General features: G+C 70.2%; 59 protein-coding genes and 1 tRNA gene (2 of these 60 cut by a window edge). 28 read left to right on the forward strand and 32 right to left on the reverse strand.

Annotated features, from left to right (window positions below; all coding sequences use genetic code 11):
- A protein-coding gene (locus OS889_RS13165; protein WP_372390427.1) for an ATP-binding protein crosses the window boundary here: on the reverse strand, window positions 1–664 show its start. Its footprint begins 1238 nt before the window's first position; only the first 664 of its 1902 coding nucleotides appear in the window; its start codon is at window positions 662–664; its stop codon lies beyond the left edge, outside the window.
- A gap of 122 nt (window positions 665–786) precedes the next feature.
- Here OS889_RS13165 and OS889_RS13170 point away from each other — a divergent pair, with 122 nt between their 5' ends.
- Window positions 787–1134, forward strand: coding sequence for a DUF7113 family protein (locus OS889_RS13170; protein ID WP_372390429.1), 348 nt, complete (start codon window positions 787–789; stop codon window positions 1132–1134).
- 21 nt (window positions 1135–1155) lie between these two features.
- On the opposite strand, the gene OS889_RS13175 is transcribed toward OS889_RS13170, so the two are convergent.
- The gene (locus OS889_RS13175; protein ID WP_372390431.1) at window positions 1156–2448 is read right to left on the reverse strand and encodes a DNA double-strand break repair nuclease NurA; all 1293 of its coding nucleotides are present in this window, start codon (window positions 2446–2448) and stop codon (window positions 1156–1158) included.
- A gap of 114 nt (window positions 2449–2562) precedes the next feature.
- Between OS889_RS13175 and OS889_RS13180 the strand changes: the two genes are divergently transcribed.
- Window positions 2563–3222: an HAD family hydrolase gene (locus tag OS889_RS13180; protein WP_372390433.1), complete on the forward strand. Its 660-nt coding sequence runs from the start codon at window positions 2563–2565 to the stop codon at window positions 3220–3222.
- A 15-nt stretch (window positions 3223–3237) separates the two neighbouring features.
- On the opposite strand, the gene OS889_RS13185 is transcribed toward OS889_RS13180, so the two are convergent.
- The 3 genes from OS889_RS13185 to OS889_RS13195 all read right to left on the reverse strand — a co-directional run bounded on the left by OS889_RS13185 (window position 3238) and on the right by OS889_RS13195 (window position 4420).
- A complete protein-coding gene (locus OS889_RS13185) occupies window positions 3238–3642 on the reverse strand; it encodes a DUF7993 family protein (protein WP_372390435.1) in 405 nt (134 codons plus the stop codon).
- 65 nt (window positions 3643–3707) lie between these two features.
- Window positions 3708–4154 (reverse strand): DUF2240 family protein, encoded by a 447-nt coding sequence (locus OS889_RS13190; protein ID WP_372390437.1) that lies wholly within the window; start codon window positions 4152–4154, stop codon window positions 3708–3710.
- 86 nt (window positions 4155–4240) lie between these two features.
- Window positions 4241–4420, reverse strand: a complete 180-nt coding sequence (locus OS889_RS13195; RefSeq protein ID WP_372390439.1) for a DUF8015 family protein — start codon at window positions 4418–4420, stop codon at window positions 4241–4243.
- A 213-nt stretch (window positions 4421–4633) separates the two neighbouring features.
- Between OS889_RS13195 and OS889_RS13200 the strand changes: the two genes are divergently transcribed.
- Window positions 4634–5584 (forward strand): WD40/YVTN/BNR-like repeat-containing protein, encoded by a 951-nt coding sequence (locus OS889_RS13200; protein WP_372390441.1) that lies wholly within the window; start codon window positions 4634–4636, stop codon window positions 5582–5584.
- 56 nt (window positions 5585–5640) lie between these two features.
- Here the strand turns inward: OS889_RS13200 and OS889_RS13205 are convergent, their stop codons facing one another.
- The 3 genes from OS889_RS13205 to OS889_RS13215 all read right to left on the reverse strand — a co-directional run bounded on the left by OS889_RS13205 (window position 5641) and on the right by OS889_RS13215 (window position 7049).
- Window positions 5641–5835: a hypothetical protein gene (locus OS889_RS13205; protein WP_372390442.1), complete on the reverse strand. Its 195-nt coding sequence runs from the start codon at window positions 5833–5835 to the stop codon at window positions 5641–5643.
- Between the two features lie 25 nt (window positions 5836–5860).
- Complete coding sequence (locus OS889_RS13210; protein ID WP_372390444.1) at window positions 5861–6655, reverse strand: acyl-CoA synthetase family protein; 795 nt, start codon at window positions 6653–6655, stop codon at window positions 5861–5863.
- Between the two features lie 76 nt (window positions 6656–6731).
- Complete coding sequence (locus tag OS889_RS13215; RefSeq protein WP_372390445.1) at window positions 6732–7049, reverse strand: cupin domain-containing protein; 318 nt, start codon at window positions 7047–7049, stop codon at window positions 6732–6734.
- 98 nt (window positions 7050–7147) lie between these two features.
- Between OS889_RS13215 and OS889_RS13220 the strand changes: the two genes are divergently transcribed.
- Window positions 7148–7534, forward strand: a complete 387-nt coding sequence (locus OS889_RS13220) for a cupin domain-containing protein (RefSeq protein WP_372390447.1) — start codon at window positions 7148–7150, stop codon at window positions 7532–7534.
- Between the two features lie 14 nt (window positions 7535–7548).
- Here OS889_RS13220 and OS889_RS13225 read toward each other — a convergent pair whose 3' ends face one another.
- Both OS889_RS13225 and dnaJ read right to left on the reverse strand, forming a co-directional pair.
- Complete coding sequence (locus OS889_RS13225; protein WP_372390449.1) at window positions 7549–8433, reverse strand: PhzF family phenazine biosynthesis protein; 885 nt, start codon at window positions 8431–8433, stop codon at window positions 7549–7551.
- Window positions 8434–8629: 196 nt separating this feature from the next.
- Window positions 8630–9805 (reverse strand): molecular chaperone DnaJ, encoded by a 1176-nt coding sequence (dnaJ, locus tag OS889_RS13230; RefSeq protein ID WP_372390451.1) that lies wholly within the window; start codon window positions 9803–9805, stop codon window positions 8630–8632.
- Window positions 9806–9912: 107 nt separating this feature from the next.
- Here dnaJ and OS889_RS13235 point away from each other — a divergent pair, with 107 nt between their 5' ends.
- The 7 genes from OS889_RS13235 (at window position 9913) to OS889_RS13265 (ending at window position 15623) form a co-directional block, all read left to right on the forward strand.
- Window positions 9913–10965 carry a zinc-binding dehydrogenase gene (locus tag OS889_RS13235; protein WP_372390453.1) on the forward strand — a complete coding sequence of 351 codons (1053 nt, stop codon included), beginning with the start codon at window positions 9913–9915 and terminating at the stop codon, window positions 10963–10965.
- Window positions 10955–11266: a DUF7977 family protein gene (locus OS889_RS13240; RefSeq protein ID WP_372390455.1), complete on the forward strand. Its 312-nt coding sequence runs from the start codon at window positions 10955–10957 to the stop codon at window positions 11264–11266. The genes OS889_RS13235 and OS889_RS13240 overlap by 11 nt, the downstream gene beginning before the upstream one ends.
- Window positions 11267–11363: 97 nt before the next feature.
- Window positions 11364–11714 carry a DUF5802 family protein gene (locus tag OS889_RS13245; RefSeq protein WP_372390457.1) on the forward strand — a complete coding sequence of 117 codons (351 nt, stop codon included), beginning with the start codon at window positions 11364–11366 and terminating at the stop codon, window positions 11712–11714.
- A 140-nt stretch (window positions 11715–11854) separates the two neighbouring features.
- On the forward strand, window positions 11855–12790 hold the full coding sequence (locus tag OS889_RS13250) for a Vms1/Ankzf1 family peptidyl-tRNA hydrolase (protein WP_372390459.1): 936 nt from the start codon (window positions 11855–11857) through the stop codon (window positions 12788–12790).
- A 78-nt stretch (window positions 12791–12868) separates the two neighbouring features.
- On the forward strand, window positions 12869–13912 hold the full coding sequence (locus OS889_RS13255) for an N-acetyltransferase DgcN family protein (protein WP_372390461.1): 1044 nt from the start codon (window positions 12869–12871) through the stop codon (window positions 13910–13912).
- A complete protein-coding gene (locus tag OS889_RS13260; RefSeq protein ID WP_372390464.1) occupies window positions 13909–14961 on the forward strand; it encodes a dipeptide epimerase in 1053 nt (350 codons plus the stop codon). Before OS889_RS13255 ends, OS889_RS13260 begins: the two co-directional genes overlap by 4 nt.
- Before the next feature lie 212 nt (window positions 14962–15173).
- Window positions 15174–15623: a UPF0179 family protein gene (locus OS889_RS13265; protein ID WP_372390467.1), complete on the forward strand. Its 450-nt coding sequence runs from the start codon at window positions 15174–15176 to the stop codon at window positions 15621–15623.
- 33 nt (window positions 15624–15656) lie between these two features.
- Here OS889_RS13265 and OS889_RS13270 read toward each other — a convergent pair whose 3' ends face one another.
- Entirely contained in the window at window positions 15657–16475 is an 819-nt protein-coding gene (locus OS889_RS13270; protein ID WP_372390470.1) for a M14 family metallopeptidase, read from the reverse strand.
- 61 nt (window positions 16476–16536) lie between these two features.
- On the opposite strand from OS889_RS13270, the gene OS889_RS13275 reads away from it, so the two are divergent.
- A complete protein-coding gene (locus tag OS889_RS13275; RefSeq protein WP_372390473.1) occupies window positions 16537–17031 on the forward strand; it encodes a DUF309 domain-containing protein in 495 nt (164 codons plus the stop codon).
- Between the two features lie 12 nt (window positions 17032–17043).
- Here the strand turns inward: OS889_RS13275 and OS889_RS13280 are convergent, their stop codons facing one another.
- Window positions 17044–18081, reverse strand: a complete 1038-nt coding sequence (locus OS889_RS13280; RefSeq protein WP_372390476.1) for an AIR synthase family protein — start codon at window positions 18079–18081, stop codon at window positions 17044–17046.
- 586 nt (window positions 18082–18667) lie between these two features.
- A tRNA-Leu gene (locus OS889_RS13285) sits at window positions 18668–18751 on the reverse strand.
- A gap of 260 nt (window positions 18752–19011) precedes the next feature.
- On the opposite strand from OS889_RS13285, the gene OS889_RS13290 reads away from it, so the two are divergent.
- A complete protein-coding gene (locus OS889_RS13290) occupies window positions 19012–19302 on the forward strand; it encodes a hypothetical protein (RefSeq protein WP_372390478.1) in 291 nt (96 codons plus the stop codon).
- Between the two features lie 37 nt (window positions 19303–19339).
- On the opposite strand, the gene OS889_RS13295 is transcribed toward OS889_RS13290, so the two are convergent.
- The 7 genes from OS889_RS13295 to cofD all read right to left on the reverse strand — a co-directional run bounded on the left by OS889_RS13295 (window position 19340) and on the right by cofD (window position 24443).
- The gene (locus OS889_RS13295; protein WP_372390481.1) at window positions 19340–19582 is read right to left on the reverse strand and encodes a hypothetical protein; all 243 of its coding nucleotides are present in this window, start codon (window positions 19580–19582) and stop codon (window positions 19340–19342) included.
- 45 nt (window positions 19583–19627) lie between these two features.
- A complete protein-coding gene (locus OS889_RS13300; RefSeq protein WP_372390484.1) occupies window positions 19628–20359 on the reverse strand; it encodes an SDR family NAD(P)-dependent oxidoreductase in 732 nt (243 codons plus the stop codon).
- Window positions 20360–20429: 70 nt separating this feature from the next.
- Entirely contained in the window at window positions 20430–21047 is a 618-nt protein-coding gene (locus tag OS889_RS13305) for an NUDIX hydrolase (RefSeq protein WP_372390487.1), read from the reverse strand.
- 75 nt (window positions 21048–21122) lie between these two features.
- Entirely contained in the window at window positions 21123–21818 is a 696-nt protein-coding gene (locus OS889_RS13310) for a DUF447 domain-containing protein (protein WP_372390489.1), read from the reverse strand.
- Entirely contained in the window at window positions 21815–22687 is an 873-nt protein-coding gene (locus OS889_RS13315; protein WP_372390492.1) for a triphosphoribosyl-dephospho-CoA synthase, read from the reverse strand. The genes OS889_RS13310 and OS889_RS13315 overlap by 4 nt, the downstream gene beginning before the upstream one ends.
- Window positions 22684–23442, reverse strand: coding sequence for a tRNA-dihydrouridine synthase (locus OS889_RS13320; protein WP_372390494.1), 759 nt, complete (start codon window positions 23440–23442; stop codon window positions 22684–22686). Before OS889_RS13320 ends, OS889_RS13315 begins: the two co-directional genes overlap by 4 nt.
- The gene (gene cofD / locus OS889_RS13325; protein WP_372390497.1) at window positions 23439–24443 is read right to left on the reverse strand and encodes a 2-phospho-L-lactate transferase; all 1005 of its coding nucleotides are present in this window, start codon (window positions 24441–24443) and stop codon (window positions 23439–23441) included. The genes OS889_RS13320 and cofD overlap by 4 nt, the downstream gene beginning before the upstream one ends.
- 113 nt (window positions 24444–24556) lie before the next feature.
- Between cofD and OS889_RS13330 the strand changes: the two genes are divergently transcribed.
- A complete protein-coding gene (locus OS889_RS13330; protein WP_372390500.1) occupies window positions 24557–25744 on the forward strand; it encodes an HD domain-containing protein in 1188 nt (395 codons plus the stop codon).
- Window positions 25745–25812: 68 nt separating this feature from the next.
- Window positions 25813–26739, forward strand: a complete 927-nt coding sequence (locus OS889_RS13335; protein WP_372390503.1) for a hypothetical protein — start codon at window positions 25813–25815, stop codon at window positions 26737–26739.
- A 12-nt stretch (window positions 26740–26751) separates the two neighbouring features.
- Here the strand turns inward: OS889_RS13335 and OS889_RS13340 are convergent, their stop codons facing one another.
- The 5 genes from OS889_RS13340 to ppc form a co-directional block, all read right to left on the reverse strand.
- Complete coding sequence (locus OS889_RS13340) at window positions 26752–27090, reverse strand: DUF7126 family protein (protein WP_372391621.1); 339 nt, start codon at window positions 27088–27090, stop codon at window positions 26752–26754.
- An 8-nt stretch (window positions 27091–27098) separates the two neighbouring features.
- Entirely contained in the window at window positions 27099–28016 is a 918-nt protein-coding gene (gene guaA, locus OS889_RS13345; RefSeq protein WP_372390506.1) for a glutamine-hydrolyzing GMP synthase, read from the reverse strand.
- Complete coding sequence (gene pyrG / locus OS889_RS13350; RefSeq protein ID WP_372390508.1) at window positions 28016–29674, reverse strand: CTP synthase; 1659 nt, start codon at window positions 29672–29674, stop codon at window positions 28016–28018. Before pyrG ends, guaA begins: the two co-directional genes overlap by 1 nt.
- A 173-nt stretch (window positions 29675–29847) precedes the next feature.
- On the reverse strand, window positions 29848–30975 hold the full coding sequence (locus OS889_RS13355) for a saccharopine dehydrogenase family protein (protein WP_372390510.1): 1128 nt from the start codon (window positions 30973–30975) through the stop codon (window positions 29848–29850).
- Between the two features lie 119 nt (window positions 30976–31094).
- Window positions 31095–33788 (reverse strand): phosphoenolpyruvate carboxylase, encoded by a 2694-nt coding sequence (ppc, locus tag OS889_RS13360; protein ID WP_372390512.1) that lies wholly within the window; start codon window positions 33786–33788, stop codon window positions 31095–31097.
- 240 nt (window positions 33789–34028) lie between these two features.
- Between ppc and OS889_RS13365 the strand changes: the two genes are divergently transcribed.
- The 3 genes from OS889_RS13365 (at window position 34029) to OS889_RS13375 (ending at window position 37277) form a co-directional block, all read left to right on the forward strand.
- A complete protein-coding gene (locus tag OS889_RS13365; protein WP_372390514.1) occupies window positions 34029–34874 on the forward strand; it encodes a ubiquinol-cytochrome c reductase iron-sulfur subunit in 846 nt (281 codons plus the stop codon).
- Between the two features lie 167 nt (window positions 34875–35041).
- A complete protein-coding gene (locus tag OS889_RS13370; protein WP_372390517.1) occupies window positions 35042–35593 on the forward strand; it encodes a DUF7344 domain-containing protein in 552 nt (183 codons plus the stop codon).
- Between the two features lie 193 nt (window positions 35594–35786).
- Entirely contained in the window at window positions 35787–37277 is a 1491-nt protein-coding gene (locus OS889_RS13375; protein WP_372390520.1) for a DASH family cryptochrome, read from the forward strand.
- A gap of 36 nt (window positions 37278–37313) precedes the next feature.
- Here OS889_RS13375 and OS889_RS13380 read toward each other — a convergent pair whose 3' ends face one another.
- Window positions 37314–37742: a disulfide bond formation protein B gene (locus OS889_RS13380; RefSeq protein WP_372390523.1), complete on the reverse strand. Its 429-nt coding sequence runs from the start codon at window positions 37740–37742 to the stop codon at window positions 37314–37316.
- 348 nt (window positions 37743–38090) lie between these two features.
- Between OS889_RS13380 and OS889_RS13385 the strand changes: the two genes are divergently transcribed.
- From OS889_RS13385 to OS889_RS13400, 4 genes are read left to right on the forward strand one after another with little or no spacing between them, the layout of a single operon-like run.
- Window positions 38091–39029 carry a branched-chain amino acid ABC transporter permease gene (locus OS889_RS13385; RefSeq protein ID WP_372391623.1) on the forward strand — a complete coding sequence of 313 codons (939 nt, stop codon included), beginning with the start codon at window positions 38091–38093 and terminating at the stop codon, window positions 39027–39029.
- Window positions 39026–40378, forward strand: coding sequence for a branched-chain amino acid ABC transporter permease (locus tag OS889_RS13390; RefSeq protein WP_372390526.1), 1353 nt, complete (start codon window positions 39026–39028; stop codon window positions 40376–40378). The genes OS889_RS13385 and OS889_RS13390 overlap by 4 nt, the downstream gene beginning before the upstream one ends.
- Window positions 40371–41261, forward strand: coding sequence for an ABC transporter ATP-binding protein (locus tag OS889_RS13395; RefSeq protein WP_372390528.1), 891 nt, complete (start codon window positions 40371–40373; stop codon window positions 41259–41261). Before OS889_RS13390 ends, OS889_RS13395 begins: the two co-directional genes overlap by 8 nt.
- Window positions 41258–42088, forward strand: a complete 831-nt coding sequence (locus OS889_RS13400) for an ABC transporter ATP-binding protein (RefSeq protein ID WP_372390531.1) — start codon at window positions 41258–41260, stop codon at window positions 42086–42088. The genes OS889_RS13395 and OS889_RS13400 overlap by 4 nt, the downstream gene beginning before the upstream one ends.
- 118 nt (window positions 42089–42206) lie before the next feature.
- Here OS889_RS13400 and OS889_RS13405 read toward each other — a convergent pair whose 3' ends face one another.
- Window positions 42207–43604, reverse strand: coding sequence for an ABC transporter substrate-binding protein (locus tag OS889_RS13405; RefSeq protein ID WP_372390533.1), 1398 nt, complete (start codon window positions 43602–43604; stop codon window positions 42207–42209).
- 313 nt (window positions 43605–43917) lie between these two features.
- Between OS889_RS13405 and udk the strand changes: the two genes are divergently transcribed.
- Window positions 43918–44610, forward strand: coding sequence for a uridine kinase (gene udk / locus OS889_RS13410; protein ID WP_372390536.1), 693 nt, complete (start codon window positions 43918–43920; stop codon window positions 44608–44610).
- A 22-nt stretch (window positions 44611–44632) separates the two neighbouring features.
- Here the strand turns inward: udk and OS889_RS13415 are convergent, their stop codons facing one another.
- From OS889_RS13415 to gpmI, 3 genes are all read right to left on the reverse strand, one after another.
- Window positions 44633–46036 carry an MATE family efflux transporter gene (locus OS889_RS13415; RefSeq protein ID WP_372390539.1) on the reverse strand — a complete coding sequence of 468 codons (1404 nt, stop codon included), beginning with the start codon at window positions 46034–46036 and terminating at the stop codon, window positions 44633–44635.
- A gap of 65 nt (window positions 46037–46101) precedes the next feature.
- Window positions 46102–47118, reverse strand: coding sequence for a sensor histidine kinase (locus tag OS889_RS13420; protein ID WP_372390542.1), 1017 nt, complete (start codon window positions 47116–47118; stop codon window positions 46102–46104).
- 71 nt (window positions 47119–47189) lie between these two features.
- Window positions 47190–48704: a 2,3-bisphosphoglycerate-independent phosphoglycerate mutase gene (gene gpmI / locus OS889_RS13425; protein WP_372390545.1), complete on the reverse strand. Its 1515-nt coding sequence runs from the start codon at window positions 48702–48704 to the stop codon at window positions 47190–47192.
- A gap of 138 nt (window positions 48705–48842) precedes the next feature.
- Here gpmI and OS889_RS13430 point away from each other — a divergent pair, with 138 nt between their 5' ends.
- Entirely contained in the window at window positions 48843–49511 is a 669-nt protein-coding gene (locus OS889_RS13430) for a DUF1405 domain-containing protein (RefSeq protein ID WP_372390547.1), read from the forward strand.
- A gap of 63 nt (window positions 49512–49574) precedes the next feature.
- On the forward strand, window positions 49575–50381 hold the full coding sequence (locus OS889_RS13435) for an ArsR family transcriptional regulator (RefSeq protein ID WP_372390549.1): 807 nt from the start codon (window positions 49575–49577) through the stop codon (window positions 50379–50381).
- 24 nt (window positions 50382–50405) lie between these two features.
- On the opposite strand, the gene OS889_RS13440 is transcribed toward OS889_RS13435, so the two are convergent.
- Together OS889_RS13440 and OS889_RS13445 are read right to left on the reverse strand one after the other, a co-directional pair.
- Complete coding sequence (locus OS889_RS13440) at window positions 50406–51071, reverse strand: helix-turn-helix domain-containing protein (RefSeq protein WP_372390551.1); 666 nt, start codon at window positions 51069–51071, stop codon at window positions 50406–50408.
- 95 nt (window positions 51072–51166) lie between these two features.
- Window positions 51167–51694 (reverse strand): DUF8526 domain-containing protein, encoded by a 528-nt coding sequence (locus tag OS889_RS13445; RefSeq protein WP_372390553.1) that lies wholly within the window; start codon window positions 51692–51694, stop codon window positions 51167–51169.
- 297 nt (window positions 51695–51991) lie between these two features.
- Between OS889_RS13445 and gatD the strand changes: the two genes are divergently transcribed.
- The 3 genes in view from gatD to OS889_RS13460 are tightly spaced (at most 9 nt apart) and all read left to right on the forward strand, a layout consistent with a single transcriptional unit that may run on beyond the window.
- Window positions 51992–53245, forward strand: a complete 1254-nt coding sequence (gatD, locus tag OS889_RS13450; protein ID WP_372390556.1) for a Glu-tRNA(Gln) amidotransferase subunit GatD — start codon at window positions 51992–51994, stop codon at window positions 53243–53245.
- A 9-nt stretch (window positions 53246–53254) separates the two neighbouring features.
- Window positions 53255–53566: a DUF7410 domain-containing protein gene (locus OS889_RS13455; protein ID WP_372390559.1), complete on the forward strand. Its 312-nt coding sequence runs from the start codon at window positions 53255–53257 to the stop codon at window positions 53564–53566.
- On the forward strand, window positions 53556–54263 hold the beginning of the coding sequence (locus OS889_RS13460; RefSeq protein WP_372390562.1) for a hypothetical protein. 780 nt of this gene lie beyond the right edge of the window; only the first 708 of its 1488 coding nucleotides appear in the window; the start codon lies at window positions 53556–53558; its stop codon lies off the right edge, out of view. The genes OS889_RS13455 and OS889_RS13460 overlap by 11 nt, the downstream gene beginning before the upstream one ends.

Here is a 54263-nt window from a genome sequence, read left to right on the forward strand (position 1 = left end):
AGATGCCCGCCGAGGGGATCTTCAGGCCGGTCTTGATCTGGTCGGGGTCGGTGGCCTCGGTGACGACGGCGCCGGGCTTGGGCACGCGGTCGACCATCCGGCGCTTCAGCGTCCGCTCGTCGTCGCGTCCCCCGTCCTCGAAGAGGACCGCCAGGGGGTCGAGCGACGCGACGAACTTGTAGTCGCGTTCCTCAAACTGGTCGCGGCGCATCGCGCGCCGGGCGTGGATCTCGGTGGCGTCGTCGGTCTGGAACTCCTGGGCGTACTCCAGGGCGGTGATCTTCGCGAACAGCAGTTCGTCGTCCGGGTAGGGGACGAGCAGGTACTTCCCGAGCCGGACGGCGTCGCGGTTGTCGGTGGTGACGTACGCGCGCAGGGAGGTCTCGTCGCCGTCCTCGGCGACGCGGAGGCCCTGAGAGACCGAGATCGCGCCGAGCCCGCGGTCCCGACCCGCCGGCGACGCGTCGTACGGCTCGAAGGCGACCTCGTCGGGCGAGTCGTCGTCGCGTGGAGTCCCTCCGTCGCCGGCCTCGACTCGATCGCCGTCGGCGGCCGCGTCGCTCCCGCGGTTCGCCTCGTCGTCGCGGCTCGGTTCGCCGCCGGCGTCGCCCTCGTCGTCGGTCGGTCGGTCGTCCGCGCCCGGCTCGAAGTCCCCGAGATCCATCTCGTCTTCCCTCTGCGTCGGCAGCGACTAATAAGGACTGCTCTCCGGGCCGCCAGCGACCGGACGCGCGCGGCGAGTCGCCACGCCGGGCCGCTTTTCCCCGCCGGGGTCCTACCGGAGGTATGCTTCTCGTGCGCGGCCACGGCGGCGGGACGACCCTCACGGGGACGATCTTCGAGCGCGGCGAGCGCGCGCCCTCCTACAAGGGCGCGCCCGACGAGGACGCCCCCTACGTCTGGGTCTGCGACGCCTTCTACGAGGTCGAAAGCGGCGGCTCCGAGACGGTGATCGACGGGGAGACGAAACACGTCGCCTTCGAGTCGCCGATGCCGCGCGGATTCGAGACCCGCGAGCGCGCGCTCGATGCGGCCAAGGAACACGTCCGGACCCAGTTCGCCCGCGTGGGCGTCCCCGAGTCCGAGGTCGACGTCGAGGTCCTGAAAGAAGAGCCGGGCGCCGAACACTCCTGATCTCCCGACCCGCTCGCGCGATCACTCGAAGTCGCCCCACCGCAGTTCGTCGTACCGCTTGACCTCGTCGCTGTCGAGCGCGTCCTCGAACTTCCGCCGGAGCGACGACTTCTCGCCGGCGCCAATCCGCGCGAGCTCATCCGCCTTCGCGACCGCCTCGGGCGGCCCCCGCCGGGCCGCGACCTCGCCGACGAACTGCCGGGTCAGCGCCTCCCTGACCTCCGGGTCGCTCGCGAACGCGCGCGGCGTCTCGACGCGGTAGAGCACGTCGGTCTGCGGCTCGTAGATCGCGAAGAAGCACGTCTCGTACAGCTCGGGATCGAGTCGCCGCTCGACCCCGTAGGCGTCGCCGTCGGCCGCGACCGCGGCGTCGACGCCGCCCCGGGAGACGAACCAGTTCGTGAACGTCACCTCGTCGGTGCGGCGGCCCTCGCGACCGTGATCGGCCGCGTCCGCCGGGGCCGACGCGTCCGGCACCTCCCGCCGGCGCTCCAACAGCCGGGTGAAGAACGCGGCGTCGTCGGTCCACGGGACGTCGATCCCGTCGTCGCGGTCGCGGAGCGTGCCGACGATCCGCTTCGAGGCGGGGTTCTTCACGAAGCCGCAGAGCGGCACCTCGCGCTCGACGAACGACTCCACGAGCCGGACGTAGTTCTCGACGACCGAGCGGGGCTTGAGCTCCTCGGCGAGCTCGCGGAGTTCGGCGTCGCGGTCGCGCCAGTTCAGCAGTTCGACCGGATACAGCGGGCCGTCGAGGATCAGCAGATCCGAGACCGACCCGGCGTGTTCGAGCGCGTGGGCGCTCTCGGCGAGGTAGAGCGCGAGCGCGTGGACGATGCCCTCGGCGTAGCGGTTCACGCGCGGGACGTTCATCACGCGCCACCGGCAGTAGCCCTCGTCGAGCTTCCGCCAGGGTTCGTCGAGTGGCACGGTCCCGTCGTTGACGTGCGTCGCGGCCACGATGCTCCGGTGGCGGTGGAGGTCCAGGTCCGAGGGGACGGCCGCCATCGCCGCCTGGGCGACGTCGACGACTAGGCCGTTCTTGAACGTCGTGGGGTTGATCGTCCCGGAGTCGAGCCCGTGGGTCGTCTCGAACGGCGCGGGCGCGAGCGCGGCGTCCTCGGCGTCGGCCGCGCGGAGGCGTCGCTCGTCGACCGGCTCGATCACGACGCGCCCGTCGGGGCCGTACAGCGGGTCCAAGAACTCCGACCAGATCCGCGCCGCGACGTCGACGTGGTCCGAGTCGTCCACCTGGCGCGCGAGGTAGGCGGCGAGGTCCGCGATGCTGTCGACGTGGACGGGATCGAGCGTCACGTCCCACCACTGGACGCGCGGCGAGAAAAAGCCCGCGTCGTCGGCGCGGAGCGACCCGAGCGCGGCGGGTCCCGAGTGGGAACAGTCATACGTCGCGACGACGTACGCCCGCCCGTGACAGTCACCGCGGTCGGGTTCGACCTCGACGAGACGCTCGCGGTCCCCACCCGGGACCGCGCGACGATCCTCGGGGACGCCGCCGAGATGGCCGACGCGCCGCCGCTCTCCCGCGAGGCCTACCTGGACGCGCACCGCCGGAACCTCACCCGCGAGACACGCACGCCCATCTTCGCCGATCTGCTCGCCGACCACGACACCGACGTCGACCCCGAGCGCGTCGCGACGGCGTACCGCGAGGAGATCGCCGACGCCCTCGTCCCCGTCCCGGAGATCGAACCGTTCCTGACGCGGCTCCGATCGGAGTACCGCGTCGGCCTGCTCACGAACGGCCCCCGCCTCGCCCAGCGCGACAAGCTGGCGACGCTCGGCTGGGGCGATATGTTCGATACCGCGCTCGTCACCGGCGAACTCGACGCCGGCAAGCCCGATCCCGCCGCCTTCGAGGCGCTGCTCGACGCGCTCGGAACCGATCCCGGAGAGACCGCCTACGTCGGCGACGACGTCGACGCCGACATCGCCGGCGCCGCCGAGGCCGGACTCGTGCCGATCCAGGTCCTCTACGAGGGCGGCCCCGAGCCCTCGCCGCGCGCCGCGGTCCACCTCCCGCGCGAGGAACTGGTGACGCGACTGCCCGAGGTCCTCGACGGCCTCTGAATCCGCCCTTCTGCGCTATTCGTCGCTCTCGCGCACTTCCGCCATCTCCGAGACGACGGCCCGCCACACCGGGAGCGTCCACTTCACTTGTGCGCCGTCCCCGACGAAGACGAGCGTCTTCGGCGGGCGGACGGCCTTCGGACGCACGCGGAGCCCCGCCTCGTCCGCGGCGTCGGCGGCGGCCTCGACCGCGCGCGCGAACTCGATGCGGACCCGATCCGGTTGGACGAACACCGACGCGACGCGGTCGCCGTCGCCGCGAGCGGGCTCGATCGCGTAGGCGAAGGCTCCGTCCGGGGTCGGCTCCACGTCGGGGTCGGCGTCGGTGACCGCGAGCGTATCGAAGTCGTCGTGGCCCGTCACCTCGCTCGCGAGGAACTGCGCGATGCGGCGCCCGTCGGTCAGTCGGTCCTCGACCATGGGTGGCCTTGCCCGCGGGGCGAAAAGAGGGCTCCGTTCGCCGTCGCGGCCCCACAGCGTTGTTGTCACTCCCGGAGTTCGTCGCGCGCCGCCCGCGCCGCGTCGCCGACGTCGACGCCGCGGCGGCGGGCGTACAGCGCCGCGGCCGCCTCGACGGCGATGCCGAGCCGCCGCTGGGTCTCGTTGATCGCGGCGACCGCCTCCTGTTTGTCGTGGCCGTCGGCGACGAGCGCATCGAGGATCCGCTCGAAGGTCGACTGCTCGCGGAGGATCGACTCGTCGGGCTCGAACTCCTCGGGCACCGAGACCGACGCGGGGTCGAACTGCGCGACCACGTCGCCGTCCTCGCGGGCGAGCAGGCCGCGGCCCGCGCCGACGTCGATGAGTCGCTTCGCCTGATCCGGCGAGAACCAACTCCGGTCCAGCGCGAGCGCGACGACGAACTCGCCCTCCCCGAGCCGCGTCGTCCCCTGCTGCTTGAACGGGACCGCGACCGCGACTTCGAGGCTCATACGCGCACGAGGAACGCCCGGAACAAGAGTTTCCGGATTCGGTCCGAAAGTCGGATCGGCCCGGCGGAACCGACCCCGGCGACAGATCAGAACTGGCCGACCGTCCCGACGAGCAGCATCGCCGCCGCGACGACCGACGCGACGCTGCTGGCGACGGCGAGCGGGACCGCCGACGCGAGGCCGACCGCGCCGCCGCAGACCAGACTCAGTCCCATTCCGCCCAACACGTAGTCGTACCGCGTCGGCGCTCCCCGTGGCGCGTCCATTGGTAATTACATCTAATTAGAACGGGTACTAAATATCTTATGACAATTAACGCGAGTGAACCGGGCGCCGACGGCGGTATCCGAGAGCGCGCGGGAGATCGGGGCAGAGCGCGGATTTCGGGGAGAAACCGACCGTTAAGCCGCACAAACGGCGTTAATCCGAACTGAGCGCTTCCGGCCACTAAGTGTCACCCGCCCCGAGGGTCGGATGCGATGTCCGAACGCACCATCTCGCGACGGCGGTTCCTGAAGGCGAGTAGCGCGACGATCGCGGCGGCCGCGGTCCCCGCGACGGCAGCGGCCGCGGAGTCGGGGTGGACCGTCGCCGAGACGCCGGTCGACGGCACCCTCCACGACGTCGAGTACACGGCCGCGGGCGCGTACGCCGTCGGTGGCGGCGGCGTCGTCATCGAGCGGGCCGGCGGCGCCTGGCGGAAGGTCCTCGACGGCGGCCCGACCGGCAACGGGAACAACCTCTACGGCGCCGACGTGACCGACGACGGCTCCCGGCTGTGGTTCGTCGGCGCGAGTGGGGCGATCGGCGAGTACGACGTCGAGTCCGGGACGCTCGCGGACCACTCGGCGCCGCTCGACAACACGAACAACTACAACGACGTCGCCGTGACCGGGCGCGCCGGCGAGGCGAACGTCTACGTCGCCGGCGACTCGGGCAAGATCTACTACAGCTTCGAGAACGGCGAGAGCGGCACCTGGGAGTACGTCACGCCCGGGAGCGGCTCGAACGTCAACGCCGTGGACTTCTACGGCGAGCGGGCCGGACACCTCGTCGACGGTAACAAGTCGGTCTTCCGCACCGCCGACGGCGGCGTCTGGAACAAGGCCGGCATCGCCGACGCCAACGTGAACTTCTACGGCGTCGACGCCGACGCCCCCGACGACGTGTGGGTCTCCGGCGGGGGCGGCCGGATCTTCCACTGGAACGGCTCGGAGTGGATCCCGGTCGACACGGGTGACGCGGGCCTCCGGGACGTCGAAGTCGAGGGGGGCCGCGGCCTCACCGTCGGCGGGGGCGGGAAGGCCTACGAACTATCCGACGGCCGCTGGGAACGGACGCCGACGCCGACCGGCGCGAACCTCAAGGCGGTGGTCCGCGGGGACAGGGACCTCGCGGTCGGTGCCGGCGGAATCGTCATCGAGCGGTAGCCGGTCGTCCGCGAGCACCGGCCGCCGATGCCGAGACAGTGCCCGCGGGGCGGCCGCTACGATCCGTCCGATCGGCCCCGCGTGAGCGCCCACAGCACGAGGAGGACCCCTTCGATCCGCGCGGCGGTGTAGATCCACGAGCGGGGTTCGCCGTCGTCGTCGGTCGCCAGCGCCATCCAGAAGTCGACCACCCGACGCGGGGCAAGCAGTTCTGCGAGTCCGAACGCGAGCGCGGTCACTCTGAGGAACATAGCTACGTGTTGGACGTCCGAGGAGTTAAGCCCGGTCGTGGTTCCCGTTCGACGAGAAGACGAGGTGCTCGCGGAGCTCGCCGGTCGTCACCGCGCTCGCATCCGCGTCCGCGGAGTCGTCTCCCTCGTCGGGAAGGACGACGGTCGCGCCCGCGAGAATCGGGGCCACGAGTCCCGAGGCGACGACGAGCGGGTCCGCGAACGGGCCGTCGACGACGACGTCGGTGCCGGGACGGAGGTCGGCCTCGGCGACGACGGTCTCGGCCGCCGCGAGCAGGTCCCGATGCGAGTACGTCCGCCCGTCGGCGACGAGCACGGGGTCCTGCGAGTCGACGCTCGCGGGGTGGACCGCGGGGTTCTCGCTCCAGACCTCCGACTCCCAGTGGGTCGTCGCGGGCGCATCGGGCGGGCCGCCGTGAACGGCGAGGCGGTGGCCCGGCGGGAGGTCGAAGTCGGCCTCGCGGTCGACCGGCGCGAGGATGGCCCGCGGCGGATCGTCGGTGCCGTCGGTCGCGTCCGCAAAGCGTGTCACAGCGCCCAACTGCGCCGCCCCGTAGAACGCGAGCACGGGCTCCGGGAGGGCGTCGGGAACGACGAGGACCTCGTCGTCCGCGCGGACCCCCAAGTAGCGGAGGACGTTACCGGACTTGTACGAGGTGGTGACGAAGTCGCGGTAGCTGTACGTCCGTCCGGGCCCCTCGGCGCGGAGCGCGGTCCCCGAGGTCCGCCGGTCGCGAGCGACCAGGTCGCCGATCGTCGCCGGGTCCGAGGGCGGCGCCGGGAAGTCGTCGGTCCCGTTCCCGTCCGGATGGGCGGTCATACCGGACGGTCGGCGCGGCGACGCAAAAACGCCGTCGGCTGTCGCGGCCCCGGGCCGTCCGCGGGCGCCTGCGGGCTCAGGGCGCGCCCGCGACGACGAGGGTGCTGTCCTCGTCGGCCGTCAGCGTCCGGACCGCCTCGGGCGCGACGCGGACGGCGTCGCCCGGATCCAGGTCGACCGTGTCGCCGTCGATCTCCAGGCTCGCGGTGCCGTCGACCAGGTAGTACACCTCCTCGTGATCGCGGTCCTCGTGGTCGTGCTTCATTCCCTCCCAGCCGGCGTCGACCTCGACGACGGTGAAACCGAGGTTCTCGCAGTCCAGTTCCTCCCGGAGGAAGAACATCCCGGGGGCCTTCTCGTCGCCGTCGGTGTAGTGGGATTTCGTGTGCGACATCGCCCGTGACTACGGTCGAGCGGCACCTGAAAGTGGGGGTCCCGGCGAGCGGTCGGCGCGTACCCAGATATTTGGTCCCGAGCGGTCTGGGAGCCACTATGAGCGAGGGCTTCAGCACCGTCGATCCCGAGGGCGTTCCGGAAGAGCAGTTCGACACCTGCGAGACGTCGGTCCGGAAGCTCACAGAGCGGCTCGGCGCCGCGGAGCTCCGGGTGAATCAGGTGATCGTAGAGCCCGGAGAGGTGACCACCCCGCACACCCACGAGGGCCAAGAGGAGGTGTTCGTCGCGATGACCGACGGGCAGATCGGTATCGAGGGCGAGGTTCACGACGTCGCCGAAGGGGAGGTCGTGCGCGTCCACCCCGACACGGTCCGGAATCTACTGAACCACACCGACGAGACGCACGTCTGGCTGGCGTTCGGCGCGCCGCCGGTCGGCTCGGTCGAGGACTTCGGCTCGTACGTCGTCGAGGACGGCGACTGAGCCCCGCGGGTCAGTCACTCGTTCGGGGCCAGATTGCCGCGCGCGACCGGGACCACCGCGCCGCCCTCCTCGATCTGAATCCGGTCGGCCGTCGCGCGGGCCTGCAAGTGCAGCATCGAGGGCCGGCCCATCTCGTAGCCCTGCTCGACGCGGACGTCGATCTCGCCGGTGCCGAGCACCTCGTGCCGGACCAGATACGCCGCGAGACAGCCGTTCGAGGAGCCGGTGGCGGGATCCTCGGGCACCCCGTAGAACGGCGCGAACACCCGGACCGCGAGATCGTTGTCGTCGTCGCGGGGGTCCCGACAGAACGCCAGGACGTTCTTGGCGTCGCGGTCGCCGGTCACGGCGTCGTAGGCGTCGCGGTCGACGTCGATGTCTGTCAGCGCCGCCCGGGATCCCAGCGGCACGACGATCGTCGGCAGGCCCGTCGAGACGACCTGCACCGGCCAGTCGGTGTCGAGATCCGCGAGGTCCAAGGAGAGCACGTCCGCCAGGGCCTCGTGAGACAGTTCGGCGCCGAACTCCGGCGGCCGCTGGGACATCCACAGCGTCTCGCGCCCGTCGCGCTCGCGAGCCTCGACGGGAATTTCGCCGACGTCGAGATCGAGCGTCACGGAATCGGGTCGCCCCGCGGCGATCTGTTCGCGGACGACGTGGGCCGTCCCGAGCGTGGGGTGGCCGGCGAAGGGGATCTCCGCCTCGGGCGTGAAGATCCTGACCCTCCAGGCGCCGTCGGACCGCTCGCCGACGAACGTCGTCTCCGAGAAGCCGATCTCCGCCGCGAACGCCTGCATCTCCGCGTCGGAGAGCGAGCCCGCGTCTTCGACGACCGCCAATTGGTTTCCAGCGTACCGTTCCCGCGCGAACACGTCGACGAGGTGGAGGGCGTTTCGCATAACCCTCGGTTGCGAGAGCGGTCGGTAAATCGTTTGTCCCGGGGCGATCGCGGTTCGTTGCGGCGGTGCGGAAAGCCGTCCGTGTCGCACCGCGAGACTCGCGTCGCGAGTCTCGCGGCTCTTTTTTGGTCCAGATTTTTTGCGGGGGTTCGAGGCCGCCCTCCGCGCGGCCGAGGACCCCCGTAAAAAAGGTGGATTAGAAGGAGTTCTTGATCTTCTCGAAGAAGCCCTCGCTCACGTCGATGTCCTCGCCGCCGGCCTCGGCGAACGCCTCGAGGGCCTCTTTCTGCTCCTGATTGAGGTCCTCGGGCGTGACGACCTGGACCTGGACGTAGAGGTCGCCGTGGCCGCGGCCGCGGAGGTGAGGCATCCCCTCGCCGCGCACGCGGAACTCCTCGCCGCTCTGGGTTCCGGCGGGGATCTCCAGTTCGGCGGCGCCGTCGACGGTCGGGACCTCGACGGTGGCGCCGAAGACCGCCTTCGGGAAGGAGATGGGAAGGCGGTGATAGAGGTCGTCGCCGTCGCGCTCGAAGGTGTCGTGGTCCCGGACCGAGACGTCGATTAGGAGGTCGCCGTTGGGGCCGCCGTTCTCGCCGGGCGCGCCCTCGCCTTCCATCCGGAGCGTCTGGCCGTCGCGGATGCCCGGCGGGATGTCGACCGAGAGCGTCGCCTCCTCGCGGGTGATGCCGTCGCCGCCGCAGGTCGAACAGGTCTCGCTGTAGCTCTCGCCCGAGCCGTCACACCGCGGGCACGTCTGGGTCTGCTGGACGCGACCGAGCGGGGTGTCGCGGACGGTGGTGGTCTGGCCGCGGCCGTTGCACTCCGGACAGGTGTTGACGTCGGCGTCCGCGGGGTGCCCGCGGCCGTTGCACTCCGAACAGCGCTCGGGGCGGGTGACGGTGAACTGCTTTTCGACGCCCTCGTAGACCTCTTCGAGGTCGAGGGCGACCTGCGTGCGGAGGTTCTGACCCTGTCGCGGACGGTTGCCGCGCTGGCCGCCGCCCTGCCCGCCGCCGAAGAACTGATTGAAGATGTCCTCGAAGGGGCTGCCCTGTCCGCCGCCGCCGCCCATTCCGCCGAAGGGATTACCGCGGCCCTGCCCGCCGCCGCGGCCGCCGGCGCCGCCCTCGAAGCCGCCGCGCTTTTCGGCCTGCTCGAAGCGCTCGTGGCCGAGCTGGTCGTACATCCGGCGCTTCTCGTCGTCGGTGAGGACCTCCTTGGCCTTCTTGATCTTCTTGAACTTCTCCTCGGCGTCGGGGTCGTCGGAGACGTCCGGGTGATACTCCGCGGCCTTCTTGCGGTAGGCCTGCTTGATCTCGTCCTCGGACGCGTCCCTGGAGACGCCGAGCACGTCGTAGAAGTCCTCGCTCATTCGTTGTCGCAGTCGTTATCGGTTGAGGTACTTCAACGGAACGGGTTTCGGAACCTCGGTCAGGCCCCTCGGGAACCACTTTTATACGCGCCGGGCGAGGGGCCGGTATGAAGGCCGTCACCATCACCGAACACGGCGACCGCGACGTCATCGAGTACGCCGAAGTACCCGATCCCGAGGTCGGCCGCGACGACGTCCTGGTCGACGTGAAGGCCGCCGCGCTGAATCACCTCGACGTCTGGACCCGGAAGGGACTGGGCTTCGATCTGGACTTTCCACACATCCCCGGCAGCGATATGGCCGGCGTCGTCGAGGAAGTCGGAGAAGACGTGACGCGCTTCGAGCCCGGCGACCGCGTCGCGCTCACCGCGGGCGTCACGGGCGGCGACGGCCCGACGGCCGGCTCGATCGCCTCACGACGCGACGACCCGACGCTCGCGCCGGACTTCAGCATCATCGGCGAGCACTCCCCCGGCGTCCACGCCGAGTACGCGGCCGTCCCCGCGGCGAACCTGATTCCCGTCCCCGAGGGCGTCGCCTGGGAGGTCGCGGGGTCGGCCTCGCTCGTCTTCGGGACCGCCTGGCGAATGCTGGTCCACCGCGCCGAGGTGAGGGCGGGCGAGCACGTCCTCGTCCACGGCGCCTCCGGCGGCGTCGGCCACGCGGCCGTTCAGATCGCCGACCACGCCGGCTGTGAGGTGTACGCGACCGCCTCCTCCGAGGAGAAACTGGCGTACGCCGCCGAGTGCGGCGCGGACCACCTGATCGATTACGAGGAGGAAGACTTCGCCGAGGAAGTCCACGAGATCACCGGGGGGCGCGGCGTCGACGTCGTCGTCGACCACGTCGGCGAAGCCACCTACGAGGGCTCGCTGCAGAGCCTCCGCAAGGGCGGCCGGTTCGTCACCTGCGGGGCGACGACGGGGCCGGACCCGGACGCGGCGCTGAACCGGATCTTCTGGAATCAGTTGGAGATCATCGGATCGACGATGGCGACGCCCGAGCAGGTCGAGGAGGTGCTCGGCCTCGTCTGGGACGGCACGTTCGAGCCGCGGATCCGCGCGACGCTGCCGATGAGCGAGTCCGCGCGGGCGCACGAGCTGATCGAGAACCGTGAGGGCTTTGGCAAGGTGGTCGTAATCCCGGACAGTGAGCTCTGACGACGAGGGATACGTCCATCGCCCGGGAGCCGTCGACGGCGACAGCGACGCGCCGGGCGGGGAGGCGGCCGCGGACAGCGCCGGGAAGGACGACTTCGGCACCCGCGGCTGGGCCCTCGTCGCGACTCTCGTCGTCTGTCTGCTCGTCGTGCCCGGGATCATCTACGTCCGGCCGGGCGTCCTCTCGGCGATCGGCGTCCCGTACATCGCCTCGCTGCTCGTCCTCCCGCTACTCCCGGCGGCCGCCCTCGGGCTGGTCGCCGTCTGGGCGATGACCGCCGGCGGCGACGGCGAGCGATAGCCCGCGAAATCGCCGGACGGTCCGCGCTGTTTGCGCTTCGACTTGTAGGTTTGCGAAAAGACTTATGACCCAGTGTGTGTGACAACATCTCTCACAGATGTTCGGATCGTTCTCCACGAGCTACTACCTCGGACGGCTGTACGTCGAGCCGTCCGACAGGGACGTGCCCGCGATCCAGCGGGCGGACCACGAAGCGATGAACGAGCGTCTCTACGGCGGCCGCGGCCTGTTCCGCGTCGACGCGCCGCTCGTGATGAAGCTTGATACGGGACACATCCCCGTCCTCGGCGACGAGGACATCCCCTCCGGAACCCTCGCCGTCCCCGAATCGGTCACCGACGAGAACCTCCCGGCCGAGCGCGACGTGTTGCTCGCGAAGGGCGAGCGCGCCGCCGAACTGCTCAAGTACTCCGGCTATCGCTTCGGCGACGACGCGGCGGTGGCTTGATAGTGATTACTCTCACTGTTTACCGCCGAACGCCGTTACCGGGGGTGGCGTTCGGCGGTAAGAGACGAGAGTAATCACTATGAGGGGGCCACTCGCGCCGCGTCCGACAGTATAAGTAGCCCGCGGCCGCGCCTCGGAGTATGCTCGACGAGTTGCTCGGCAGGGCGGAGCTCAAAGCCCGGATCGAGGAACTGGAGGAGGAAAAGCGCCACCTCGAACGCCGCGCCGAGGCCGAAGAGGAGCGCCGCTCGGAGGCCGTCCGCAAGCGCCAGGAGGCCGAGACCGAGATCAACCGCCTCGAAGACCGGATCGAGGGCCTCGAAGAGCGCGTCGAACGGCTCTCCGGCGAGGACTCGGACGTGTCGTTCCGCGGGACCGCCGACCTCCGGGGCGCGCGACGGGACGAGATCATCTCGCGGCTGGACTCGTTCGCGACCGACGCCGAGGGCGCGCTCACGGCGATGGTCCGCGAGTCGGTCCCCGACCCCGTCTCGGAGGCGCTCGGCGAGCGCGCGGCGCTCGTCCGCCGGGCCGCGCCCTGTCTGGTCTGCGTCGACGACGCGGGCCTCGTCGCCGCCGCGCTCGATCCGCCGACGGCGCCCGCGGCCTTCGCCGAGTGGGGCGAGGGGTTCCGCCTCGACCGCGCGTGGTTCGTCCCTGAGAATCCGGTGTGGGTCGCGCTCGTCCGCTCGGACCTGTTCGCGCTCGGCGTCTACGACGGCGCGGACGTCACCCTCGTCGACGACGTCGAGTCCGACGTGATGGGGACGCACTCGAAGGGCGGCTTCTCGCAGGCGCGGTTCGAGCGGCGCCGCGACCAGCAGGTCGACGACCACCTCGACCGGGCCCGCGAGGTGCTCGAAGCGCATCTCGGCGGCGCGGACGGGGCGGCGGAGGACGCGAGCGCGCTGCCGTCCGCGGACGCCGACGTGGTCGTCCTCGGCGAGGAGACCGTTCTCGGGCGGTTCACCGACCTCACGGACCGGACCGCCGCCGTCGACGCGACGGGCGAGCCGGGACCGGCGCTCGGAGACGCGGTCCGGGAGTTCTGGACGACGCGGCTGTGGCTCCTCTGATACTGGCCGTCGTAGCTGCGACCGACGCCCGACGCGCGGACCACGACCGTTAAATCAGCCCTCGGCCTGTTCTCGACTATGACAGGAAACGCCGACGACGCCGAGCGGGTGGTCGTCCTCGCCCACGAGAAGTTCCCCGAGCGCGCGAAGACGGCCACGGGCGTCCTGAAGTACGCCGACTACGACGTGGTCGCCGTCCTCGACCGCGACCGCGCCGGGACGACGGCGGCGGACCACCGCGCGGACCTGCCCGAGGTCCCGATCGTCGAGTCGATGGCCGACGCGCCCGACGCCGACACGCTGCTCGTCGGCATCGCGCCGATCGGCGGCGGCTTCGACGACTCCTGGCGCCCGGACGTCCGCACGGCGATCGAGCGGGGCTGCGACGTCGTCGCCGGCCTCCACTACTTCCTCGCCGACGACGAGGAGTTCGCGGCGCTGGCCGACGAGCACGGCGTCGACCTCCGCGACGTCCGGAAGCCGCCCGAGGACCTGACGGTCGCCTCCGGGAAGAGCGCCGACGTCGACGCCGAGGTCGTCCTGACGGTCGGCACCGACTGCTCGGTCGGGAAGATGACGGTCGCGCTGGAACTGATGGAGGCCGCCCGCGAGCGCGGCGTCGACGCCGGCTTCATCCCGACGGGGCAGACGGGAATTATGATCGCGGGCTGGGGGAACCCGATCGACCGCGTGATCTCGGATTTCACCGCGGGCGCCGTCGAGGAGATGCTCCTCGAGGTCGGCGACGACTACGACGTCCTCTTCGTCGAGGGCCAGGGCAGCATCGTCCACCCGGCGTACTCGGCGGTCACCTGCGGCATCCTCCACGGCGCGATGCCCGACTCGATGGTGCTCTGTCACGCCGCGGGCCGGGAGGCGATCCACGGCTACGAGGACTTCGCGCTCCCGCCGATCGGGGAGTACGTCGACCTCTACGAGGGGCTCGCCGCCCCGGTCCACGAGGGCGACGTCGTCGCGGGCGCGCTGAACACCTCGGGGGTCGACGGCGACGAGGCGGCCCGCGCCGCCGTCGACGACTTCACCGACGAACTGGGCGCGCCCGCGACCGACCCCGTCCGCTTCGATGCGGACGCGGTGCTGGACGCCATCCTCGACGAATGACGACGCTCACGACCGAGTTCGAGCGGCTCTCGCTCCCGCTCGCCGACGCCTTCACGATCTCGCGCGGCACGCAGACAGACGCCGAGAACGTCGTCGTGCGGATCCGCGACGGGGAGGGACACGAGGGCGTCGGCGCGGCCGCGCCGTCGGAGCACTACGGCGAGACGCCGGCGACGGTCGAGGCAGTCCTGCCAGACTTTCTCGACGTCGTCGAGGACGTCGGCGACCCGCACGCGATCGACCGAATCGAACGCGAGCAGCGGGCCGTCGTCGCGGACAACCCCGCCGCGCACGCCGCGGTCGATGTCGCGCTCCACGACCTCGCCGCCAAGCGCCTCGGCGTGCCGCTGTACCGTCAGTGGGGGATCGACCCGGAGCGGACGCCGAAGACGTCGTTCACGATCGGCCTCGACTCGACAGAGCGGATGCGCGAGAAGACGCGCGCGGCCGTCGAAGACGGCTACGACGTCCTGAAGGTGAAGCTCGGGACCGACAGAGATCGGGAAATCGTCGCCGCCGTCCGGGAGGAGGCGCCCGAGGCGCGCATCCGAGTCGACGCCAACGAGGCCTGGACGCCGCGGGAGGCGCTACGGACGATCGAGGACCTGGAACCTCACGGCGTCGAGTTCGTCGAACAGCCGGTGTCGGCGGACGACCCCGAGGGCCTGCGGTTCGTCTACGAGCGCTCGCCGCTGCCGATCGCCGCCGACGAGTCCTGCGTGCGGCTCCCGGACGTCCCCGCGGTCGCCGACCGCACCGACATCGTGAACCTCAAGCTGATGAAGTGCGGCAGTCTCGCGGAAGCCCGCCGGATGGTCGACGCCGCGCGGGCGCACGGACTGGAAGTGATGCTCGGCTGTATGATCGAGACGAACGCGGCCATCGCCGCGGCCTGCAACCTCGCGCCGCTCGTCGACTACGCCGACCTCGATGGCGCGCTCCTGCTCGCTGACGACGAGTACGCCGGCGTGCCGACCGAGGGGAGCGAGATCCGGCTGAGCGCTCTCGCCGACCGCGGGCTCGCGGGGACGGGCGCGCGGCCGCAGTAGGGGGCGGTCGACGCCGCGTAGGTTCTTATACCGATTCGAAGCCAGGAGGCGTGTGTACTGACACACGTCCCGCGTCGGGCCGCGGTCGCTCGGCACGTCGACGCGGGGGCGGTTCGGAACGGCGTGCCGACTGTTCGCCACAGCGCAGCAGGTGCGCGAGCGCGGACGCACACGCTTAACCGCGCGCGCCGAGTAGTCACGGCCAGATCCAGATGTCCCAGGTCACGCTCATCGGCGATCGCCTCGCGTCTCCGGGGACGGAGTTCGTCTACGAGGGCGAGTCGGCGGCCTGCGAGGGCTGTCCGTACCGGAAGCAGTGTCTCAACCTCACCGAGGGCGTCCGCTACGAGGTGACGGACATTCGAGAGAGCGGGCAGCTACTGGACTGTGCGGTCCACGACACCGGCGTCCGCGCCGTCGAGGTCGAGCCCGCCTCGATCATCGCCAACGTGGCCTCGAAGGGCGCCTACGCCGGCAGCAAGGTGTCCCTGCCCGGTCCCTGTCCGCACACCGAGTGCCCGAGCCACGAGTACTGCGTTCCGGAGGGCGCGGACTTCGAGTCGGAGTACCGGATCGACGAGGTGCGCGGCGAGCCGCCGCACGAGTTCTGCTACCTGGATCGCGACCTAGAGCTCGTCGAACTGGCGCCGCCGGAGTCGTAGTCGCGGTTTCGCCCGACTCCGACAGCCCGAGACCTACGCGAGCGTCCCGATCCGGTCGGCCGCGTAGCCGAAGACGTCCTCGTAGCCGTGGGCCGAGAGCAACACGGGATAGAACTCGTTTTCGGCGTTGTACGCCTCGCCGTCCGCCGCGGCGACGGGATCGCCGGGCGCGACGCGCTGGAAGTTGTCGACGAAGACGCGGTAGTCCTCGGCGGGATCTTTGGGGATCTGATCGAGGAGTCGGAAGACCGTGACCTCGGTCTCGTCGCGGCGGTGCAGCGACAGCGGCGGCTCGACGTCGCCCTCGATCGGCGCCGGAAGGACCCCCGTCGCAGCGAGGAACGCGCGGACGATCCAGTAGGCGTTCGTCGCGGCCTCGTCGCTCCGCTGGAGGCCGCACTCGACTTCGATGGTGTGGGCGTGGTCGATGAGCCGTCCGACCGCGAACTGGCCCGTCTCGACGACGTACTCCATCGGGAGGTGCGGGCAGATCGCGCGCGTGACGGCGTCGATCCCGTCGACGAGCGCGAAGGGCTCGGCGTAGGACTGGGTGGAGTGCAACGAGAGCACGGTCTTGCCGCGGAGCTCGCGGACCAAGTCGTGTGCCAGTCGCCCCTCGTGCGTGTCGGCGTTCGGGTCGCCGGGGAACGCGCGGTTGAGGTCCTCGTCGAGGTAGCGGACGCCGGCGTCGAGCGCCTCCTCGTTGGCGACGACGAGCTTGACCGGCCGCTCGACGTCGGGGTCGTCGGCGAGGAACCGCTCGATCGCGCGCGGGCCGCAGGGCTCGTCCCCGTGGACCGCGCCGACGACGGCGACCTCGGGCGTCCCCTCCCCGAGTTCGTATATTCGCATTCACGTGTCCGGAGGCGACGGAGAGTCAAATCTCTTTGTTTGTGGAGCGCCAAGCGGGACCGTGAGCGACCACACCCGCGACGACGCCGTCGGCCCGCCGACCTACGGTGCGCCCACCGGCTGGGACCCCGAGCGGATCGAATCGAACGGGTGGGAACACGGGACCCTCCGCCGGGCGACCGTCCACGGCGTCCGGCTGTACAATGCAAAAGCGTTCCACGAGGCGCACGACTGCTTCGAGATCGAGTGGTACAACTACGGCTCCGGGACGACAGAGAGCGCGTTCCTCCACGGGATGGTCCAGGTCGCCGCCGGCGCGTACAAGCACTACGACTTCGAGGACGACGACGGGATGCGGTCGCTGTTCCGCACCGCGCTCCAGTACCTCAGCGGCGTGCCCGGGGACTACTACGGCGTCGACGTCGACGACGTCAGGGCGACGCTCGACGCCGCGCTCTCGGACGCGACCGCCCTCGACGGCTGGCGGATCGAACTCGACGGCGAGCGGCCCGAGGCCGACCGGCTGGACCGCGAGTACGCCGAGCAGTTGGAGTGAGGTCGGTCGGCGCTACCTCTCGCTCGCCCGCGCGAGTTCTTCGTAGGCCTGCCACGACGGGTCGACCTCGGGGTGGGAGATCTCCTCGCCGTCGACGACGACGCCCGGATCTGGCTCGCCCTTCTCGCCGGCCGCCTCGACGGTCCCGGCTACGCCGACAGGCGTGCCTTCGGCTTCGAGCGCGTCGACGACGGCCGAGGTCCGGTCGGGATCGACCGCCAGCACGAGCGTCCCGCCGGTCGTCGCCCGCCAGGGATCGATCCCCAGCGCGTCGCAGGTCTCGCGGACGCCCGGCCGGAACGGGATCCGGTCCGTCGCGACGTCCAGCCGGACGCCCGCGCCGGTCGCCATCTCCACGAACGCGCCGAACAGCCCGCACTCGGTCGCGTCGTGCATCGCGTGGACGCCGCCGGCCGCGGCCGCGGTCATCGCGTCCCGGACGCAGGCGGCCTCGTCGAGTCGGGCCTGCGCGGCCGCGAGCGTCGCCGCATTGAGGTCGAACTGCTCGGGGAAGAGCGTGGTGAGCAGCCCGGTCGTCTCGACGGCCGGGCCCTTCGTCACGAGGACGTCGTCGCCGGCGCGGGCGCCGTCCGGACGGATCACGTCCGCGGGATCGCCGACGGCGAGCGCGGTCGCGCCGCCGACCCAGGGGAACGAACAGCCCGCGTAGCGGGCGGTGTGGCCGGTGACGATCGAGACGCCGAGATCCTCGGCTTCGGCGTGCATCGCGTCCCACATCGCCGCGAACGACTCGTCTTCGAACTCCGGCGGGAGCGTGAAGGAGATCGCGAGGTGAGACGGGGCGAGCCCCGAGACGGCGACGTCCGCGAGGACGAAGTCGAGGGCGAAGCGGCCGGCGCGCTCGAAGCCGAGCTCCGGGAGGATCGAAACGGGATCGGTCGCGATCGCGACCGCGGTGCCGTCGACGTCCAACAGCCCGAAGTCGACGCCGTGCGTCGGGCCGAGCGCGACGTCCGTGCGGTCGGCACCGAGCCGCGGAAAGACGTACTCGTCGAAGAACGTGCGGTCGACCTTGCCGAGATCCGCCATAGCGGACCGTCGCCGGCGCGGGCTTTGAACGTGGCGCTGTCGTCGCTGGCAGGCACCGTCGCGAGGAAAAGAACGGTCGGTCGCGGGACGGGGGGACCCGGACCGACCGGCTCACGAAGCGACGCGAGCGCGTATGGCGCGGAGCTCATCCCGCCGGTGACGACCCGGCTCGCGTCACCCGTTGCTTTCGGAGAGTGACATAAGAAGCTCGCTAAGACCTCTCCTGACGGCTATATAGTACGCGTCACCGCGCGAAAAGCAGTGATATCGGGTTGCTAGCCCGGTACTATGCCGATCGCTCACGCTGTGAGATCGGCGATGTCCCTTGCAGGACGCTCGGGGAATCTCGTTGAATGAATATATGCTTTGTTTTTCCGACTATCGGTATGCATTCGGGATCGAATTCCCGGTATATTATGATGATTTTAGCACGCTACGAGCTCGGTGTTCGATAGTAGCGTAGCCCAACGAGCCAAGTAACGTCCCTACTGTCATCCGCCGAGGATGAAAACCGAAGCGGAACCAAAGAGTCCAGACTAACGTTTGGATAATTTTGCCAGTAACAGGCGTGTCTGGCCTTCAGAAGTGCGAGGGGAGGGATTTGAACCCACGGACTCCTACGAGAGCGGATCTTGAGTCCGCCGCCTTTTCCAGACTCGGCCACCCTCGCGCCGCACTCGGGCGAACGCCCCCAGAGCCGTTTAAGCCTCCGGTTTCTGCTCAGGATCTCGAGACGGCTCGACCCTCGCCGAAGATCCGCACGGTCGGTATCTCGTGAGATTGGTATCGGTATATTGAATTGAGAGAGTAATTTGGTATGTGGTAGTAAGCGCGAAAGACCGTCATCGACGCGGGAACCGAGCGCCACTCCGAGGCCCTCGAAAGCGGGGAGTCGACGTGGGCGGTCGGATCAGCGCGAGGATCGATCTGATGTCTTGGGGACCGACGACACTGTACTGGATCAGTATCGCGCTCGCTTTCGTGTGGCTGTGGCTCGGAGACACGCGGGATCCCGACTCCGTGGTCTTCGTAGTGCTGTTCCTGAAGCTCGGTGGCGGGCTCGCGACGCTCTTGTTCCTGGCCCAACTCGACTCGGCGAGCGGCGCCCAGATCGCGGCCAACGGGCTGTCGCTGCTGGCGTTCCTGTTCGTGCTCGTGATCTTCGGAGGCAATATCGGATTCAAAAATCTGTTCAGAGGGCTCTTCGCGTGGCTGAGATAGCGGTCGCGTCGACGTCGCGTTCGACCGACGTGGGCTACTATTCGAGCGCTTCGCGCAGCCGGTCGGGGAGTTCGAGCGCGATCGCGGCCGCGACGGCCGGAGCGACGACCGCGAGGGCGACGAGCGCGACTCCGCCCCCGACGATCGCTAGCGGGACGGCCGCGAGCAGGAGCGCGACCGCGGCCGCGACGACGATCCCGCGGGCGAACACGTCGGCGACGCCCGCGGCGTAGTCACCGACGGCGCCCGGAATCTCTCCGAACCCCGGCTCTTCGGACATATCTGCTCCGACGAATGGGGGAGTGATAAGCGCTGTGTCGTCGCGTCACCACTCGATCGCGTCCTTGTCGCGCCAGAACCGCCCCGCGGGCGACCCCGGCCGGAAGCGGCAGAGCCACGTCGGGGTCTCCGCGCCTTTCGCGACCGATCGGTCGGCCTCTTCGCCGCCCATCTCGGTCCGGACCCAGCCGGGGCACACGGAGTTCGCGAGCAGGCCCTCGTCGCCGTACTCGCCGTGGAGGTACGCGGTGAGGCCGTTCAGTCCGGTCTTCGAGACGCGGTAGGCCGGGGAGCCGCCCGACTGCGACTCGGAGAGCGCGCCCATCCCGGAGGAGACGTTGACGACGCGACCGCCCTCGTTCTGGAGCAGCAGGGGCACGGTGTGCTTGCAGACGAGCATCGGGCCCCGGAGGTTGGTCGCGAGCGTCCGGTCGATCGTCTCCACCGACTCGGAGACGATGTCGGAGTCGAACTCCCCGACGCCGGCGTTGTTGACGACGACGTCCAGCCGCCCGGCGGCCTGGAAGATCTCGTCGGCCATATCGGAAATCTCGCCCTCCTGGGTGACGTCGACGAGGAGGTGCTCCCACGCCTCGGGGACGTCGTGACGCATCGAGCGGGTCGCGGCGAAGACCGTCGCGCCCAGGTCGTCGAGGTTCGCCGCGATCTGTCGGCCGATGCCGCGGTTCGCCCCCGTGACGAGCGCGACCTGTCCGTCCAGCGAGTCGTACAGCTCGGGGTCGGGCGTCGCCGCGGCGTCCGATCGGTCGTCGGTCATCGGTTCGGACAACGCGGTGTGCGTAAAAGGGGGTTCCGTCTCGTACTGACTCTTGTCACAATGTCTATTGTCAGTCCTCGAAGTCCCGGCGCATCGCGATCTCGAACCACGGACACAGCCGAAGCTGACGGTACCACTCGGGGTGTTCGTGGAGGTGCTCGTAGTCGGCCCACAGGAGGCCCGCGATCTCGTCTTCGTCGGGATCGAGCGTCGTGTCGTCGAGCGTCACCTTCAGGACGGCACAGACCTCCCACTCCAGGCCGGCGTTCTCGTAGTAGCGCTTGTACTCGAATTTGTCCGTCACGCGGAGGTCGGAGTACTGGTCCGGCGTGACGCCCAGTTCCTCTTCGAGGCGCTGTTTCGTCGCGTCGATCTGGGACTGTCCCTCGACCGGGTGGGAGGCGACGGTGCCGTCCCAGTGGGTGTCCCACAGGCGCTTGCCGGGCGCGCGCTGGCCGAGCAGGATCCGCCCCTCGCCGTCGAAGACGAGGCAGGTGAACGCCCGGTGGCGGATGCCGTCGCCCGTGTGGGCGTCGAGTCGGTTGACGAGTCCCGTTCGGTTGTCGTCCTCGTCGACGGCGATGACGTCCTGGAGGGCGTTTTCGTGTTGCTCGCCCGCGGCCGCGTCCCCGCCGGCGTCGGCGTCGGCCTCGCCCGACGCGGCGTCGTCGCGCTCGTCTACACTCATACTCGCCCACTCGGAGAGGGAGACCAAGGAGTCTTCGATGCGTGTCGGTCACCGTTTCGGCACGCCCGTCCGCTCTCACGCGTCGAACCGCGGCGCGTCGACCTCGTCGGGCAGGCGTTCGCGCCAATCGGTCGCGTCGTCGAGGATCGCGAACGCCTCGCGCTCGGGGGCGCCGCCGCAACGATCGACCGTCTCGGCGAAGTACCGGAGCCGCGAGAGGAGTTCGTCGGTGTCGTACGCGGGCACGTCGAGTCGGGACGCGGCGACCGTCGCCTCGATCGCGGCCGCGGCGCCGCGGTTCAGTCGCGGAACGACCCGCTCTCGGACCGCGGACTCGACGGGGTACAGCGCCCACCGTTCCCGACGCGTGCCGTTGGATTCGCCGGACTCGATCCGCTCGACTTCGACCTCGGCCCAGGCGTGGGCCGACGGCAACACGGGGTCGGCTTCCTCCCGGATCGTCACCGCGGCCTCGACGAACGTCCGCGGGTCCGAGACGAACTGGATCACGCCGCGCCCGCGGCGGTCGAAGTTCTTTCGCGTCCGCGTGTTGCCCCAGGTCGTCGCGGTCGCGACGCCCCCGTTGGGGACGTCGTCTCCGTCGTCGCGAGCGTCGCCGTCTCGACCCGTCTCTTCCGGCGCGTGGACGCCGAGCGCGGCGACGTTCCAGCGGTCGTTCGGCCCGCGGCTCGTCACGACCGTCTCCGTGACGCCCCGGAGGGAGAGCGGCCACTCAGCCTTCGCGGTGAGGTCCGACCCCGACTCGGTCACACCTCGACCCCCCGTTCGAGCGCCACGAACGTCGCCGCGGTCACCAGATCGGCGGTCGTCCCGGGGTTGATGCCGGCGTCGACGAGGTCGGCGTCGAGTTCGGCGACTGCGTCGGGGTCGCCGCGCGCCTCCGCCGCGCGCTCCCGGACCGCGGCCGCGACGTCGGGGCCGTGGACCGTCTGCACCAGCGTGTCCTCGGTGCGCGCCAGGCGGTCGACGAAGGCGCGCGAGATCCGGCCCGGAAGCGGTCCGTCGCCGTCCGCGATCGCTCGGGCGGTCTCGAACGTCCGCTCGAAGCCGGTCGCCCACTCGCGGGCGTTGCCGTCGCCCTCGCTCCGGGCCAGGATCTCCGCGAGCGTCAGTTCGCGTTCTCGGACGACCGGGATCGCGTCTGCGCCGCGGCGGACGTCGAGGGCGTCCATCCCCGGCGGCGGGTCGTCGACCGCGACCTCGACGTGCTCGAACGCGCGGTAGAAGTCCGCCGCGTCGGCAACGGTCGTGGCGGCGACGACGTCCGCGGCGCCGTCGGGAGAGAGCGAGTGGTCTTCGGCGCCACCGTCGGCCGCCGCGCGGACGAGCGGCACGAGCAGGAGCAGCGATCCGAACTGCGTGTTGGTGCCGGCTCGGCGGGCCATTCCGGCGACCGCGCGCTCGAATGCCAGCCCGACGGGCGCCCCCGCGGCGGCCCGCCGGAGGCCGGGAGCGGCGCCGACCGCGCCCGCCAGGAAGTGCTCGACCCGGAGGTCGGCGTGGTCGTGGTCGCGGTCGACGTTGCCCGGCTTGGGGGCCGCCGCGACGTCCAGCAGCAGCGCGAGCTGAGCGTTTTCGGCCGGAGAACGCTCTCCGGCGCCGGAGTTCGGCGGATTCATCCGCCGACCGCCTCCGCGAACCACTCGTCGACGGCGCGGCGGACGCGCCGCCGGACCCGCGCGTCGGTGCTCGGGCGGCCGACGCTCACGGCGTCGGCGCCGTAGTCGAGGTACTCGCGGACGCTCCGCCGATCTCTGACCTCGTTGTTGGCGATCAGGAACAGCGCCGGCGCGGCCGCCGCGACGTCGGCGACGACGGCCTCGCTGTCCATCGCGTCGACGTGGATCGCGTCCGCGCCGGCGTCCGCCACCGCCCGAGCGACCGCCGGGAGAGCCACGCCGTCGACTTCCGCGCGGACCTTCACGCTCACTGGCGCGTCCGCGTCGGCCGCGGCGGCGACCTGCTCGCAGAGACGGTCGGCGTCGCGGAGGAGCGACTCGCCGCAGCCGGCTTCGCACATCTCGGCCTGTCGGCAGTGGGCGTTGATCTCGACGATCGCGCCGCGGTCGGCACAGGCCCGAGCGACCTCCCTGATCGGCCCGAGCGTCGCGCTCCGGACGTTCACGCCCGGCCTGATCGGGGCGTCCGCGAGCGCGTCGAGCTGGGCCTCGACGAACGCGATCGGATCCGCGGGCAGGAACTCCTCGCGGTCCCTGTCGACCATCTCCCGGGCGGCCGCTCGCGTGGCCCCGTCGAGGGCGACGCCGCCGAGGAAGGCCGCGCCGGCGTGGTCGCTGCCCGCGCGGGCCCACTCGGCGTCGGCCTCGCCGCTGAGGCTTGCGAGCGCGACGCGGGGCTCGAAGAGCGGCGTCATCGGACCTCCGCGCCGATCTTACGGAACGCCGATTCGACCGCTCTCGCGACGCGCGCCGCGTCGTCGGACCCGTCGATCCGCGTGTCGGTCCGAACGGTCGGACGATCCAGGTCCGTCCCGTCGGCGTCGTCGAGGACGAACGCGTCGGCGAAGGGGTACGCGGCGGCGACGCCCGCGGTCGAGGGGTCGCGGCCGACGCCGGCCATCAGCTCCGCCGCGGGGCCCGAGAACACCTCGCGACCGACGAACGGCGAGACGGCGACCACGGGCGTCGATTCGAGCGCCGCCGCGACGCCGTCCATCGCGAGCATCGGGCCGATGCTCGTCACGGGGTTCGAGGGGCCGATCACGACCGGATCCGACAGCGCCTCGCGGACCGCGGGCGTCGGCGTCGCCGCTGCGGCCCCGCGGAACTCGACGTCCCGGACCTCGGGGTCGGCCCGTCTGTGGACCCAGTACTCCTGGAAGTGCATCTCGCCCTCCGGCGTGTGGACGATCGTCGCGACCGGGTTGTCGCTCATCGGGAGCAGATCGACCGTCAGATCGAAGGCGTCCGCGAGGGTGCGGGTGACCTCGGTCAGCGAGCGGCCCTCGTCGAGCAGCGAGGTCCGCGTGACGTGGACCGCGCGGTCGCGGTCGCCGATCTCCATGAACTCCGCGACGCCGGAGAAGCGCCGCCAGCGGGCGATGTCCCGCCCCGCGGTCTGGGCGTCGTCCGGGAGGTACCGCGGGCCGCCGTCGAGGCCCGCGGCGTCCGCGAGCCGGTGGAGTTCCTCGTGGGTCGCGGTCGTGTCGCCTGCGATCCCCCACCACGTCTCGGTGTCGAGGACGCCGCCGCCGTAGAAGAGGACGGTATCGACGTCCGGGCAGACGAGGAGGCCGCCGAGTTCGACGTCGTCGCCGGTGTTCGCGATCACGGTCGCCTCGGCGAGGTCGAACGCCGCGTCCGCGCCGTCGAGGAGCTTCGGCGTGCCGGTCCCGCCGGCGAGGAACGTGACCATACCCGCGATTGCGTCGGTGACGGTTTGAACGTTCTCACACCGGAAGAGACCGCCGAGCGGTGACCGGGCGCCTCGAACCGGGGCTATTTGCGGCCGGCTCTCCCAGTCGGGGTATGCACGCGATCAAGGACAGCGTCCACGACTACATCTCTCTCGGCCCCGTCGCGCGGGACCTCCTCGACACGTCGCTCCTCCAGCGCCTCCGCCACATCAAGCAGCTCTCGACCGTCCGGCTGGTCTACCCCTCGGCGAACCACACGCGCTTCGAGCACTCGCTGGGCGTCTATCACCTGGCCTCGCGCGCGCTCGACCACCTCGGCATCGGCGGCGACCGCGCCCGCCACGTCCGGGCCGCCGCGCTCTGCCACGACGTCGGCCACGGCCCCTACGGCCACCAGACCGAGGAGGTCATCCGCCGCCGGACGGGCGCCCACCACGACGAGATCGGGCCCATCCTTCGGGGCACCGAGGCGGCCGCCGTCCTCCGCGGCCACGACCTCGACCCCGAGCGCGTGGCGTCGCTCGTCCGCGGCGAGGGCGAACTCGGCCAGCTCGTCTCGGGCGAACTGGACGTCGACCGGATGGACTACCTCGTCCGCGACGCCCACCACACGGGCGTCCCCTACGGCACGATCGACGTCGGACGGCTCGTGCGCGAACTCCGCTACCGCGACGGTCGGCTGGTCCTCGCGGAGGGCAACGTCCAGACCGCCGAGTCGCTCCTGCTGGCGCGCGCGCTGATGAACGGGACGGTCTACCGCCACCACGTCTCCCGCATCGCCGGCGCGATGCTCGAACGCGCCTCCGAGCGGCTGCTCGACGCCGAGGGGTTGGGGCCGCCCGCGGAGGGCGGGCCGGGCGTCGACGTCGCGACGTTCCGCCGGATGGCCGACCACGACCTCCTCGTCGCGCTCCGCGAGACGACCCCGGACCTCGCCCGCCGGATCGAGCACCGCGACCTCTACAAGCGCGCGCGGTGGGACTCGCTCGGGAGCGTCCCCGCCGACGTCGTCGAGCTGGACCGTGCCGAGATCCGCGCGGACGCGGCCGAGATCGCCGAACGCGCCGGCGTCGACCGCGACGAGGTGCTGCTCGACGTCCCCGCGCGACCGCGGTTCAAGGAGTCGCGCACCCGCGTCGTCGTCGACGGCGTGGTCCAGCAGCTCACCGACGCGTCCGAGCTCGTGGGCGCGCTCCGGGCGGCCGAACGCGCGCAGTGGCGGCTCGGCGTCTACGCGCCCGCGGAGTCGGTCGACGCGGTCGGCGCGGCGGCCGCGTCGGTGCTCGGGCTCGCCGAGTGAGCTCCTCGGGGACCGAAACCCATCCGCCGACACAAACGCCTTACCGCTCCGCCGACGACCGGGGGCTGATGCGCCGCAGACGACTGCTCGCCGCCCTGGCCCTCCTCCCCGCCTCGCTCGCCGGCTGCAACGGCCGGACCGCGCCGACGACCCCGCGCCCGACGGACGCGGACCCGGCGATCCCCGGCCCGACGGCGACGCCGCTGACCGAGACGCGCCCGCTCCCCGAGCCGCCGGACGCCCCCTCCGCACAGGAAGCGCTCGCGTTCGTCCGCGAGTACGAGCGGATCGCCGCCCGCAATCGGATCGTCGAACACGGCGGCGAACGGGGCGCGCGGAACCCCGAGGTCGGCGAGCCCGCCGCGGCGCTCGCCGCGACGACCGACGCCGGGTTCTACCTCTTCGGCGCGTGCCGCGCCTCGGGCGAGTACGGCGAGCGCGGCGGCTACGGCATCAACCGCCACGAGGTCCCGCACTTCGTCGGGCGGGAGGGGCGCCACGAGGTCGCCCCCTGGAGCGCCGTCGTCTGCGAGTCCGCCGACAGGGCGTTCGCGGCCGACGATCCGGCCGAAAACGCCGTCGCTCCCGAGGAGTACTACGGCGCGGAGATCCACCTGTTCCGCTTCGACGGGGCGGCCCGCGACGTGCGCGTCCTCGTCGACTACCTCGACGACGGCGCGCCGCAGGCGGTCTACTCGACGACCGTCGAGGCGAGCGACGACGCCCCCGACCCGGCCTACGAGTACGTGCTCGGAAACCTCGCCGTCCGGCGGGGGACCTACCGCGTCAGCGTCGACGTCGCGGACGCGGCTGTCGACGACCCGGACGCGACGGCGACCTGGACCCTCTCCGATCCTGACGCGCCCGCCTGGACCGGCCTCTCGGTGTTCGTCGGCGAGGACGGCCGGCCGGCGATCGGCCTCCCCGACGCCGCGGACGACTCGCTCGTGCCGGGGCCGTCGCTGTGTGCGACGCAGTTAGAGGACGAACGGTAGGGCGAGGGGCCGTCAGTCGGCGTCGACGCGGCCGTCGACGAGCTCGTCGGCGACGACGTCGGGGGTCAAGAGCGCGGGGTCGATCGCCAGGTCCGTCTGACCGCGGGCGAACTCCGGCAGGGAGTCGCGGGCGTAGGTGACGACGCGGATCCCGGCGTTCGCCTCCTTCGCGACGGGGATCGCGGAGGCGTCGTCCATCTCGGTCAGGACGAGCGTGTGGGCCTCCGCGAGGCCGGCGTCCGAGAGCGACTCGCGGGTCGCCATCCCCTCGATGCGGACGACGTCGGCGCCGAGCGCCTCCAGCTCCGAGCCGAGGCCGTCGACGTCGGCGCCGGCGAGCAGGACTTTCATCGCCATCGTCACTCGTACTCGATGGTCGCCGGCGGCTTGTGCGTGACGTCGTAGACGACGCGGGCGACGTTCTCGTTCTCGCCGGTGATTCGCGACTGGATGCGCTGGAGCGTCTCCCACGGCAGCTCCTGGGCCCGGGCGGTCATCCCGTCGCGGGACTCCACCGAGCGGACCGAGACGATCCAGCCGTGGACGCGGTTGTCGCCCTTCACGCCCGTGCCCTTGCCGACGACCGCGGCGAAGGCCTGCCAGGGGTCGTGGTCTTCGACCTCCTCTTCGACGATGTGACACGCCTCGCGGGCGATCTCGACCTTCTCTCTCGTGACCTCGCCGACGACGCGGATCGCCAGCCCCGGGCCGGGGAACGGCATCCGCTCGGAGATGATCTCTTCGAGGTCGAGCTCGCGGGCGACCTCCCGCACCTCGTCTTTGTACAGTTCGCGGACCGGCTCGACGATCCCCTCGAAGTCGACGACCTCGGGGAGCCCGCCGACGTTGTGGTGGGACTTGATGTTCCCCTCGGACTCGATCCGGTCGGGGTAGATCGTCCCCTGGACGAGGTAGTCGGCCTCCGCCGACGTCGCTTCGCGCTCGAACTCCCGGATGAACTGCTCGCCGATCGCGTGGCGCTTCTCCTCGGGGTCTGTGATCCCCGACAGCGCCTCCAGGAAGCGGTCCTGGGCCTCGACGATCCGGAGCGACTCCATGTAGGAAAACGTCTCTCTGATCTGGTCGGTCTCGCCCTTCCGCATCAGGCCGGTGTCGACGTAGACCGGGGTGAGCCGGTCGCCGATCGCGCGGTAGGCGAGCGCCGCCGCGACAGAGGAGTCGACCCCGCCCGACAGCGCGATCACCGCGTTGGCGTCGCCGATCTGTTCTTGGATCTCTTCGACCGCGTCTTCGATGAACTCCGTCGTGTTGACCATCAGGCTTGCACCTCCGTATCGGACAGTTCGCGCGCGTCCAGTTCGCCGGCGACCGCATCGAGCAGCCCCACGAACGGGGGGCTCGCGCGGTCGGGACGGGACCGGAACTCGGGGTGGAACTGCGTGCCGAAGAAGAACGGGTGGTCCGTCCGTTCGAGGATCTCCATCCGGTTTCCGGCCCGCCCGGAGAAGTCGAGCGCGCCCTTTTCGAGCTCCTCGATGTACTCGGGGTTGACCTCGTAGCGGTGGCGGTGCCGCTCGGTACAGACCGTGTCGCCGTAGACCCGCTCGGCGAGCGAGCCGCCCTCGATCTGGGTGTCGTGGGCGCCGAGCCGCATCGTCCCGCCCATGTCTTCGACCTCGTACTGCTCGGGCAGGATGTCGATGACGGGGTGGGAGGTGTCGGCGTCGAGTTCGGCGGAGTGGGCGTCTTCGAGCCCGAGGACGTTCCGCGCGTGCTCGACGACCGCCATCTGGAAGCCCAGACACAGGCCCAGGAACGGCACGTCGTTCTCGCGACAGTACTCGACGGCCTTCAGTTTGCCCTCGATGCCGCGGGAGCCGAAGCCGCCGGGGACGACGACGCCGTCGGCCTCTTTCAGTCTGTTCTCGTGGCGGTCGAGCATCTCGTCGGAGTCGACCCAGCGGACGTTCACCTCGGTCCGCCGCTCGATGCCCGCGTGCTTCAGCGCCTCGTGGACGGACATATACGCGTCTTCGAGGTCGTACTTCCCCACGAGAGCGATGTCGACTTCGCTCGTCCGGTCGCGAGTGACGAGCTCCCGCCAGCGGTTCTCCCGCTCGCCGGGCGCGAGCGCCTCGCCGTCGAGGTTCAGCCGCTCCATCACGTACCGGTCGAGGCCCTCCTCTTCGACCATCAGCGGGACGTGGTAGACGTCCTCGACGTCGGGGTTCGAGAAGACGGCCTCCGTCGGGACGTCGCAAAACAGCGCGATCTTCTCCTTCGTCTCGGGGTCGAGCTTGTCCTCACAGCGCCCGACGAGGATGTCGGGCTGGAGCCCGATCGACCGCAATTCCTTCACGGAGTGCTGGGTCGGCTTCGTCTTCTGCTCGCCGTTCTTCGAGTACGGGACGAGCGTGACGTGCGTAAAGAGAATATCGCCGTCGTCCTCCTCGTGGGCGAACTGGCGGAGCGCCTCCAGGTACGGCATCCCCTCGATGTCGCCGACGGTGCCGCCGACCTCGACGATGCAGACGTCGGTCCCCTCGGCGGCCTCCCGGATGCGGCGCTTGATGTCGTCCGTGATGTGGGGAATGATCTGGACCGTCTTGCCCAGGTAGTCGCCCGCGCGCTCCTTCTCGATGACGTGCTGATAGGTCTTGCCCGTCGTGACGTTGTGGTCGGAGGTCATGTCGACCCCGAGGAAGCGCTCGTAGTTCCCGAGGTCCAAGTCGACCTCGCCGCCGTCCTTCAGGACGTAGACCTCCCCGTGCTGGTAGGGGTTCATCGTCCCCGCGTCGACGTTGAGGTACGGGTCGATCTTCACCGCCGTCACGTCGAAGCCCGCGTTCGACAGGAGTCGGCCGGTGCTGGCGGCCGTGATCCCCTTGCCCAGCCCGGACATCACCCCGCCGGTCACGAAAATGAACTTCCGACCCAGCGTGGGGTCGTACCCGGTGTCGGGTTCCTTCGGCATACCGAGTGTGCGCGAGACGGCGTCAAAACCGTTTCGGAGCGACCGACGCTCTGTGAGGCTCCCGCACGGTTCTCACCTCACCGATCGGCGCATACGCCAAACGGATATCAAGAAGAAATACGTATTTCAAATCACACGTCCACTTTGCTGCCGTCCCGACCTCGACCCGCCGGCTACTCCGGGGTCGCGGTCGCGGACGCGTCCGAGACGCGCTCGACGACGGTCCCGTCCTCGACGTCGATCCGCTCGACGCCCGGGAGTTCGAGCACGAAGTCCGGCCCGAACGCCGACGCCGGGGTCTGATAGCCCGCGGACGCGTCGCCGTCGAGGACCCGCTCCAGCGCCAGGAGCGCCGACTCCGCGGTGAACCGGTAGGTCTCGGGCGTCCGGAGCCGGGAGACGACGCGGTCGTCGTCGGTCCGGGCCTCGCCCCAGACGCGCGCCTCGCCGCCCGCCCGCGTCTCGGCGTCGGGCCCGTCGACGTAGCGGTCGATCAGCCACGAGAGGCCGCGCTGGACCGGCGCCGCATCGAGCGCGTCGTCGAGGTACGGCGAGAGCTTCATCGCCGCCCGCGCGCCCGACGGGAGCGAGAGGTACACGTCGACGTTCGGAATCCCCGTGGTGTGATACGCCGTCGAGACGTCGCCCCACGGGATCGAGACCGCCCGCCGGAGCCCGTCCCCGAAATCGACCACGCGCGTCCGCGACGCGACCGGTTCGTGTCTGAGGTCGCCGTCGCGCCGCACGGCGCCGCCGTCGCCGACGTCCCCGAGGACGGTCTTCAGCGTCCCCGGCGAGACGCCGCCGTCGGCCTCCAGCGCCAGCGAGAGGTGGGTCGCCTCGGGGAGCCGCCGGTGGAGGTGCGCCGCCAAGCAGTCCGTGGGGACGACGTCGAAGCCGACGCCCGGGAGGAGCGTCACGCCCGCGTCCGCCGCGTCGGGATCGCGGCGGCGGAGCCGCTCGAAGACGGCGAGTTCGCCCGTGATGTCGAGGTAGTCGGTCCCGGTCTCGATGCAGGCGCTGACCATCGCGTCGGCCGTCGCCTCGAAGGGTCCGGCGCAGTTGAGGACGGCGTCAACGCCGCCGAGGTGAGAGGCCGCCTCCTCGACCGCGAAGGACCGCGCGGGGAGGTCGTGAGCGGTCGCGAGCCCCCGCGTCTTCGAGGGGTCGCGGCCGGCGACGACCGGATCGAGCCCGCGCTCGATCGCGGCCTCGACGATCAGGCGGCCCGTGTAGCCGTACGCGCCGTAGACGAGCGCGCGGGGAGAGTCAGAATCGGATCCGGAATCGGTGTCGGTCATACCGCGACCTTGGGACGGCGGCGACAAAGGGACACCGACGTTTGTCGGCCGCGACCGCGCCGCCTGGGGTTCTCAGCGACCGCCGGGCGACGACCGCAGGGACCGCGGCGGCGACGGTTTCAGCCGGTGTTCTTCATCCCGGCGGCGATCCCCTTCACCGTCAGGCGGAGCGTCTGTTCCTCGTCGTCGGTGCGGTGGGTCTTCCGCAGCAGCCGCGTCTGCAGGACGTTCAGCGGGTCGACGTAGGGGTTCCGGCGGCGCAGGCTCTCGTCGAGCCACTCGCGCTTGAGCAGGGAGTCGCGGTCCGTCACTTCCAGGACGACGTCGCGGGCGCGCTCGTACTCCTCGCGGAGGTGCGGGAAGAACTCTTCGCGGAGGTCCTCGTCGGCGAGGTCGGCGTAGTACTCCGCGATCTCGAAGTCCGTCCGCGCCAGCGCGAGCGAGGCGTTGTCGAGGGTCGTCCGGAAGAACGGCCACTCCTCGTACATCTCCTGGAGGGTCTCGACGTCGCCGCCCGAATCGAGGTACGCCTGGATGCCGCTGCCGAGCGCGTACCAGCCCGTGATGATGCACCGCGACTGCGTCCAGGAGAACACCCACGGGATCGCCCGGAGGTCCTCGACGGTCCGCTCGCCCGACCGGGAGGCCGGCCGGGAGCCGAGATTGAGGTCTTCGATCACGCCGATCGGCGTCGCCTGGCCGAAGTAGGTGACGAAGCCGTCGGACTCCAGGAGATCGCGGTACTGCTCGCGGGCGGCGGGCGCCATCTCGTCCATCGCCTCGACCCACTCCTCTCTGACGTCCTCTTGGGGCTCGCGGATGGCTTGGTGTCGCGCGCGGACCTGCGCGTTCAGCATCTGTTCGAGGTTGCGCTCGGCGATCTGGGGGTTAGCGTACTTCTCGGCGATGGCCTCGCCCTGCTCTGTGAACTTGATCTGGCCGGTGACGGTCTCGTTCGGCAGCGCCAGCATCGCCTCGTTCATCGGCCCGCCGCCGCGGGAGATCGACCCGCCGCGGCCGTGGAACAGCCGCATCCGCACGTCGAAGTCGTCACAGATCTGCGCGAGGCGGCGCTGATTCTTGTAGAGGTCCCAGTTCGCGGCCAGGAAGCCGTTCTCCTTGTTCGAGTCGGAGTACCCCAGCATAATCTCCTGGGTGTCGTTGCGGGCTTCGAGCGCCTGCGCGTACGCCTCGTTCTCGAAGAGCGTGCCCATAATCCGGCGCGCGCCGTTGAGGGCCGACTCGGTCTCCAGGAGCGGGACGACGTCGAGGCCGCAGTGGTCCGGGAGGGCGACGACGCCCGCCTGGTCCGCGAGGAAGAGGACTTCGAGGACGTGGCTCGGCTCTTCGGTCATCGAGATGCAGTAGGTGTCGATGGCGCTGACGCCGAACTCCCGCTGCCACTCGCCGAGCATCGCGAAGCGCCGGAGGACGCGTTCTGCCGTCTCGGAGACCTCGCCGGGGTCGTCGAGGTCCAGCACCGGCTCGGACTGGAGGATCGCCTCGGTGAGGACCTCGATCCGCTCTTCCTCGTCGCGGTCCCGGTAGTCGATGCCCTCGTTCGCGAGCGCCTCGTGGACCGCCTCGGTGTGGTTCTCCTGGTGGTCGCGGAGGTCGAGGCTCGCCAGCGTGAAGCCGAAGGTGTCGACCTGGCGCATCAGCGGCTCGACGTACTCGTCGGCGACGACGTCGGCGCCGGTGGCCCGGAGGCTCCGGTCGATCGCTTCGAGGTCTTCGAGGAACTCGCTCTTCTCGGCGTAGCCGTCCGGGCGGACGTCCTCGATCCGGCGGAGCCGCTCGCGCATCAGCTTCAGCTTCTGGCGGTAGGGCTCGCCGGGGTAGCGCTCTTCGGCCTCCCTGGCGACGCCGGGGAGCCGCTCGCGGTCGGCCTTCAGCGACCGTTCGAGCTCCGCGCCGACGTCGATGCGCCGGCCGTCCTGGCTCAGGACGCCCGAGAGCCGCTTGAGCGCCTGGCTGTACTTCTCCAGGACGACGCCGCGCTGGCGCTCTAAGGTGTCGGTCGTGACCTCGGGCGTGACGAAGGGGTTGCCGTCGCGGTCCGAGCCGGCCCACGACCGGAACTCGAACAGCTTCGGGACGTCGACCTCGGGGTACTCCTCGGCCAGCAGGTCTTCGAGCTCGGCGTAGACCTCGCCGACGACGTCGAAGAGGATGTTCTCGATGTACCACTGGACGTTCCGGGCCTCGTCCTGCGGTTCGGGTCGGCGCTCGCGGACCTGCGACGTCTGCCAGAGGCTCGTGACCTCGGCGTCGACCTTCCGCCAGAGCTGCTCGTGCTCGCGGTCGGTGACGCGCCGCTCGTCGAGTTCCTCCAGGCGGTGCGCGATGGAGCGGAGCTTCGCCTTCACCGTCTTCCGCCGCGCCTCGGTCGGGTGTGCGGTGAACGTCGGCTCGATGAGGACGTCGTCGAGCACCTGCTGGACCGTCTCTGCGTCCGCGTCGGACTCGACGAGGGTCTCGACGGTCGCGACGAGGCCGTCTTCGAGATCGCCCGACTGAGAGCCCTGGCGGACGACGCGGACGCGCTCGCGCTCCTCGGCGAGGTTGATCAGCTCGAAGTAGGTGGTGAACGCCCGCGCGACGATGCTCTCTCCCTGCGGCGAGAGCGCCTCCAGGATCTGATCGAGTTCCTCGCGGGAGTCCAGTTCGCCTTCGCGGTAGGAGATCGCCGAATTTCGGATGTCTTCGACCGTCTCGAACGCACCCTCGGACGTCTGCTCGGCGAGGACGTCGCCGAGGAGCGCCCCGAGTTCCCGGACGTCTTGCTTGACGTCTCTGCTGTGCAAACTCATACCGCACGGTATACTGTCACCCGAGTAAAAACCTCCGAGTCGTCGGGAATATTGCAGCCACCGAATCCGAATCTCTCGCTCGGTTTACACGGTGAGTGCTATCCGTCCGAGATATGGGAACCCGGAATACGAGGAGCGACCCGAGGCGCGTCGGCGCGATCCGAGCCGGACCGGACTGACCCGCCCCCTCCTCACCGGGGGTTTCGTCATCCTTTTTACCGGCGGGACGAACTCTCGCGTATGAGCGAGCGCGACAAGTACCCGGCAGACTCCGGCCGCCGTCGGTTCGTCAAAGGTGTCGTGGGCGGCGCGGCACTCGCAGGCGTCGGCGCGACCGGTGCGGCCGCGATCAACTCCGCGACGCAGGCGTCCGGTGCGGGCGGCGGGGCCACGCAGGCCTACGCCATCGAGAACACCGACGGTCCGGCGCCGCGGGGGATGCCCCAGATCCCCGTCGAGATCGACGACGAGGGGTACCTCAAGGGCGTCTGGCCCGAGGTCAAGACCGAAGAACAGGGCGGGGTCTCGGTCCAGATCGCCGAGACGGAGGACTTCAAAGGCTCGGGCGTGACCTACTCCACCGCGTGGTTCCAGTACTGCGGCGTCGAGTCCTACGCGGGGATCGAACCCGACTACGACTCGGACAACTACTTCCGCGTCGGCTCGAACCCCGGGTACGACTGGGAGAGCGAGGCCTACTCAGAGGGCGACCGGCTCCACGTCGACGACTTCTCCGACTACCAGGAGTGGGGCAACGGTGTCGGCCAGGCCGGGCTCGGCAAGCCCGCGACCGGGCGCTGGCGCTCCGAGGACGCCGAGGACGTCATCCCGATCCAGGTCATCAAGTCCGAGCAGGTGATGGAGATGGCCGAGGAGGACCCGTGGCTCGAAGCCTCCACCGAGGAGGGCTTCATCGCCTGGCTCAACAAGTGTACGCACTTCTGCTGCGTTCCGAAGTACAAGATGGAGGGCTCGGCGAAGTTCAACGCCGAGAACGACGTCTACTGCCAGTGCCACCAGTCGGTGTACGACCCCTACAGCATCGTCGAGACGCTGTTCGTCGCCCGCCCGCGGCCGAGCGACTGAATCGACGGCGGGACGTTTCGGGAATCGCAGTCTCGCGGCTCTCGGTCCGTTCTCACAGCCGATCGCGTCCACGATCGATCTCAGGTGCCCGACGGCGTCGCCGACAGTTGTAATCGTTGCGACAATCGGACACATTCATGTAGGACCCCACCTGATAGTGCAGTACGATGAGTGCCGGGGAGGCCAAGGCCGGAGCAACGAGCGATGGGCTAGCGGCCTCTGAAATCCACGACGTCCTCCGCAACGACCGCCGTCGGCTCGTCCTCGAACGGCTCCGGACGGGCGAGGGCGAAGAGACGGTCTCGGACCTCTCGGAGCACATCGGCGAGATCGAATCCGGCGAGTCGCCGCCGCCGCGCAACGTCAGACAGAGCGTCTACGTGTCGCTGCACCAGACGCACCTCCCGAAGCTCGACGACCTCGGGATCGTCGACTACGACCCCGACGCCAAGACGGTCGTGCTCGCGGACAACGCCGCCGACGTCGGGGTCTATATGGAGGTCGTCCCGCAGTACGGCATCTCCTGGGCCGAGTACTACCTCGGCCTCGGGCTCCTCGGCCTCCTGGCGCTCGCCGCGTCGGCGGTCGGCGTCCCGCTGTTCCATCAGTTGCCGCCGAGCGTGATCGCGCTGCTGCTCTCGGGGTGCCTCGTCGCCTCCGCGGTCTATCAGCTCCTCAAACAGGAGAGCTCGCTGCTGCACCGCCTCCGGGGCGAGTGAGCGGCGTCGCCGTGACGTGGGCGAACAGCCGGCGCGGCCGCACCGCGTCCCCGAGCCATCGCGCCGGAACTACCGCTTTCCAGCCCGGGGCGAGCGTCAGATCACGGCGTGGATGGTCCCGGCCCCGTACATAAACGCTCGTGTGATCCCGACGGCCGACAGTATCAGGTGTCTCGCCGCCGCCTTTCCGTCGATGACCGAGTCCGAGCCGACGACGGCGATCGTCTGGTTCCGCCGCGACCTCCGGCTCCACGACAACCGGGCGCTCGCCGCCGCAGCGGAGGCTGACCGCCTCGTCCCGGTGTACTGCGTCGATCCGCGGCGGTGCGGCAGCCGCTCCTACGGCGGTTCCGAGCCGTTCGCGTTCCAGCGGCTCGGCGCCCGCCGGGCGCGGTTCCGCAGGGAGTCACTCGCCGCGCTCCGCGAGCGGATGCGCGAGGCCGGCACGGACCTGCTGATCCGCCGCGGCCGTCCCGAGCGCGTCCTCCCGGACCTCGCCGCGGACGTCGGCGCCGGAACCGTGACGTTCCACGACCTGCCCGCGCCGGAGGAGCGGTCGGTGCGGGCGGCGACGACGGCGGCGCTCCGCGACCGCGGCGTGACCCCGCGGCGCTTCTGGGGGCGGACGCTCCACCACCCCGCCGACCTGCCGACCCCGTACACGGCGATCAGCGACACCTACACCGACTTTCGGGAGGCCGTCGAAGCGGAGTCGCGGGTCCGCGCGCCGCGACCGCGCCCCTCGCTGCCGCCGCTGCCGACCGACGACGACCCGACCATCTCGGATCCGCTATCGCCGGGAGAGCTGCCGTCGGTCGCGGAGTTCGTCGAGGGCGAAATTGAAGCCTCGGAGCGGGACGACCGCGCCGCGCTCGATTTCCGCGGCGGAGAGGACGCCGCGCTCGATCGGCTGTCGGCGTACCTCTGGGACGGTGACCGCCTCCGAGAGTATCGGGAGACGCGGAACGGTCTGGTGGGCGCCGATTACTCCTCGAAGCTCTCGCCGTGGCTCAACGAGGGCTGTCTCTCGCCGCGGCGCGTCCACGCCGCGGTGGAGGCATACGAGCGCGAGCGCGTCGCGAACGACTCGACGTACTGGCTGCTGTTCGAGCTCCGTTGGCGGGACTTCTTCCAGTTTCAGGTCCTGAAACACGGCGGGCAGTTCTTCGCGCCCGGCGGGCTCAGGCGCCGGGACGTCGAGTGGCGGTGGGACGAAGACGACTTCGAGCGCTGGGCCGCCGGCGAGACCGGCGTCCCGTTCGTCGACGCGAGTATGCGGGAGCTGAACGCGACGGGGTACCTCTCCAATCGGGGGCGACAGAACGCCGCGTCGTTCCTCGCGAACGACCTGCGGCTCGACTGGCGGCGCGGGGCCGCGTACTTCGAGACCCGCCTCGTCGACTACGACCCCGCGTCGAACTACGGCAACTGGGCGTACGTCGCGGGCGTCGGCAACGACTCCCGAGAGCGCGCGTTCGACGTCGTCTCGCAGGCCAAGCGGTACGATCCCGACGCCGAGTTCGTCACCCGGTGGCTGCCGGAACTGGCGTCGCTGCCGCCGGAGCGCGCCCACGAGCCGTGGACGCTCTCCCCGGCCGAGCAGGCCGACTTCGGCGTGGAACTCGGCGTCGACTACCCGCCGCCGATGATCGATCCCGAATCGTCCGGCGACGATCCGGTGTGAGGCCGATGAACGGACGATGACCGCGAGACCGGTCACCTACCACCCGTCGGCGGGCTCTCGGGCCAGCCACGCGAGCGCCGCGAGCGCCGTCACGAGGACGAACGCGACGAGCGAGAGCCGGGGGATCGTCAGCAGGCCGTCGAGCATCGGGTAGAGGATCGACGAGCAGCCGCCGCCGACCGAGCAGGTCCCGCCGATGCTCGGCCGGACCTGGAGGACGACGTGATACGCCGCGATCGCGGTCCCCGGGAGCGACAGCGGGAGCACCGTGCGTGCGACCGCGGCGCGGTCTTCGATCGCGGCGACGCCGAGCACGACGACGAGCGGGTACATCAGGATCCGCTGGTACCAGCAGAGTTCGCAGGGGACCAGCCCGAGGCCGAGGCTGAAGTAGAGGCTCCCGGCGGTCGCGACGCTCGCGACGAGGGTAGCGAGGCCGAGCAGGAGCCGGGGTCTCGATGGCACGTCCGCGTGCAGACGGCGGGGGCGCTTGAACGGATCGGTCTGGGATCGGGACCGGCATCGTCGCGGCGACTGCGACCCCCGCAGACGGCCCGAAACTGTCAGGATCGACGCCGATGATATCGACGGGAAGAAAGACTTATCATCGCTTCCGAACGCGAAATATCGTGAGGATAGTTATCAATGGGGATCGCCGAGACATACACACGCGGACGACAGTTCGCGGTCACACGGCCCGGTTCAGTTCTCTTGGCGCTCGTCGGGACCGTGCTGCTGTTCGATCTGCTCTACGGTCTCGCGACCGGGAGCCAATCGTTCAGCGGCGTCGGCTCGCTGGTCTGGGACGGACTGATGCGCGGGCTAGTGATCGGTCTCGCGGGCATCGGGCTCTCTATGACGTACAGTATTCTGAACTTCGCGAACTTCGCGCACGGTGATTACATCACCGCGGGCGCGTTCTCCGGCTGGGCCACGACGTATCTCGTCGCCGGCCTCGGCCGCGCCGACGTCGGCGCGCTGCTGCTCGTCGGCGCCGGCGGCTCGGTCTTCGGCGGCACGCTCGGCATCAACGTCGTCGGGACGCCGCTGGCCATCGTCGCGGGCATCGTCGTCGCCGGCGTGACGACCGTCGCGCTCGCGCTCTTCGTCGACCGGACCGTCTTCAAGCCGATCCGCGACGAGACGGGGATCACGCTTCTGATCACGAGCGTCGGCGTGGCGTTCGCGCTCCGCTACCTGATGCAGTTCGTCTTCGGGTCGAGCGTCCGCGGGACGACGGCACAGCCGCCGTCACTGTCGCTGTACTTCGTCGACGGCGCCGTCCGGATCAACGCCCACGACGTCGCCCTCGTCGTCGTCGCGGGCGGCCTGATGCTCGGGATCCACCTGCTCTTGCAGCTGACGAAGCTCGGGAAGGCGATGCGGGCGATGGCGGACAACGAGGACCTCGCCCAGATCACCGGGATCCCGACGGAGCGGGTCGTCCGCGCGGTGTGGGTCATCGGCGGCGGCCTGACCGGGATCGCGGGCTATATGTTCATCCTCTGGAAGGGGACGCTCGGCTTCAACGACGGCTGGCTGCTCCTGCTCTTGATCTTCGCGGCGGTGATCCTCGGCGGCATCGGCTCGATCTACGGCGCGATCGTCGGCGGCCTGGCCATCGGGCTCACGGCCTCGGTGTCGATCATCTGGATCCCCTCGGCGTTCGCGCGCGCGGCGGCGTTCTTCGTGATGATCGTCCTGCTGTTGGTCAAGCCCGAGGGGATCTTCTCCGGGAGGTCGACAGCATGAGCGTCCGCGACGACGTCGCCCAGCGGCTCCCCGGCGGCGACGCGGGCCTCATCCTGGCGGTTCTCGCCGCCACGTACGTCGCGTACGTGCTGATCGGCGTCGGACTGGGGTACTCGCTGCGCGGGCAGCTCAACACGATCGCGGTCCTGACGTTCTACATCGGCGTCTTCGCGATGCTGGCGCTCGCGCTCAACCTCCACTGGGGCTACACCGGGCTCTTCAACATCGGCATCGTCGGGTTCATGGCCGTCGGCATCTACGTGATGGCGGTCGTCTCGAAGCCGCTGTACCAGCCCGGCGGCGCGGCGCAGGTCGGCGGCCTCGGGCTCCCGATCGTCGTCGGGATGGTCGCCGGGATGGTCGCCGCCGCGCTCCTGGGGCTGGTGATCGCCCTCCCGGCGCTGCGGTTGCGGGCGGACTACCTCGCCATCGTCACGATCGCGATGTCGGAGATCGTCCGCTTTTCGTTCCTGTCGGGCGAACTCCAGCAGTTCCAGCTGTTCGGCACGCGGGTCGGCTTCGGCGGCGGGTCGGGGCTCATCCTCGATTACACGGGGCCGCTGGAGGCGTTCTTCGGGTTCTTCGGCCTGTGGGACGGCTATCTGGGCTTCGTGGAGGCCTTCGAGATACTCGTGCCGAACAACCCGAAGCCCGTCGTCGACGGGCTCGTCTACGGGGTCGTCCTCCTTCTCTTCGTCGCCGTCTACTTCTGGCTCCTGAAGCGCACGGGCGAGTCGCCGTTCGGCCGCGTGCTCAAGGCGATCCGCGAGGACGAAGACGTCGCGAACTCCCTGGGCAAGGACACGAACCGCTTCAAGATCAAGGCGTTCATGCTCGGCTGCGCGCTGATGGGCCTGGCGGGCATCCTCTGGTTTATGCGCAGCGGCGCCGTCACGCCGAACACCTTCCGGCCGCGGATCACCTTCTTCATCTGGATCGCGCTGATCATCGGCGGCGCGGGCTCGAACACCGGCAGCGTCCTCGGCGGCGCGGTCTTCGCCGCGCTGCTGTATCAGGGGCCGCGGTACCTGAAGAACCTCGTAGATACGGTGCTGCCGAACGCCAGCGCGCCGCCGGGCTTCGGGCCGGCCATCGCACCGCTGATCTCGAATCTCAATCCGGCGCCGCTGTTCTTCTACACGATCGACAGCATCCGGCAGCTCCAGCTCGTGTTCATGGGCCTGGTGCTGATCTGGCTGATGCACAACCGCCCGGAGGGGATGCTCGGTCACCGCAAGGAAACCGCCGCGGGCATCCCGCTGACGTCGTCGAACGCCCGCGACACCGCCGCGGGCGCCAGAACCGACGGCGGCGCGGCGTCGGCACCCGGAGGTGACGCCGATGAGTGACGCCGCCTCCGACGAACAGAGCCCCGAGGCCGCCGCGGCCGGCGCGCCCGACGACGTCGACGCCGAGCCGGGGAGGCTGAACCTCGGCGGGTCGGGCGGCCCGGCCGTCTCCGAGGAGTACCCGCTCGTCGTCGAGAACCTCCGGAAGTCCTTCGGGGGGATCACCGCCGTCGACGACGCGTCCTTCCGGGTCGAGCGCGGGAGCCTCACCGGGCTGATCGGCCCGAACGGCGCCGGCAAGTCGACGACGTTCAACCTCATCACCGGGATGTTGGAGCCCGACGCGGGGAGCGTGACCTTCGACGGCGAGGAGATCACCGGCCAAAAGCCCCACACCATCGCGAACAAGGGGCTCGTCCGGACGTTCCAGATCGCCCGCGAGCTCCAGGAGATGACGGTGCTCGAGAATATGATGCTCGCGCCGAAGCACCAGCGCGGCGAGGCGCTGTGGCGCTCCGTGACGCCGGGCTTCCGCGGCGACGTGATCGAACAGGAGTCGGCGCTGCTCGAACGCGTCTGGGAGGTGCTGGAGTTTTTCGAGATCGACCACATCGCCGAGGAATACGCGGGCAACCTCTCGGGCGGCCAGCGGAAGCTGCTGGAGCTGGCGCGGGCGCTCCTGACCGACCCGGACATACTGCTCTTGGACGAGCCGTTCGCCGGCGTGAATCCGTCGCTGGAGCGTCGCCTGCTCGACCACATCCACGAACTGCGCGAGCAGGGCTATACGTTCCTGCTCGTCGAACACGATATGGACCTGATAATGGAGAACTGCGAGCGAGTGATCGTCCTCCACCAGGGCAGAGTCCTCACCGAGGGCACGCCCGCGGAGATCCAAGCGAACGAGGAAGTCATCGAGGCCTACCTCGGAGGGAACGTATGAGCGCCGACGCGACGGCCGACGACCGCGACGTCGACGCGGCCGAAGATGCAGACAGCCCGGGCATCGCGGACGATCCGGAGACGGCCGACGTCTCGCGGGACACGGTCCCGGAGTGGGAAGACGAATCGCTGCTGGAAGTCCGCGGCCTCGACGCGGGCTACGGCGACCTCCAGATCCTCACCGACGTCGACCTGGACGTCGCCGACGGGGAGTACGTCACCATCGTCGGCCCCAACGGCGCCGGCAAGTCGACGGTGATGAAGTCCGTCTTCGGGCTGACGAACCTGATGGGCGGCACCGTCACCTTCGAGGGCGAGGACATCACCGGGCTGCGGCCCGAGGAGATCATCCACGAGGGGATCGGCTACGTCCCGCAGAACGACAACATCTTCGCGTCGCTGACCGTCCGGGAGAACCTCGAAATGGGCGCGTACATCCTCGACGAGGTGCCCCAGGACGCCCTCGATGCCGTCTTCGATCGCTTCCCGATCCTGGAGGAACGGCAGTCCCAGAAGGCCGGGACGATGTCCGGCGGCCAACAGCAGATGCTCGCGATGGGGCGGGCGCTGATGCTCGACCCCTCGCTGCTCCTCCTGGACGAGCCCTCGGCCGGCCTCGCGCCCGACCTGGTCGACGACATGTTCGACCGGATCGACGCGATCAACGACGACGGGACCGCGGTCCTGATGGTCGAACAGAACGCCAAGGAGGCGCTGCGGCGGTGCGACCGCGGCTATGTCCTCGCGAACGGGAAGAACCGCTATATGGACGACGGCGACGCGCTCCTGAACGACGAGCAGGTCCGCCAGGACTTCCTCGGCGGCTGAGTCGCGGGCGCTGGCGCCGGTCGCGACCGTTTTTTAGATCCCGTAGTCCCTGCCGTCACCGGCGGCGCCGCTGTCCGGTCGGACGCCGAAAAAAGTCGGAGCGAGCCGCAGCGGTCGATCAGTTGTCCGGCGGCGACAGGGCCGACTCGATGACCGACGAGTAGGAGGACTCGCCGATGTTGAAGGCGACCTGCCGGTAGACCTCGCCGTCGAAGGTCTCCTCGAACACGTTGCTGAAGCGGTTCGAGAGCTGCTGGCCGTAGTCGTTGTTGACGTAGAGCGTCGAGACGCTGTCGACGTCGAGCCGCTCGGACATCACCTGCGCCATCACGCGGCCCTGGAGCCGGTCGGAGGGCGCGGTCCGGAAGATGTAGTCGTTGTCGTCGAGGTTCGTGACCGACAGCGCGGTCGAGGACGGCGAGCAGCCGACGACCTCGTTCGGGATGAACACCTGCTGAGAGACCGGGACGTTCACGCCCGAAGACGCCGAGCCGCAGACGCTCGGCACGCCGGCGCTGACGAGCGACTCGGCGGCCGCCGTCCCCGCGCTCGGCGAGGTCTGGGTGTCTTCGACCTGGGCGTTGACCGAGAGCCCGGCGGGGTTGGCCTCGTTGACCTGCATCGCCGGGAGCTGGGCGGCCTGGATCATCGGCGCGCCGACGGAGGCGAGGTCGCCGGTCTCCGGGAGGAGGATCCCGACCGACATCTCGCGGTCGCTCCCGCCGGGGCCGCTGTCTGCCGAGGGGCCGGCGCCCTCGGGGTTCGCCCCCTCGAAGCTCTGGACTTCGAGGGTCTCGGCGGCGCCCTCTCCCGCGTTGAACTCCCAGATGGCGTACGCCGCGGAGGCGGGGTCGCCGTTCTGGTCGAAGTTCGTCGCCGACGAGGCGCCCTGGTAGTTCACGTCCTCGCCGTTAGCGGCGGCCTCGACGCCCTCGACGAGGTTGTTCGGCGTGACGGTCATCCCGTCCGGATTGGCGATGCGACGCATCTGGTCGCGGATCGCCGTCCCGTCGTTCTCGCCGGCCGCGGCGTTCGCCAGCAGCTGGAGGGCGACCGAGTCGTACGACTGAGAGGTGAACACGCCGGGCGAGGAGCCGTACTCGTCCTGGAACAGCGTGTTGAACGCCTCCTGGTTCGGGCCGCCCGCGGCGGGAGCCGTCCCCGTCACGTTCTCCATGTCGTTGCCGACCTGGCCCGGGAGGGCCCCGTCGCGGAGGCCGTCCGGCACGAGGATCTCCTCGCTCCCGTCGGAGGCGCTGTAGTAGTCGCGGAACAGCTGGATCCCGCTCTCGGGGTAGCCGATGACGACGAGGCCGCCGGGGCCGTCGCCGCCGCCACCACCGCTCGTGGTTGTGCCGCCGCCGGAGTCGCCGCCGCCGTCGCCACCGTCTCCGCCGTCGCCCCCGCCGTCACCGCTGTCGGGGCTCCCGATACAGCCGGCAATTCCCGTCGCTCCGATCGCACCCGCTGCGCCGACGCGCTTGATAAAGTCACGCCGTACGATATCACGTGCCATATTCCTCGGAATGTGTCTCCTCCCTATAAATGTGTCCGTTATGGTACTGTACGTTCGTGTATATATCGGAGACGATCACGATGGATACGCAGGACGAACCGGCCGGTCGGTACTGTCAGGCCAGCGGTTCGTCCGCTCGTAGTTCCGAACCCGAAGGTCGGCTTCATCCCGAATATATCAAAATTAGTACTTTTTGTGGCCGCGGGATTCCGCTCGGAAACGGCCGTCGCTCGGTCGCTGGCCGCGTGGGGTCGCCGGGGCGGGCACCGCGCTTCCGACACGCTCAAGCGCCCGGGCGCTCGCCACTCAAGGGATGACTATCCCGTCGTTCGTGATCGGGATCGCCGGCGGCACCGGCGCCGGAAAGACGACGGTGGCCCGCCTGATCGCCGAGGGCGTCGGCGACTCCGTCACCCGGATCCCGCTCGACAACTACTACGAGGACCTGAGTCACCTCGAGTTCGAAGAGCGCGAGCAGGTCAACTACGATCACCCCTCGGCGTTCGAGTGGGAGCTCCTGCGCGAGCAGGTCTCGACGCTGCTCGAAGGCCAGCCGATCGAGATGCCCGTCTACGACTTCGAGCGGCACAACCGGACCGACGAGCCCGAGCGCGTCGAGCCCACGGACGTCATCGTCCTGGAGGGCATCTTCGCGCTCTACGACGAGGACCTCAACGACATGCTCGACCTCCGCCTGTACGTCGACACCGACGCCGACGTCCGGATACTCCGGCGGATCAAGCGCGACGTCATCGAGCGGGGCCGCGACCTCGAAGGCGTCATCGAGCAGTACCTCGCGACGGTCAAACCGATGCACGAGCAGTTCGTCGAACCGACGAAGAAGCACGCCGACCTCATCATCCCCGAGGGCGCAAACAGCGTCGCGGTGAGCCTCCTCGAAGAGAAGATCAGGGCCGAGATCGACGGCGACGCTCGCCGCGACTGGGAGCGGGAACCGCTCGAAAGCCCGCTCGTCGAGGAGCTCGCGGCCGACCCCGACGAGTGAACGGAGACGAGAGTAATCACTATCAGCCGCGCCGGTCCGTCCGGTCGTCGCGGTCGCCGTCCGCGGCGGCCCGCTCGTCGATCATCCGCGCGGCCAGATCCGTCCAGTCGCGGCCGCCCATCCGCGCGCCGACGATGGCGGCGCGGGCGACGTACGAGAGGACGATCCCGACGTAGACGCCGACGATTCCGTAGCCGAGCGTGACCGCGAGCAGGTACGACGCCCCCAACAGGAAGACGTACGAGCCGACGACGCCCGCCCAGAACGGCGTCCGGGTGTCGCCGGCGCCCTTCAGCGATCCCGAGAACGGGAAGTAGACGCCGATGAAGACCATCGCGACGGCGAACGCGCGGTTGAAGTCCGCGGCGTAGCCGATCGTCGCCAGGTCGTCGGTGAAGACCGTCGCGAGCGGTCCGGCGAACGCGAAGAGCAGCCCGCCGGCGACGCCGAGGGTCGCGAGGCTGAGCCCGCAGATCGCGTAGGCGGCGTAGCGGGCGTCGTCGGGACGCCCCGCGCCCAGTTCCTGGCCGACGAGGATGCTCGACACCGTTCGGAACGCGCGGAACAGCGGTGCGGTGAACTGCTGATACACACGGTTGGCGATGTGGTAGGCCGCGTTGGCCTCCGTCCCGAACAGGAGCACGAGCGAATTGAATGGGAAGCGCGCGAGTTCGGTGCTCAGCCCCCCGACGATGTCGGGGACGCTGACCGCCAGCAGTTGCCGCGTTAGGAGGAGCCCCCGCGGTCGGGCGAGCGACAGCGACACCCGCGGGCTCAGGATCACGCCGACGAGCGCGACCGCTTCGACCGTCCGTCCGACGGCGGTGGCGATCCCGACGCCGACGATCCCAAGCCGCGGCGCGCCGGCGACGCCGAGGCCGAGCGCGACCGACAGCACGATGTTGAGGAGCGTCGCCGTCCCGTTGACGGCCATCGGCGTGCGCGTGTCGCCCGTGCCCTGGAGCGCGCGGGCGCCGACGAAGCCGACGATCCGCAGCGGCGCGACCGCGAGGACGATCGCCAGGTACGTCCCGCCTGTACGAGCGACCGTCGCTGTCGCGCCGAGGACCGAGATGAGCGGCTCGCTGAACAGGAGGCCGACGGCGGCGAGCGGGAGCCCCGCCAGAAGCCCCAAGAGGAGCGCCTGCGTGACGGCGCGGTCCCGGGTGACGCCGGCGCCGCGGCCCGTCTCCTGGCTCGACAGCGCGATCGCACCGCTGCCCAGGCCCATCCCGACGCGGAGCGGCAGCCGCGAGTAGAGGTCCGCGAGCCCGATCGCGGCCACGGCGGCCGGCGAGAAGAAGCCGGTCACGAGGATGTCGACCGTCCGCATCAGCGTGTTGAGCGTCTGCTGGACGGCGACCGGCCACCCCAGGGAGACGGCCTGCGTCCAGATCGAACGGAGCCGGTCGCTGGGGGAGAACACGCGTGCCGGTACTCGGTCGACCGCCGAGAAATAGGTTGGTGCCGCGCGGGGTCGTCGGGGCGAGTCTACCCGTCCGGCGCGTCGGCCAGCGCGAGCCGGAGGACGAAGACCGTCCCCTCGGGGTCGTTGTCCTCGATACGTATCTCCCCGCCGTACCGCGTGACGAGCCTGTCGACGAGGTACAGCCCCATTCCCCTCCCCGAGGCGTCGAGCGTCGGGCGTTCCGCGCCGAGCAGCTCCGGCCGCCGCGCCTCGGGGATGCCGGGGCCGTTGTCCGCGATCCGGACGACGGCGTGGCCTCCGTCCCGCTCGCAGGAGATGTCGACGATCGGGGATTCCTTGTCGTTGTGCTGGACGGCGTTGTTCAGCAGATTCCTGAAGACCGACGAGAGCAGTTCGTTCGCCATCACCTCGAAGTCCCGGCAGGACTCGTCGACGCGGAACTCGGCGTGAGGAAACGACTCCTCCCGGAGCGCGACCTCGACGCCCAGCGTCGACTGCAACGAGATCGGACTGCGGCGCATCTCCTCGCCGCTGACCAGCATCTCGACGACGTCGCGCGCGGTGCTCGTGAGCGCGAGGATGTGTTCGCCGCTCTTGAGAATCCGCCGGAGGTGCGATCTGCCCTCGTCGTCGAGATGGGAATCGAGCAGTTCGGCCCACCCGAGGAGGATGCTCATATCGTTCCGGATGTCGTGCCGCAGGATTCGGTTGAGGATTTCGAGCTCCTCCGTCGTGTGCCGCTCGTCCGTCACGTTCTGCGTGACGAGCACGCCGTGGGGCTCGCCATCGACCGCCATCGGCCGGGTCTCGATGTGGTGGACGAGCCCCTCGAACGCGACGTCGAACGAGCGGGGCTCGCCCGCGAGCGTCGCGCGGAGTTCGGGTTCGAGCTGATCGGCCGCCTCCTCGCCGAACAGCTCGTAAATCGTCTTCCCGACCATCTCTTCGGCCTTTCGCCCGGAGAACGGCAACACGTCCGGCCCGACGAGCCGGTAGGTGAGCGTCTCGTCGAAGACGACGAGCACCCCGTTCGGGAAGTGCCGAACCGCACGCTCCGAAAGTGCCCCGGGAGAATCCATACGCTCCCTCCGATGGGTGAGAATATAGCGTTTTGCCGTCCGAAAGCGGGCGCTCGATGCCGACCGCGGGCCTACTCCAGGAGCGACTCGCCGGTCATCGCCGCGGGCTTCGGGACTCCCATCAGATCGAGCATCGTCGGCGCGACGTCGCAGAGCGACCCGCCGGACCGCACGCGCCGGCCGCCGCCGTCGCCGTCGGGCGTGAGGTAGACGAAGGGAACGGGGTTCGTCGTGTGCGCGGTGTGGGGCTCCTCGGGCGTGCCCATATCGTCGGCGTTGCCGTGATCGGCCGTGATCAGGACGTGCGCGCCCGCGGCTTCGAGCGCGTCGACGAGTCGGCCCAACTGCTCGTCGACCGCCTCGACGGCGGCGACGGCGGCGTCGAAGTCGCCGGTGTGACCGACCATATCGGGGTTGGCGTAGTTGAGGACCATCGCGTCGGGGTCCGCGGACTCGATCAGGTCGATCGCGGTGTCGGTCACCGCCTCGGCGCTCATCTCGGGCCGCTCGTCGTAGGTGGGGACGTCGGGGCTCTCGATGATCCGCCGGATCTCGCCCTCGAACTCCACCTCGCGGCCGCCGTTGAGGAAGTAGGTGACGTGGGCGTACTTCTCGGACTCGGCGAGTCGGAGCTGCGTCTTCCCGGCCTCGGCGAGGGCCGCGCCGAGCGTCGTCTCGGGCTCCTCGGGCGGGAACGCGACCGGGAGGTCGAACGTCTCGTCGTACTCGGTCATCGTGACCAGCCGGACTTCGGGCGGGTCGGTCTCGAAGGGCCACGCCGGCTCGATGTCCGCGAGCATCCGGACGAGCTGGCGCGCGCGGTCCGGGCGGAAATTGAAGAAGACGACCGCGTCGCCGTCCTCCAGCGCGGGGCCGCCCGTCACGAGCGTCGGCTCGACGAACTCGTCCGTGTCGCCGCGGTCGTAGGACTCCCGCACGGCGTCGACGGCCGTCTCGGCCTCGTGGTCGGCCTCGCGGCCGACGATGGCGTCGTAGGCGCGCTTGGTCCGCTCCCAGTTCTGATCGCGGTCCATCGCGTAGTATCTCCCGGAGACGGTCGCGACGTCGCCCGTGCCGTGGTCCGCGGCGACCGCTTCGAGTTCCGCGAGGTAATCCTCGCCGCCGTGGGGGTCGGTGTCGCGGCCGTCGGTGAAGGCGTGGGTGACGGCCTCGACGCCGCGATCGGCGGCGATCTCGATCAGCGCGTGGAGGTGGCCCTGCTCGGAGTGGACGCCGCCGTCGCTGACGAGCCCCATACAGTGGACGCGGCCGCCGGTCTCCTCGGCGTAGTCGAAGGCCGAGGCGATGGCGTCGTTGGTCGCGAACGTCCCGTCGTCGATCGAGTCCTCGATCCGGGTGTAGGCCTGCTTGACGACGCGGCCGGCGCCGATGTTGAGGTGGCCGACCTCGCTGTTGCCCATCTGCCCGTCGGGGAGGCCGACGTTCCGGCCGGACACGTCGAGGGTCCCGTACGCGCCGGCGTCGGCGAGCCGATCGAAGTTCGGCGTCGACGCCGCCTTCACCGCGTCGCGTCGGTCGTGGTCGCCGAGCCCCCAGCCGTCGAGGACGACCAGCGCTGTCTGCATACCGGACGCGAGGCGAGGCAGGGTGGAATAGGCTTCGCTTCGCCGGTGATCGCGGCCCGCGGCCGGCGCGCACAGCCCCGCGTCGAGGCGGCCCCGAACGCGACACCTTCTTTCCCCTCGTCGCCGTCGGTCGACCCGATGAGCGACGGCGACCCCGCGGCCCGGCTCCGACGCCCCTACCCCGAGCGCTGGGTGGAGTACTACCTCGGGAGTCCGGCGAGCCTCGGCTGGCTGCTCGTCGTCGACGGCGCCGCCTTCCTCCTGGGCGTCAGTTTCTACGTCCACTCGGAGCCGTCGCTGTCGGACCTCAGCTCCCTCGCGTATCCCCTCTTCGGCGACTCGCCGACGGCGCTCGCGCTCGCGACGCTCTCGGTCGCGACGCTCCTGCCGCGCTTGGGGGATCCGGTGACCGAGGCCTCCTCGAACCGCCTCCTCGAACTCCTGCACACGCTCGCGTTCGTCTGGCTCGTGAAGTACGGGCTCTGGACGGCCGTCGCGCTCAATCTCCGGCCGGACCTCTACGTCGGCTTCGCGCCCGCGCTACTGTGGGAGTACTGGGGCATCCTCGTCACGCACCTGTTCTTCCTGCTCCAGGCGGCGGCGATCCCCTACTACGGGAAGACCTCCCGCGAGGCGCTCGCCGTCGCGCTCGCGCTGCTTCTCGTCAACGACATCTTCGACTACGGCCTCGGGCTCTATCCGCCGCTGCGCTACGAGGCCGGACCCCTGCTGGCGGGGATCACGGTCGCGCTCTCGTTCTTCGCGGTCGGCTACGCGGCCTGGGCGTTCGATCGGGCGGAGCGATGACGGGGGACGGTCCCGCTCCGGAAATGCGTCAACCTATTACGTGCTCGCGATTTACCTCTCGTTATGGATTCCGCGGTACTCCTGGATCTCCTCGGGAACGAGAACCGCCGGCGCATCCTCCGGCTTCTCTCCCACAAACCGTGTTACGTCACCGAGATCAGCGAGTACCTGGGGGTCAGTCCGAAGGCCGTGATCGACCACCTGCGGCGGCTGGAGGAGGCCGGCCTCGTCGAGAGCCGAACCGACGACAAGCGCCGGAAGTACTTCCACATCGCCCGGAACCTCCGGCTGGAGGTGAGCGTCTCGCCGTACCGCTTCGGCGCCAAGAGCGCCTACCCGGCCAGCCGCAGCCTCGACATGCGCGGGCGGTGCCAGCACCTCAAGATCGAACTGCCGGAGCTGGACGACGACCGACGCGAGGAGCCGGACGGCGACGACGGGGCCGATCCGGCGCGTCGCGACCAAGACACCGAGCGCCACCCGACCCCGATCGAATCCGAGCGCGAGCGTCGCGAGCCAGAGGACCTCCGGACGGAGGCCGATCCCCTGGAGGATCCGGACTCCGAGGTCGCCGAGCTCGCCCGCGAGTACGCCTACCTCGACGACATCGAGAGCGAGCTCTCCCTGGCTCAGCGGTGGGTTCACGGGCGCGTGACCGACGTCCTCGACGCCCTCAGCGACCGGCTCGGCTCGGAGGCCGACAGCCGCTTCTACGCGGAGATGCTCGCGGCCATCTCGCGAGAGGCGCGGTCGGTAGGAGAGATCGCCCGGGAGGTCAACGCCGACCCCGACCGCGTGGCGCGCGCGCTCGAACGCCTCGAAGAACAGGGCCTGGTCGCTCGCGACGGCGCGGAGTGGCGGATCGCGTGACCCCGACGGCTTCCCCGCGCCCGCTCAGGACACGTCGAGGTCCGGGAACCGCTCGGGGAAGGACTCGATCAGGGAACTGATCCCGCGTCGGATCCGACCGCTGGCGGCCGACGTCGAGATGTCGAGCGCGTCGGCGACCGCCGCAAGATCGGTCTCCTGTGGGTGCTCGAAGTAGCCCATCTCGTACGCCGTCGCCAGCGCCGCCTGCTGCTTGTCGGTGAGCCTCGTCGACGCCGACCGCTCGTCGAAGGAGACGCGGTACAGCTCCAGGATGTCGAACTCGAAGGAGCGGTCGTCCGCGACCTCCCACACGGACTGCAGCGACCCCCGGTCGGGGAGCTGCCATCGTTCGACCCAGCCCCCCTCGTGCTGGAACGCTTCGAGCGCGAACCCGCCGTGCTCGACGACGGCCGGACCCAAGAGCAGCGTGTCGGCGGTGAACTCGACGCTGTAGACCGGCTGATTCTCGTAGTCCGCGACCTGTCGGTGGGCCGTGACGGTGTGGTCGGCCGCCAGGTAGGCCTCGAAGGCCGCCGGGTCGTCGGCGTCCGTAGTGAAGAAGTGCTGTCCGTGGACCGGGTCGGTGCTCACGTCCTGCAACACCCGGATGTCCGCGTCCGGGAGCGCCCGGATCACGTCGGCCAGCGCCATATCCGGGTGCGAGAAGTGGACCTTCGCGATGACGGTCATACCGGCCAAACGCGGTCGAGCGGGAAAATCCCCACTCTCGTCGGCGGTCCCGCCGGTCGCGGGCCCCCCTCTATCTCGGTCGGCGACCGGCGCGATCAGATCTCCCGGGTCAGACCGTCCCGCAGGTCCCGGCCGAAGTAGTGGCCCAGGAGCGACGCGAGCAGGCCGCTGGCGACGCCGACGCCCGCGATGGCGAGCCCGTAGTCCGCCAGAACGCTCACCGCGACCGGCGCGAAGACGCTCGTGAGCGTCCCGAGGACGAACGCAGCCCCCGACGCGAGCGCGCCCGCGATCCCGACTTCGAGGTAGCGGCTCCGCGAGCCGCCGAGGCCGACCGCGAACGCCGCGGCGAAGAGACCGAGGAACCGCCCGAGCGCGCCCACAATCGGGATCGCGCCGCCGACGAAGGTCCCGGCGAGCAGGAGCGCGAGAACGACCAGGAACGAGCGGGCCGAGACCGTGGGACCGCCCGGAAGCAGGCGTCGGAGCCGCCCGCCGGACGCCGACGCGGCGTCTGATTCGGAGCGGGCGGATCCGGTCGCTCCGCTCTCGGTGTCCTCGTCGTCGAGGAGCGAGGCGGGATCGACCCGCTCCCGTTCCACTCCGTCCTTCGAGCGTTGCATACCGTACGGTAACGGGCGCCGAACCCTGACTCTTGCGCCGAGGGTCGACGTCAGAGACGGCGGATCCAATCTTCGGAAGCGGTGGCTCCCGAGGCGACGGATGGCGAACAGCCGGCGCGACGCGAACGCGCCCCCGTCGATGCGCCGGACATCCGCGTTCCGACGGGGGGTAGCCGTCAAACCACGCCGGCGCTGGTCCCGGCTTCGTATATAAGATCTCCCCCGGAACCGGAGGCGACGAAGTCGCTGCGGCCGCGAACGAATGGATTCAAGTCCGCGCCCCGGATACGGGAGCGTATGAACCCCGGAGACCGCGTCCGCGTCGAGCGCGCGGGCGTCACGAACGAGGGCGTCCTGATGCCCTCTTCGACCCCCGATCACCTCGTCGTGAAGCTCGACGGCGGGTACAACGTCGGGATCGAGCGCGCGGACGCCGACGTGGAGGTGCTGGAATCGGACGCCTACGACATCGAGTCCGCACAGGAGGAGTCGGACGCCTCCGAGATCTCCTTCGACGACGACCTCCCGACGGTCTCGCTCATCTCGACCGGCGGGACGATCGCCTCGACCGTCGACTACCGCACTGGGGCGGTGACGGCCCAGTTCGACGCCGAGGACGTCCTCCGGGCGGTCCCGGACCTCGCGGGGCGCGCCAACTACCGCGGGCGGGTCGTCACGAACATCCTCTCGGAGAACATGACGCCCGGCGTCTGGCAGGACCTCGCAGAGGTCGTCGCCGACGAGATCCGCGCGGGCGCCGACGGCGTCGTCGTGATGCACGGCACCGACACGATGCAGTTCTCCGCGTCGGCGCTGTCGTACATGCTCGACACGCCGGTCCCGATCGTCTTCACGGGGAGCCAGCGGTCGGCCGACCGCCCCTCCTCGGACAACGTGATGAACGCCGTCTGCGCCGTCGAGGCCGCGAAGTCCGACGCCGCGGAGGTGCTCGTCTGTATGCACGCTTCGACCTCCGACGACGACTGCGCGCTCCACCGCGGCACGCGCGTCCGGAAGAACCACACCTCTCGTCGAGACGCCTTCGAGACGGTCGGCGCCGAGCCGATCGGGTACGTCGACTACGACGCCGAGGAAGTCGAGTTCCGCCGCGACGTCGCCGAGCGCGGCGAGACCGAACTCGGAGTCCGGACGGACCTCAACGAGAACGTCGACCTGCTGAAGTTCACGCCGGGGATGGACCTCGACCGCTACGCGGCGATGCTCGAAGACGCGGATCTGGACGGCCTCGTCGTCGAGGGGACGGGGCTCGGCCACGTCCACACGGACCTGATCCCGACGCTCTCGTCGCTCGTCGACGACGGCGTCGTCGTCGCGATGACGAGCCAGTGTCTGGAGGGCCGCGTCTGCGACCGCGTCTACGACACCGGTCGCGACCTCCTCGACGCGGGCGTCGTCGAGGCCGGCGACACCCTCCCCGGGACGGCGAAGGTGAAACTGATGTGGGCGCTCGCGAACCGCGACGATCCCGAGACGGCGATGAGGCGGTCGCTCGCCGGCGAACTCCAGGAGCGCTCGGTCCCCTGGACGTAGATCGGACTCGTGAGCGCCCGTGACTCCGGCGGACGGACGGCCGGCGACGACGGTCGGAGCGACGGCGCGGACGCGGAGGCGAGCGCCGACCCGGCGTTCGACTGCGGCGACTGCGGCCGCGCGTTCCACACCGAGGACCTCCTCGTGCTCCACCGCGGCGTCAGGCACCCGAACGCCCTCGACGCGGCCGATCAGGAGGCCTACCGCGAGGCCTACGCGGCCGAGGAGCGCGAGATCCGCTCGTTCCGCCTCCGGGCGCTGGCCGTGCTCGTGTTGCTGTACTTCGGCTTTCTCTTCCTCTACGTGATCTATGCGTCCTGAAGATCAGTCGGAGCGTCGGCCCGCCGGCGGCACCGCCGAGGTCCGTCGCGGGCTCGGGGCGCTGCTCCTCGCGGTCGCTATCGGCGCGGTCGGACTGACGCTCTTCGTCCGCGGCGTCGCCGCCAGCAACGCCGCCGTCGGGCTCTCGGAGGCCTCCCGCGACGCGCTCGCGGTCCCGCGCTGGCTGTACGTCGCGACCGGCGGCGCCGCGATCGGCGCCTCGGCCCTGCTCGCGGGGTTCGTGACCGACCGCCGTTTCGTCCGACGCATCCACGACTGGCGGCGGGACGTCGGCGCCGAGCGCGCGCGACGCGTCGGTCGGGGCGCGCTCGGTCTCCTCGGCATCGTGCTTCTCGTCCTCGTCGTCCACCGCGGACTCGCGGGCCCGCAGCTCGCGACGATCAACCTCGCGGTCGTCGTCGTCTTCGCCGGGGGGCGCGCGGGCCTGACGATGGCGACCTACGCGCTCGGGAACGCCTGGCCGGCGCTGAATCCGTTTCGGACGCTCACGGCGCCGCTCCCGACAGGCATCGTCGACTACCCCGAGCGCCTCGGCCGCTGGCCGGCCGTCGCGGGGTTCCTGGTCCTGATCTGGATCGAGACCACGGCGGGCGTCACGAACGACCCGCGGCGCCTCGCCTTCGCCGTCGCCGGCTACGGCCTCGTCGCCGTCGCGGGCGCAGTCGTCTTCGGCCGC

The sequence above is a fragment of the Halobellus sp. MBLA0158 genome (assembly GCF_041477585.1).
In the GTDB taxonomy this organism is placed as follows: Archaea; Halobacteriota; Halobacteria; order Halobacteriales; family Haloferacaceae; genus Haloquadratum; species Haloquadratum rubicundus.

Coding starts and splice junctions, on each gene's coding strand:
- OS889_RS13170 (WP_372390429.1), top strand. CDS start 787: ATGCTTCTCGTGCGCGGCCACGGCGGCGGGACGACCCTCACGGGGACG.
- OS889_RS13185 (WP_372390435.1), bottom strand. CDS start 3,642: ATGGTCGAGGACCGACTGACCGACGGGCGCCGCATCGCGCAGTTCCTC.
- OS889_RS13190 (WP_372390437.1), bottom strand. CDS start 4,154: ATGAGCCTCGAAGTCGCGGTCGCGGTCCCGTTCAAGCAGCAGGGGACG.
- OS889_RS13195 (WP_372390439.1), bottom strand. CDS start 4,420: ATGGACGCGCCACGGGGAGCGCCGACGCGGTACGACTACGTGTTGGGC.
- OS889_RS13200 (WP_372390441.1), top strand. CDS start 4,634: ATGTCCGAACGCACCATCTCGCGACGGCGGTTCCTGAAGGCGAGTAGC.
- OS889_RS13205 (WP_372390442.1), bottom strand. CDS start 5,835: ATGTTCCTCAGAGTGACCGCGCTCGCGTTCGGACTCGCAGAACTGCTT.
- OS889_RS13210 (WP_372390444.1), bottom strand. CDS start 6,655: ATGACCGCCCATCCGGACGGGAACGGGACCGACGACTTCCCGGCGCCG.
- OS889_RS13215 (WP_372390445.1), bottom strand. CDS start 7,049: ATGTCGCACACGAAATCCCACTACACCGACGGCGACGAGAAGGCCCCC.
- OS889_RS13220 (WP_372390447.1), top strand. CDS start 7,148: ATGAGCGAGGGCTTCAGCACCGTCGATCCCGAGGGCGTTCCGGAAGAG.
- OS889_RS13225 (WP_372390449.1), bottom strand. CDS start 8,433: ATGCGAAACGCCCTCCACCTCGTCGACGTGTTCGCGCGGGAACGGTAC.
- dnaJ (WP_372390451.1), bottom strand. CDS start 9,805: ATGAGCGAGGACTTCTACGACGTGCTCGGCGTCTCCAGGGACGCGTCC.
- OS889_RS13235 (WP_372390453.1), top strand. CDS start 9,913: ATGAAGGCCGTCACCATCACCGAACACGGCGACCGCGACGTCATCGAG.
- OS889_RS13245 (WP_372390457.1), top strand. CDS start 11,364: ATGTTCGGATCGTTCTCCACGAGCTACTACCTCGGACGGCTGTACGTC.
- OS889_RS13250 (WP_372390459.1), top strand. CDS start 11,855: ATGCTCGACGAGTTGCTCGGCAGGGCGGAGCTCAAAGCCCGGATCGAG.
- OS889_RS13255 (WP_372390461.1), top strand. CDS start 12,869: ATGACAGGAAACGCCGACGACGCCGAGCGGGTGGTCGTCCTCGCCCAC.
- OS889_RS13260 (WP_372390464.1), top strand. CDS start 13,909: ATGACGACGCTCACGACCGAGTTCGAGCGGCTCTCGCTCCCGCTCGCC.
- OS889_RS13265 (WP_372390467.1), top strand. CDS start 15,174: ATGTCCCAGGTCACGCTCATCGGCGATCGCCTCGCGTCTCCGGGGACG.
- OS889_RS13270 (WP_372390470.1), bottom strand. CDS start 16,475: ATGCGAATATACGAACTCGGGGAGGGGACGCCCGAGGTCGCCGTCGTC.
- OS889_RS13280 (WP_372390476.1), bottom strand. CDS start 18,081: ATGGCGGATCTCGGCAAGGTCGACCGCACGTTCTTCGACGAGTACGTC.
- OS889_RS13290 (WP_372390478.1), top strand. CDS start 19,012: ATGTCTTGGGGACCGACGACACTGTACTGGATCAGTATCGCGCTCGCT.
- OS889_RS13295 (WP_372390481.1), bottom strand. CDS start 19,582: ATGTCCGAAGAGCCGGGGTTCGGAGAGATTCCGGGCGCCGTCGGTGAC.
- OS889_RS13300 (WP_372390484.1), bottom strand. CDS start 20,359: ATGACCGACGACCGATCGGACGCCGCGGCGACGCCCGACCCCGAGCTG.
- OS889_RS13305 (WP_372390487.1), bottom strand. CDS start 21,047: ATGAGTGTAGACGAGCGCGACGACGCCGCGTCGGGCGAGGCCGACGCC.
- OS889_RS13315 (WP_372390492.1), bottom strand. CDS start 22,687: ATGAATCCGCCGAACTCCGGCGCCGGAGAGCGTTCTCCGGCCGAAAAC.
- OS889_RS13320 (WP_372390494.1), bottom strand. CDS start 23,442: ATGACGCCGCTCTTCGAGCCCCGCGTCGCGCTCGCAAGCCTCAGCGGC.
- cofD (WP_372390497.1), bottom strand. CDS start 24,443: ATGGTCACGTTCCTCGCCGGCGGGACCGGCACGCCGAAGCTCCTCGAC.
- OS889_RS13330 (WP_372390500.1), top strand. CDS start 24,557: ATGCACGCGATCAAGGACAGCGTCCACGACTACATCTCTCTCGGCCCC.
- OS889_RS13335 (WP_372390503.1), top strand. CDS start 25,813: ATGCGCCGCAGACGACTGCTCGCCGCCCTGGCCCTCCTCCCCGCCTCG.
- OS889_RS13340 (WP_372391621.1), bottom strand. CDS start 27,090: ATGAAAGTCCTGCTCGCCGGCGCCGACGTCGACGGCCTCGGCTCGGAG.
- guaA (WP_372390506.1), bottom strand. CDS start 28,016: ATGGTCAACACGACGGAGTTCATCGAAGACGCGGTCGAAGAGATCCAA.
- pyrG (WP_372390508.1), bottom strand. CDS start 29,674: ATGCCGAAGGAACCCGACACCGGGTACGACCCCACGCTGGGTCGGAAG.
- OS889_RS13355 (WP_372390510.1), bottom strand. CDS start 30,975: ATGACCGACACCGATTCCGGATCCGATTCTGACTCTCCCCGCGCGCTC.
- ppc (WP_372390512.1), bottom strand. CDS start 33,788: ATGAGTTTGCACAGCAGAGACGTCAAGCAAGACGTCCGGGAACTCGGG.
- OS889_RS13365 (WP_372390514.1), top strand. CDS start 34,029: ATGAGCGAGCGCGACAAGTACCCGGCAGACTCCGGCCGCCGTCGGTTC.
- OS889_RS13370 (WP_372390517.1), top strand. CDS start 35,042: ATGAGTGCCGGGGAGGCCAAGGCCGGAGCAACGAGCGATGGGCTAGCG.
- OS889_RS13375 (WP_372390520.1), top strand. CDS start 35,787: ATGACCGAGTCCGAGCCGACGACGGCGATCGTCTGGTTCCGCCGCGAC.
- OS889_RS13385 (WP_372391623.1), top strand. CDS start 38,091: ATGCGCGGGCTAGTGATCGGTCTCGCGGGCATCGGGCTCTCTATGACG.
- OS889_RS13390 (WP_372390526.1), top strand. CDS start 39,026: ATGAGCGTCCGCGACGACGTCGCCCAGCGGCTCCCCGGCGGCGACGCG.
- OS889_RS13395 (WP_372390528.1), top strand. CDS start 40,371: ATGAGTGACGCCGCCTCCGACGAACAGAGCCCCGAGGCCGCCGCGGCC.
- OS889_RS13400 (WP_372390531.1), top strand. CDS start 41,258: ATGAGCGCCGACGCGACGGCCGACGACCGCGACGTCGACGCGGCCGAA.
- OS889_RS13405 (WP_372390533.1), bottom strand. CDS start 43,604: ATGGCACGTGATATCGTACGGCGTGACTTTATCAAGCGCGTCGGCGCA.
- udk (WP_372390536.1), top strand. CDS start 43,918: ATGACTATCCCGTCGTTCGTGATCGGGATCGCCGGCGGCACCGGCGCC.
- OS889_RS13420 (WP_372390542.1), bottom strand. CDS start 47,118: ATGGATTCTCCCGGGGCACTTTCGGAGCGTGCGGTTCGGCACTTCCCG.
- gpmI (WP_372390545.1), bottom strand. CDS start 48,704: ATGCAGACAGCGCTGGTCGTCCTCGACGGCTGGGGGCTCGGCGACCAC.
- OS889_RS13430 (WP_372390547.1), top strand. CDS start 48,843: ATGAGCGACGGCGACCCCGCGGCCCGGCTCCGACGCCCCTACCCCGAG.
- OS889_RS13435 (WP_372390549.1), top strand. CDS start 49,575: ATGGATTCCGCGGTACTCCTGGATCTCCTCGGGAACGAGAACCGCCGG.
- OS889_RS13440 (WP_372390551.1), bottom strand. CDS start 51,071: ATGACCGTCATCGCGAAGGTCCACTTCTCGCACCCGGATATGGCGCTG.
- OS889_RS13445 (WP_372390553.1), bottom strand. CDS start 51,694: ATGCAACGCTCGAAGGACGGAGTGGAACGGGAGCGGGTCGATCCCGCC.
- gatD (WP_372390556.1), top strand. CDS start 51,992: ATGAACCCCGGAGACCGCGTCCGCGTCGAGCGCGCGGGCGTCACGAAC.